This is a genomic window from Chitinophagales bacterium, from assembly GCA_017303835.1.
GTDB lineage: Bacteria > Bacteroidota > Bacteroidia > Chitinophagales > Chitinophagaceae > JAFLBI01.
Genome location: JAFLBI010000001.1, coordinates 57,672 through 115,342 on the forward strand (window position 1 = coordinate 57,672; position 57,671 = coordinate 115,342).

At 42.6% G+C, this 57,671-nt stretch carries 45 protein-coding genes (2 of these 45 cut by a window edge); 25 read left to right on the forward strand and 20 right to left on the reverse strand.

Going from position 1 to position 57,671, the window contains the following annotated elements; genetic code table 11:
• The 4 genes from J0L83_00260 to J0L83_00275 form a co-directional block, all read left to right on the forward strand.
• Positions 1 to 32, forward strand: partial view of a hypothetical protein gene (locus J0L83_00260; protein ID MBN8662976.1) — the final stretch only. 862 nt of this gene lie to the left of the window's left edge; 32 of the gene's 894 nt are visible here — the last part of the coding sequence; its start codon lies off the left edge, out of view; the stop codon is at positions 30 to 32.
• A gap of 182 nt (positions 33 to 214) precedes the next feature.
• A complete protein-coding gene (locus J0L83_00265; GenBank protein MBN8662977.1) occupies positions 215 to 589 on the forward strand; it encodes a hypothetical protein in 375 nt (124 codons plus the stop codon).
• An 89-nt stretch (positions 590 to 678) separates the two neighbouring features.
• Positions 679 to 1,443, forward strand: coding sequence for a DUF1080 domain-containing protein (locus J0L83_00270; GenBank protein ID MBN8662978.1), 765 nt, complete (start codon positions 679 to 681; stop codon positions 1,441 to 1,443).
• Between the two features lie 66 nt (positions 1,444 to 1,509).
• Positions 1,510 to 1,998, forward strand: coding sequence for a hypothetical protein (locus J0L83_00275; GenBank protein ID MBN8662979.1), 489 nt, complete (start codon positions 1,510 to 1,512; stop codon positions 1,996 to 1,998).
• Between the two features lie 76 nt (positions 1,999 to 2,074).
• Here J0L83_00275 and J0L83_00280 read toward each other — a convergent pair whose 3' ends face one another.
• Positions 2,075 to 2,530 carry a GNAT family N-acetyltransferase gene (locus tag J0L83_00280; GenBank protein MBN8662980.1) on the reverse strand — a complete coding sequence of 152 codons (456 nt, stop codon included), beginning with the start codon at positions 2,528 to 2,530 and terminating at the stop codon, positions 2,075 to 2,077.
• A 60-nt stretch (positions 2,531 to 2,590) separates the two neighbouring features.
• On the opposite strand from J0L83_00280, the gene J0L83_00285 reads away from it, so the two are divergent.
• The gene (locus J0L83_00285) at positions 2,591 to 4,066 is read left to right on the forward strand and encodes an NAD(P)/FAD-dependent oxidoreductase (GenBank protein MBN8662981.1); all 1,476 of its coding nucleotides are present in this window, start codon (positions 2,591 to 2,593) and stop codon (positions 4,064 to 4,066) included.
• 6 nt (positions 4,067 to 4,072) lie between these two features.
• On the opposite strand, the gene J0L83_00290 is transcribed toward J0L83_00285, so the two are convergent.
• The 8 genes from J0L83_00290 to J0L83_00325 form a co-directional block, all read right to left on the reverse strand.
• Complete coding sequence (locus tag J0L83_00290) at positions 4,073 to 5,335, reverse strand: replication-associated recombination protein A (protein ID MBN8662982.1); 1,263 nt, start codon at positions 5,333 to 5,335, stop codon at positions 4,073 to 4,075.
• Positions 5,336 to 5,360: 25 nt separating this feature from the next.
• Positions 5,361 to 5,870, reverse strand: a complete 510-nt coding sequence (locus J0L83_00295; GenBank protein MBN8662983.1) for a hypothetical protein — start codon at positions 5,868 to 5,870, stop codon at positions 5,361 to 5,363.
• 1 nt (position 5,871) lies between these two features.
• Positions 5,872 to 7,698 carry an aspartate--tRNA ligase gene (gene aspS / locus J0L83_00300; protein ID MBN8662984.1) on the reverse strand — a complete coding sequence of 609 codons (1,827 nt, stop codon included), beginning with the start codon at positions 7,696 to 7,698 and terminating at the stop codon, positions 5,872 to 5,874.
• A 403-nt stretch (positions 7,699 to 8,101) separates the two neighbouring features.
• Complete coding sequence (locus J0L83_00305) at positions 8,102 to 8,455, reverse strand: hypothetical protein (GenBank protein ID MBN8662985.1); 354 nt, start codon at positions 8,453 to 8,455, stop codon at positions 8,102 to 8,104.
• Between the two features lie 124 nt (positions 8,456 to 8,579).
• Positions 8,580 to 9,638: an FAD-binding oxidoreductase gene (locus J0L83_00310; protein ID MBN8662986.1), complete on the reverse strand. Its 1,059-nt coding sequence runs from the start codon at positions 9,636 to 9,638 to the stop codon at positions 8,580 to 8,582.
• 15 nt (positions 9,639 to 9,653) lie between these two features.
• Positions 9,654 to 15,653 carry a hypothetical protein gene (locus J0L83_00315; protein ID MBN8662987.1) on the reverse strand — a complete coding sequence of 2,000 codons (6,000 nt, stop codon included), beginning with the start codon at positions 15,651 to 15,653 and terminating at the stop codon, positions 9,654 to 9,656.
• A 147-nt stretch (positions 15,654 to 15,800) separates the two neighbouring features.
• Positions 15,801 to 16,673, reverse strand: coding sequence for a succinate--CoA ligase subunit alpha (gene sucD / locus J0L83_00320; GenBank protein ID MBN8662988.1), 873 nt, complete (start codon positions 16,671 to 16,673; stop codon positions 15,801 to 15,803).
• A gap of 78 nt (positions 16,674 to 16,751) precedes the next feature.
• The gene (locus tag J0L83_00325) at positions 16,752 to 17,558 is read right to left on the reverse strand and encodes a DUF4198 domain-containing protein (GenBank protein ID MBN8662989.1); all 807 of its coding nucleotides are present in this window, start codon (positions 17,556 to 17,558) and stop codon (positions 16,752 to 16,754) included.
• Between the two features lie 105 nt (positions 17,559 to 17,663).
• Between J0L83_00325 and efp the strand changes: the two genes are divergently transcribed.
• The 3 genes from efp to accC all read left to right on the forward strand — a co-directional run bounded on the left by efp (position 17,664) and on the right by accC (position 20,527).
• Positions 17,664 to 18,230, forward strand: coding sequence for an elongation factor P (efp, locus tag J0L83_00330; GenBank protein ID MBN8662990.1), 567 nt, complete (start codon positions 17,664 to 17,666; stop codon positions 18,228 to 18,230).
• 406 nt (positions 18,231 to 18,636) lie between these two features.
• Positions 18,637 to 19,125 carry an acetyl-CoA carboxylase biotin carboxyl carrier protein gene (gene accB / locus J0L83_00335; GenBank protein MBN8662991.1) on the forward strand — a complete coding sequence of 163 codons (489 nt, stop codon included), beginning with the start codon at positions 18,637 to 18,639 and terminating at the stop codon, positions 19,123 to 19,125.
• 64 nt (positions 19,126 to 19,189) lie between these two features.
• Entirely contained in the window at positions 19,190 to 20,527 is a 1,338-nt protein-coding gene (gene accC, locus J0L83_00340; protein ID MBN8662992.1) for an acetyl-CoA carboxylase biotin carboxylase subunit, read from the forward strand.
• A 76-nt stretch (positions 20,528 to 20,603) separates the two neighbouring features.
• Here the strand turns inward: accC and J0L83_00345 are convergent, their stop codons facing one another.
• Positions 20,604 to 20,987, reverse strand: coding sequence for a hypothetical protein (locus tag J0L83_00345; GenBank protein ID MBN8662993.1), 384 nt, complete (start codon positions 20,985 to 20,987; stop codon positions 20,604 to 20,606).
• 91 nt (positions 20,988 to 21,078) lie between these two features.
• Between J0L83_00345 and J0L83_00350 the strand changes: the two genes are divergently transcribed.
• The gene (locus J0L83_00350; GenBank protein ID MBN8662994.1) at positions 21,079 to 21,915 is read left to right on the forward strand and encodes a class I SAM-dependent methyltransferase; all 837 of its coding nucleotides are present in this window, start codon (positions 21,079 to 21,081) and stop codon (positions 21,913 to 21,915) included.
• Here J0L83_00350 and J0L83_00355 read toward each other — a convergent pair whose 3' ends face one another.
• From J0L83_00355 to J0L83_00365, 3 genes are all read right to left on the reverse strand, one after another.
• Positions 21,916 to 24,108, reverse strand: a complete 2,193-nt coding sequence (locus J0L83_00355; GenBank protein ID MBN8662995.1) for a glutamine synthetase III — start codon at positions 24,106 to 24,108, stop codon at positions 21,916 to 21,918.
• 149 nt (positions 24,109 to 24,257) lie between these two features.
• Complete coding sequence (locus J0L83_00360; GenBank protein ID MBN8662996.1) at positions 24,258 to 26,729, reverse strand: DUF4114 domain-containing protein; 2,472 nt, start codon at positions 26,727 to 26,729, stop codon at positions 24,258 to 24,260.
• Between the two features lie 138 nt (positions 26,730 to 26,867).
• The gene (locus J0L83_00365; GenBank protein MBN8662997.1) at positions 26,868 to 30,950 is read right to left on the reverse strand and encodes a hypothetical protein; all 4,083 of its coding nucleotides are present in this window, start codon (positions 30,948 to 30,950) and stop codon (positions 26,868 to 26,870) included.
• Positions 30,951 to 31,164: 214 nt separating this feature from the next.
• Between J0L83_00365 and J0L83_00370 the strand changes: the two genes are divergently transcribed.
• From J0L83_00370 to J0L83_00380, 3 genes are read left to right on the forward strand one after another with little or no spacing between them, the layout of a single operon-like run.
• Complete coding sequence (locus J0L83_00370; protein ID MBN8662998.1) at positions 31,165 to 32,148, forward strand: hypothetical protein; 984 nt, start codon at positions 31,165 to 31,167, stop codon at positions 32,146 to 32,148.
• A 59-nt stretch (positions 32,149 to 32,207) separates the two neighbouring features.
• Entirely contained in the window at positions 32,208 to 33,212 is a 1,005-nt protein-coding gene (locus J0L83_00375; GenBank protein ID MBN8662999.1) for a di-heme enzyme, read from the forward strand.
• On the forward strand, positions 33,209 to 34,978 hold the full coding sequence (locus J0L83_00380; GenBank protein MBN8663000.1) for a hypothetical protein: 1,770 nt from the start codon (positions 33,209 to 33,211) through the stop codon (positions 34,976 to 34,978). Before J0L83_00375 ends, J0L83_00380 begins: the two co-directional genes overlap by 4 nt.
• A 48-nt stretch (positions 34,979 to 35,026) precedes the next feature.
• Here the strand turns inward: J0L83_00380 and J0L83_00385 are convergent, their stop codons facing one another.
• Complete coding sequence (locus J0L83_00385) at positions 35,027 to 37,519, reverse strand: DUF4114 domain-containing protein (GenBank protein ID MBN8663001.1); 2,493 nt, start codon at positions 37,517 to 37,519, stop codon at positions 35,027 to 35,029.
• Between the two features lie 320 nt (positions 37,520 to 37,839).
• Between J0L83_00385 and purL the strand changes: the two genes are divergently transcribed.
• From purL to J0L83_00400, 3 genes are all read left to right on the forward strand, one after another.
• Positions 37,840 to 40,056, forward strand: a complete 2,217-nt coding sequence (purL, locus tag J0L83_00390; GenBank protein ID MBN8663002.1) for a phosphoribosylformylglycinamidine synthase subunit PurL — start codon at positions 37,840 to 37,842, stop codon at positions 40,054 to 40,056.
• On the forward strand, positions 40,056 to 41,060 hold the full coding sequence (gene rfaD / locus J0L83_00395; protein MBN8663003.1) for an ADP-glyceromanno-heptose 6-epimerase: 1,005 nt from the start codon (positions 40,056 to 40,058) through the stop codon (positions 41,058 to 41,060). The genes purL and rfaD overlap by 1 nt, the downstream gene beginning before the upstream one ends.
• A 114-nt stretch (positions 41,061 to 41,174) precedes the next feature.
• Positions 41,175 to 42,878: an alpha-glucosidase gene (locus tag J0L83_00400; protein ID MBN8663004.1), complete on the forward strand. Its 1,704-nt coding sequence runs from the start codon at positions 41,175 to 41,177 to the stop codon at positions 42,876 to 42,878.
• 46 nt (positions 42,879 to 42,924) lie between these two features.
• Here J0L83_00400 and J0L83_00405 read toward each other — a convergent pair whose 3' ends face one another.
• Positions 42,925 to 43,809, reverse strand: a complete 885-nt coding sequence (locus J0L83_00405) for a dienelactone hydrolase family protein (GenBank protein MBN8663005.1) — start codon at positions 43,807 to 43,809, stop codon at positions 42,925 to 42,927.
• 212 nt (positions 43,810 to 44,021) lie between these two features.
• On the opposite strand from J0L83_00405, the gene J0L83_00410 reads away from it, so the two are divergent.
• On the forward strand, positions 44,022 to 45,671 hold the full coding sequence (locus J0L83_00410; protein ID MBN8663006.1) for a CTP synthase: 1,650 nt from the start codon (positions 44,022 to 44,024) through the stop codon (positions 45,669 to 45,671).
• 7 nt (positions 45,672 to 45,678) lie between these two features.
• Here J0L83_00410 and J0L83_00415 read toward each other — a convergent pair whose 3' ends face one another.
• Complete coding sequence (locus tag J0L83_00415; GenBank protein MBN8663007.1) at positions 45,679 to 46,869, reverse strand: DUF4407 domain-containing protein; 1,191 nt, start codon at positions 46,867 to 46,869, stop codon at positions 45,679 to 45,681.
• Positions 46,870 to 47,052: 183 nt separating this feature from the next.
• Here J0L83_00415 and yidC point away from each other — a divergent pair, with 183 nt between their 5' ends.
• Both yidC and J0L83_00425 read left to right on the forward strand, forming a co-directional pair.
• A complete protein-coding gene (gene yidC / locus J0L83_00420) occupies positions 47,053 to 48,900 on the forward strand; it encodes a membrane protein insertase YidC (GenBank protein MBN8663008.1) in 1,848 nt (615 codons plus the stop codon).
• An 80-nt stretch (positions 48,901 to 48,980) separates the two neighbouring features.
• A complete protein-coding gene (locus J0L83_00425) occupies positions 48,981 to 49,604 on the forward strand; it encodes a hypothetical protein (GenBank protein MBN8663009.1) in 624 nt (207 codons plus the stop codon).
• Between the two features lie 13 nt (positions 49,605 to 49,617).
• Here J0L83_00425 and J0L83_00430 read toward each other — a convergent pair whose 3' ends face one another.
• Positions 49,618 to 49,980, reverse strand: a complete 363-nt coding sequence (locus tag J0L83_00430) for a hypothetical protein (protein MBN8663010.1) — start codon at positions 49,978 to 49,980, stop codon at positions 49,618 to 49,620.
• A 169-nt stretch (positions 49,981 to 50,149) separates the two neighbouring features.
• Between J0L83_00430 and J0L83_00435 the strand changes: the two genes are divergently transcribed.
• The 3 genes from J0L83_00435 to aroE all read left to right on the forward strand — a co-directional run bounded on the left by J0L83_00435 (position 50,150) and on the right by aroE (position 53,145).
• Positions 50,150 to 51,571, forward strand: coding sequence for a tetratricopeptide repeat protein (locus J0L83_00435; GenBank protein ID MBN8663011.1), 1,422 nt, complete (start codon positions 50,150 to 50,152; stop codon positions 51,569 to 51,571).
• A 79-nt stretch (positions 51,572 to 51,650) separates the two neighbouring features.
• On the forward strand, positions 51,651 to 52,412 hold the full coding sequence (locus tag J0L83_00440; GenBank protein MBN8663012.1) for a phosphosulfolactate synthase: 762 nt from the start codon (positions 51,651 to 51,653) through the stop codon (positions 52,410 to 52,412).
• 1 nt (position 52,413) lies between these two features.
• Positions 52,414 to 53,145, forward strand: a complete 732-nt coding sequence (aroE, locus tag J0L83_00445) for a shikimate dehydrogenase (GenBank protein MBN8663013.1) — start codon at positions 52,414 to 52,416, stop codon at positions 53,143 to 53,145.
• A gap of 68 nt (positions 53,146 to 53,213) precedes the next feature.
• Here aroE and J0L83_00450 read toward each other — a convergent pair whose 3' ends face one another.
• Genes J0L83_00450 through J0L83_00460 form a run of 3 tightly spaced genes read right to left on the reverse strand, consistent with a single transcriptional unit; the run spans position 53,214 to position 54,764 of the window.
• Positions 53,214 to 53,648 (reverse strand): acyl-CoA thioesterase, encoded by a 435-nt coding sequence (locus J0L83_00450; protein MBN8663014.1) that lies wholly within the window; start codon positions 53,646 to 53,648, stop codon positions 53,214 to 53,216.
• Complete coding sequence (rdgB, locus tag J0L83_00455; GenBank protein ID MBN8663015.1) at positions 53,635 to 54,231, reverse strand: RdgB/HAM1 family non-canonical purine NTP pyrophosphatase; 597 nt, start codon at positions 54,229 to 54,231, stop codon at positions 53,635 to 53,637. Before rdgB ends, J0L83_00450 begins: the two co-directional genes overlap by 14 nt.
• Positions 54,232 to 54,233: 2 nt before the next feature.
• Positions 54,234 to 54,764: a hypothetical protein gene (locus tag J0L83_00460; GenBank protein ID MBN8663016.1), complete on the reverse strand. Its 531-nt coding sequence runs from the start codon at positions 54,762 to 54,764 to the stop codon at positions 54,234 to 54,236.
• 63 nt (positions 54,765 to 54,827) lie between these two features.
• Between J0L83_00460 and J0L83_00465 the strand changes: the two genes are divergently transcribed.
• The 4 genes from J0L83_00465 to J0L83_00480 all read left to right on the forward strand — a co-directional run.
• A complete protein-coding gene (locus J0L83_00465; GenBank protein MBN8663017.1) occupies positions 54,828 to 55,892 on the forward strand; it encodes a branched-chain amino acid aminotransferase in 1,065 nt (354 codons plus the stop codon).
• 151 nt (positions 55,893 to 56,043) lie between these two features.
• Entirely contained in the window at positions 56,044 to 56,424 is a 381-nt protein-coding gene (locus J0L83_00470) for a 30S ribosomal protein S12 (protein ID MBN8663018.1), read from the forward strand.
• Positions 56,425 to 56,489: 65 nt separating this feature from the next.
• Positions 56,490 to 56,957 carry a 30S ribosomal protein S7 gene (gene rpsG, locus J0L83_00475; protein ID MBN8663019.1) on the forward strand — a complete coding sequence of 156 codons (468 nt, stop codon included), beginning with the start codon at positions 56,490 to 56,492 and terminating at the stop codon, positions 56,955 to 56,957.
• Between the two features lie 77 nt (positions 56,958 to 57,034).
• Positions 57,035 to 57,671, forward strand: partial view of a sugar phosphate isomerase/epimerase gene (locus tag J0L83_00480; protein MBN8663020.1) — the 5' portion only. 221 nt of this gene lie beyond the right edge of the window; only the first 637 of its 858 coding nucleotides appear in the window; the start codon lies at positions 57,035 to 57,037; the stop codon falls past the right edge of the window.

The window sequence follows — 57,671 nt, forward strand, 5'->3', positions numbered from 1 at the left end:
TGATGAATGAAATCGAGAAAACTTATCATTAATCTTTTTTCGCATGAGCTTTTTTGTCCTCGCAGGGTCTTCCGCTTGCGGAGACCCTGCGGTATCCCAGCGATGAGGACAACGCTGTTTGGCTTTTGGTCTTTGTTGGTCTGGCGACCAACAAAGACAGGTATATTCTTAAAGTTCAGTTTTGCTTACCTTCAGTGTAATCAAACGGCTGTATTTGCGTCATAAAATACTCAATATTAGTGTGGTGCTAACATCCTTGCTAGGCTACCTGCAATGGGGTGGGGGTAATACTATGTTTCTGTTTCAGGCAGAAGGCGAAGTTTTATTAAAGCTTTTTACAAAACCGGCTGAAGTTTTTCATCCATTGACCATCTTACCCATGCTGGGGCAGCTGATGCTGCTGATTACTGTATTTCAAGAAAAGCCCTCGAAAATACTTACTTGGTCTGGTATTATTGCCCTAAGTAGTTTATTGGCACTCATGTTGGTAATTGGTTTTATGGATATGAACCCAAGCATCATAGTGTCCGTTTTGCCCTTTTTTGTACTTGTTTTTTTTGTTGTTAAAGGCCTACGCAGTAAGGCATAGTCTTGTCTAGTTCAGTGCTTTGAATCACATCATTATGCGATTGTGTTTAGAAGCAGGAAAGTGCAATTTTGGGTCATCAAGTTGTGCTCATGGTAAAGATTTTTCGTGTAATGCTGTTTAGTCTGTCTGGCATCATCAATAGTGCTGCTGTTTTTTGTCAGACGAATACACAAACAAATTTTGTCTCTATTTTCAATGGCCGTAACCTAGATGGCTGGTATGGTGATACCACTTATTGGCGGGTAGAAGACAGTGCTTTAACGGGAGAGGTAAAACCGAATAATCTTCTTCAGCACAACTCATTTATTATTTGGCGTGGCGGTATGCCGGCAGACTTTGAGCTGAAAGGGCAATTCAGGATCAGTGCTGAAGGTAATTCAGGGATTAATTACAGGAGTGAGGAAGTGAAAGGCATACCCTATGCTTTAAGAGGTTATCAGGCAGATATTGACGGACAAAACTGGTACACAGGACAGAACTATGAAGAACGAAAACGTACCACATTGGCCTATATCGGTCAGAAGACCACCGTCAATACATGTATGGAGCAAACTTCTTTGGAAGCTATTAGTAAGCGTGTTCGTAACAATGCCTGGACTTGTGTAAATCAGACTGCGTCTTTAGGAAGTGCAGATAGTTTAACTGCTGGTTTATTGCCTAATCAGTGGCATGATTTCCACCTGATTGTACGCGGTAATCGTATGCAACACTATATCAATGGCCGACTAATGAGTGATGTAACTGATGATGATACGGTTAACCGAAGCGAAAAGGGATTAATTGGGGTACAAGTACATGTTGGTCCGGCCATGAAAGTGCAGTATAAGCACCTCCAATTAAAGCAATACAAATAAGCAGAACCGCAGTTAAATCAGAATCCAAATCTTTCATTAAATTACTGTTCAATCAAAACAACACATATGCAATTGTCCATCACTAGGATTACAAAAAAAGCAGGTATTGTCTGTGCATTCCTGCTTGCTATGCTCTCGGGTAATGAAACCAAAGCCCAAAAAGGCTATGAGTTTACCTCCTTCACTGTCATTGAGTCAATCATTCCAAGCGGACTTGGCCGCTCACGAATCATTCATGCTTTAGAGCCTCGAGATTACAAAGAGTTTACCTCTGTCAGGTCTGAAGATGATAACACAAGAAATAAATCTGATCGTGATGATATTCGGGTGAAGAATTTTGCGGAAACCAAAATCCTCAACTTTTTCAATATGGGCGGTATCCGTTTTCAGAACATCGCTGCAAATGATGCAGTTGTAAACAGCAAGGTAAATAGTATGATGGAAGATGGCTGGGACTTGATGACCATTGTTGCTGGCGTAGAAAGTGATGCTGGTGAAAAAGATGGTCAGGGTATTTTCATAACCCGCTTCTATTTTAAAAGACCTAAGAAGTAAAGTTGCTTGCTGACAAGACTAAAACGGAACGCCTGAGCGTTCCGTTTTTTGGTTTAGGTTGTATCTATTGTTTTTTTTATGCTTTAATCATCTCAATGTGATCAATTCCATCCTCATCATACACATCACTACTTTGTACAAAGCCTAGTGATTCGTAAAAACGCTTGAGGTATAATTGCGCACCAATCTTGATGGGTGCTTGTCCCCATAAACGATAACAAGCTTCAATCGATAATTCCATCACAGCCCTGCCGGCACCTGTTCTTCGCGCCGCAGGCGAACTCACCACACGGCCAATCGACATATAATCAGGATAAGAAACGCCCTTGGGAACAAGTCGGGTATAAGCCGCCAAAGCATCATTTTGACGCAACATCAGGTGATAACAATCTTGGTCTTTATTATCAGCATCCTGAAACACACAGTTTTGTTCCACAACAAAAACTTCATTCCGCAAGCGAATGATTTCGTATAACTCAGTGGCACTTAACTCGTTGAAATGCTTGATACTGTGGGTAAATCCTTGCTCCATGGGTCAAAAATACATGGTATTACCCCATTATTTCTGCACCTTTGCACCCTTGTGAATACTATGGCAAAAAAAGTTGCAATCATTGGTGCAGGCCCTGCGGGATTAACGGCCGCCTATTTATTGGGTAAGGCACAGCAGGAAGTAGTGGTGTTTGAAAAAGACCCGCAATATGTAGGTGGTATCTCCCGTACCGAAACCTACAAAGGCTATGCATTCGATATCGGCGGTCACCGCTTTTTCTCTAAGAGCAAAGAAGTAGAAGATTTCTGGACAGAGATCCTTGGCGATGAAATGCTGGAGCGTCCGCGCAGTTCACGTATTTATTATAACAAGAAGTTCTTTTCCTACCCATTGGTAGCAATGGAAGCCCTACAAAAACTGGGGATCATTGAAAGTGCATTGTGCGTACTCAGCTACCTACAAGCCAAAGCTTTCCCTGTAAAGAATCCAACCAATTTTGAAGATTGGGTTACCAATCAGTTTGGTAAAAGACTCTTCAATATTTTCTTCAGAACCTATACAGAGAAAGTATGGGGTATTCCTTGTAAAGAGATTTCTGCCGACTGGGCAGCACAGCGTATCAAAGGACTTTCACTCAGCAGTGCTATCTGGAATGCGCTGTTTAAACCCAAAGCAAGTGGTGGCAAGGATAAAGTGATTAAGACACTCATTGATTCTTTCCGTTACCCTAAACGTGGCCCCGGTTTGATGTGGGAGACTTGTCGCGACAAGTGTATTGCCATGGGGGTACAAGTGGAAATGAATTGCGGCGTTAAAGGTGTGCATCAACAAGATGGCAAATGGTCCATCACCACAACTGATGGTAGAACTTTCGAAGGCTTTGATCATGTATTGTCTTCTGCACCAATTCGTGAGTTGATTCCAAGCATTCAGCCACAACTGGAAGCCAGCGGTTACCAAGCTGCACAGAAGTTGGGTTACAGAGACTTCTTAACCGTGGTGCTGATTTGTAAAGACGAAGATGCATTTGATGATAACTGGATTTATATCCATGATCCTTCCGTGAAAGTGGGCCGTATTCAGAACTTCAAGAGCTGGAGCCCTTATATGGTGCCAGACCCTTCGATGGCTTGTTATGGACTGGAGTATTTCTGTTTTGAAGGCGATGGCCTTTGGACGAGCAAGGATGAAGACCTGATTGCACTGGCCACCAAAGAAATGGTTCAGATTGGTTTAACCAAAGCATCTGCAGTAGTAGATGGTTATGTGGTGCGTCAGCCAAAAGCTTATCCGGTGTACGATCATACTTACAAAGAAAATGTAGAAGCCATTCGTGAAGCGTTAAAGCCTTATCCGGGTATTTACCTGATGGGCCGCAATGGTATGCACAAATACAATAACCAAGATCATAGTATGATGACGGCTATGTTGGCTGCGAAGAACATCATTGCCGGCGAAGAATTGTATGATGTTTGGAACGTAAACGAGGATGCGGAATACCATGAAGGTGGCTTGCGCGGCGAAGAAGATACAGAGAAAGTCGTTGGTCGTTTAGTACCAAAGAGAGTTCAGTAGTTAGACTTAATAACCATATTTGTCTTTCCAACGTTCGCGGAGAAATTTGCGCAGTTCATTTTCTCTGGCATTATTGCCTGGGTTATAGAAGCGAGTGCCTTTCAAACCATCGGGCAAATATTCCTGCTCAATAAAATTGCCTTCGCCCAAGTGGGAGTATTGGTAATCTTTACCATACTGCATGTCTTTCATGAGTTTGGTAGGCGCATTACGTAAGTGTAAGGGCACTGGCTGATCCCCTTTTTGATGTACAGCACTTAGTGCTGCACCAATAGCTTCATAAGCAGCATTGCTTTTTGGAGAGGATGCCAAATAAGTAGCACATTGGGATAATATGATGCGTGATTCCGGATAACCAATTTTGCTTACTGCATCGAAGCAAGCATTGGCTAAGAGTATGGCATTTGGGTTGGCATTGCCCACATCTTCACTAGCAAAAATCAACATCCTGCGAGCGATGAATTTTACATCCTCCCCACCTTCGATCATGCGTGCCAACCAATACACTGCACCATTGGGGTCGCTGCCGCGCATGCTTTTGATGAAAGCTGAAATGATATCGTAATGTTGCTCGCCTTGCTTATCGTAAATAGCAATCTTTTTTTGCGCTACTTGCATCACCAATGCATCTGTGATGGTCACAGGTTGCGTATTGGCTGATTGTACGACGAGTTCAAATAAATTGAGCAGTTTGCGTGCATCACCTCCGGAGATGCGAATCAATGCATCTGTCTCCTGCAGTGTTACTTGTTGTGCTTGTAACCATGCATCTTTGGTAATGGCATCGTTCAGCAGATTAATAAGATCGCCTTCATCCAATGCTTTGAGTACATACACTTGGCATCTGCTGAGCAAGGCTGAGTTCACTTCAAAGGAAGGATTCTCTGTGGTGGCACCAATTAATGTGATGGTGCCTTTTTCTACTGCACCTAATAAAGCATCTTGCTGTCCTTTATTGAAACGATGAATTTCATCAATGAATAAAATGGCTGCATCTACTTGTTTGGCTTGCTCAATCACTTCGCGTACTTCTTTTACACCGCTGCTGATGGCACTCAGTTGAAAATAGGGAACTGCTAAAGTGTGCGCAATGATATTGGCAATGGTGGTCTTGCCTGTGCCGGGAGGTCCCCATAAAATCATGGATGGAATGCGCTCCTGCTCAATGGCTTTACGCAATACAGAGCCCTCACCGGTGAGGTGTGTTTGTCCGGCCAAAGCCGATAAACTGCTAGGCCTTAATCTCTCTGCAAGCGGTGTGCTGTTCACGGAACCAAAGTACAAAATACCTTGCTCAGTTCTCCTTGTTTTCTGGGTTGTTTCTGTACAGGCGGATGATCTGGAAATACAGCATGATCTGAATAATCAGGATCACACTAAAAATCAGCATGCCCCAAGACACAGCATTCATGATATTCAGGAAATCATCAATATTCAGCCCCGGCATATTGGGCTGCATTTTCAAAAACTCATTCACAATCTGAATCTTCTTTGGATAAGAAGTTGTGAGAAACTGCAAAGTGCTCATCAACCACAAACCGGCAAAACTGATGCTGATAATGGATGTAAAACGTAAGAGCGATTGTAATTTAACAGAAGGAGCTTTGCCTGAATCCACATTTTTAAGCAGGAATACAAAGCAAGCAATGATATAGGTAACCAATGCAGCCAAAAGCAGTACCGGAAAAAGTACTGCGGGATTTGCCAGAGCCAGCATCAGTGCAATCAGGCTCATTACGCCTAAGAATGCTGCTACAGGTAGCAGGATATACGTGAGTATGCGGAATACGGATAATTGATTCATGTTATTTCAGGTTCAGTTGAATCTGCAGTTCATCAAATTGTTTCTGATCAATGGTGCTTGGTGCATCTAACATTACATCTCTACCTGAATTGTTTTTCGGGAAGGCGATGAAATCGCGAATGCTTTCACTGCCGCCGAGGATAGAGCAGAGTCGGTCGAAACCGAAAGCAATACCACCATGTGGCGGAGCGCCATATTCAAACGCACCGAGTAAGAAACCAAATTTATGCAGGGCTTCTTCATCGCTCATGCCCAGTGCAGCAAACATTTTCTCCTGCAGTTCGCGCTGGAAAATACGGATAGAACCACCACCAATTTCGTTGCCGTTCAATACCATATCATAAGCGTTGGCCTTGATATTGGCATAAGGATGCTTGAGGTATTCAGCCGCATTGGCAATGCGTGGTTCATTATTGATCATCACTTCAATATCACTTGGCTTGGGCGAGGTGAAAGGATGGTGACGCGCTACCCATCTGTTTTCATCAGCATCGTATTCAAACAATGGGAAGTCTAATACCCACAATAACTTGAATTCATCATCCTTGCGCATACCCAAACGCTTGCCCATTTCTAAGCGCAGTTCGCTGATGGCTTTACGTGTTCTTTCTTCTGCACCGGCAAGAATCAAAATCAAATCGCCGGCTTTGGCGCCTACTGCTTCAGCAATGGCTTTCAATCTGGTTTCGTCATAGAATTTATCTACGCTGCTCTTATAAGTTCCGTCAGTATTTACTTTGATATTCACCAATCCCTGCATACCAATCTGCGGACGCTTCACCCATTCGGTGATTTCATCAATCTGCTTGCGGCTGTATTCGCTGCAACCGGGAACAGCAATGGCAATTACTGTTTCAGCATTATCAAACACGCCAAAATTGGCGCCGTTGATGAGGTTGCTGATATCGGTTCTGTTGGGGAATGTGTGTGCCGGATATTTCAGGTTAGTAAGCTGCATGCCAAAGCGGATATCCGGTTTATCATTACCGTATTGCCACATGGCATCTTCCCAGCTCATGCGCTGCACAGCTTCAGTGTAATCAATACCCTTTACATCTTTGAAGATGCGCTTCACCAATCCTTCAAACATATTGAGGATGTCTTCTTGCTCAACAAAGCTCATTTCGCAGTCGATCTGCGTAAACTCAGGCTGTCTGTCTGCACGCAGGTCTTCATCGCGGAAGCACTTCACAATCTGGTAGTATCTGTCGTAACCACTCACCATCAGCAATTGCTTGAAGGTTTGTGGCGATTGTGGTAAGGCGTAAAACTGGCCCGGGTTCATTCTGCTGGGCACCACAAAGTCGCGCGCACCTTCCGGTGTTGATTTGATCAGGAAGGGTGTTTCAATATCCATGAAATGATTTTCATGTAGGTAGTTGCGAGCACTTCTGTTCACGGCATAACGCAGTTCTAAGTTTTTCTTCACAGCGTTACGGCGTAAATCGAGGTAGCGGTATTTCATGCGCAGGTCATCACCACCATCGGTTTCATCGGTAATGGTGAATGGAGGTACTGCAGATTTATTCAGAATATTGAAGTCCGAAACAATAAGCTCGATATCGCCTGTAGGCAATTGCGGATTCTTGTTGCTGCGTTCACTTACAACACCAGACACCTGCAATACAAACTCGCGACCAAGCGGTTGCTCGTCTAAACGGGCATTCAATTCTTCGCCAAAGAGCAATTGGGTAATACCATAGCGATCGCGCAAGTCCACAAATGTGATGGCGCCAAATTTTCTCACGGTCTGTACCCAGCCGGCAAGGGTAATGGTTTTGCCGGCATCCTGAATGTGTAATTCACCACAGGTATGCGTTCTGTACATAAAGCTTGCTCTTTGATTGGCGGCAAATATAGCCAAAAAAGGGGGGCTGTTTTACAGGAAAAACAGCAATAAAGCACCGCCAATAATGGCGATAACCATGGGTTTCATGATAGTTCAATAAGCAGTAATGGAATCAGGTTTAGTCAAGGATACCATCTCCCACTGGGGGAGTAGCTGCTGCAATATGTTTGGGGAATGAATGCAGTGCCGGGGTATCAATCCCTGGCTTCTGGTGGTTTTACACGCTGACGAAAGCGGGCTAATAAAAAGAAAGTGTGTGCATTCATATTTGGGCTAGTGCCGATTATGTGTCAAATATCTTGAGATTCTGCTGTACTTGAATAAAAATCCGGTGCCAACGGATTGGTTGATTTCACGAATGGTTGCCTGGAATTACGAGTGGTTACATGGTCTCCAGATCATTCTTATGGTTGTGTTTCCAATAAAGGTAATAATAGCTTAGAATGACCAACCCCAGTATAAATGGAACCAAGGCCAGGTGTTTGAATGTGTATTCGCCAAACAATACATTGGTATCAAAGTGCAAAAACTCGCTAACCATCCAGTAAGAGTTGGCAGAGATCCATAAACTTATGGCAATATTGTGGCTGAGTTCAGAAACATACTGACGTGTACGCCAGGCTATGATAATGGAGATGACTAAAGTGGGGATGATCATCACGATGCCGAGTGGGCGCCAGCCCATACACCAAGCCACATCTTTAAACAACCAGAAAACGATGTGCAGATTCTCCATTTTTCTATAACGAAGTGGGATATTGTAAAACAGGGGTGTATTCTGTTCGTTTATTTGTGTTGCTGTTTGTGGCGTATTGTCCATCCTCAAAATTTGAGTGGCAATATTAATTTTTTGTCAAGTCTCAGCGGCTTAAAATTTTCTGGAAACGTTGCACGTCTGCGGCGGGGTGGAGGGGTATCTGGTATTGGAAGTAATCTGCAAAAGCTTTGGCAAAAAACGGGGAAAGGGAACAGCCCTTGGTGCCCATGCCGCCGAATATACCTACAGGTGCATGTTGTGGATGCATGCCCACAAATGGTCTGCGCTCAACAGTTGCTGGCCTGATTGATGCAATGTGGTCTACAATCTGATAAGGCAGTTTAAGTATTTGTTGCAGCTCAGCTTCTTTGCGTTCTCTGAACAGGGTAGAAGGTTGAGCATCTGTAAAACGATTGTCGTAGCTGCTTCCTACCCACCAGAGTCCCTCATCCCAAGGCACCAATGTGGTGATGCCAAATTTATAAATGCGGTGCACGGGTAAATCTGGAATCGCTGCAATCAAGGCCTCACCCTTGTTGAGACTATGTGGCAGGTTTTGCCAATACTGGGATTGATAAGCATGTACGCCATTGCAATAGATGATATGCTTTGCAGTAATGGTGCCTGCATATATAATGTCATTATCGGTTTTCTGTACCGCAGCTTCATCAAAGCTTTCCTCGATAAGTGAATTTGTTTTGCATAGATAGTTGCGCCAACCCTTTAACAAAGCATGCAGGTCGATTAAATAAGCAGGTGCGATTTCTACTACGCCGTGGCGATAATGGAAATAATTTTGATAGCTATCTTCTGTACTGCGCACATATGCATTTGCTTCCTGTAGTTTGTTTTGATAGCCTTGCATCATTTGCTCAGAAGGCGGAAAGGCGAGGATATTGCTTTGTTCAATGACTTGTTGACCAATGGCTGCGCCCATCCTTTGGTAAGCATCCCATGCAAAGGGCAGTACCTCATCTGCCAACCAAGTGGTAACGACTTGTCGGCCTGTGACGGGATTGATCACACCACTGGCAACCTGCGTAGAACTGCTTGGATTGAATTGGTCAATCACCAGCACCTCATATCCTGCTTCTTTTAGATAATAACTCAGGAATGTACCGGCAATACCCTGACCAATCAATAGAAAATCCACTTTACGCATGACCTAAAGATAGTTTTAATCGCCGCTCTCTACAAATACATTGAAACCCTTGGAATGACTCGTAAACTCGGGCGCATACAAACATTGAATACTCGCAAGACCCGCTGAGAATTTACCGGCATGCGTAACATACATGCTGTATTCAATTACATGATTGCCCTTGGGTACTCGATCGAAATAATAATTGCTGCTAACATCCTTCGTGCTTACATAATAACCCAGTCTGTTCCCCCATTGATACCCACTCAGGATATTTTCAGGCTCTGTGCCAGCAGGCCTTAAGTCTTTCAGGTGTACAAAATCCATATCACGTGCTGCGCTAATTTGGATGCGACTGATGAGTTTATCACCAATCATCAGTTCGTCACCATCTTGTACAAGCATTTGTTTTTTGCCTTCCTGCGTGGTGCGTTCTACATAGAATTGTTTTGTTACACGCAGTGGGTTATTGGCAGGAGCAGTGATCTTATCCATCTCTTCAAAATATTGCCAGAAAATACTGCCCCAACTCAGTGTTTTGCCGGTACTGCTTACTTGAATCTTACCCATATCCGGTTGCACAAAGCGAGGATCTATTCTTTTTTGCAGATAACCAGTACCTGCTTCTTTAGGAAGCTGATCGCTGTCTAAAACAAAATTACCCAGCTGAATGCGGACGCTATTATTGCTTTGTAGCCATTGTTCGCCATTCAGTAATAATGCATAGCAGGCATTGGCAGTTGCGATGCTGTTGCCCCAGTCTGTAGTTTGTTTATTCAGCAATAACCAGTTGCTCGCTTGCTGTATGGGTTGCTGAAGTTTACCATCCTTGTTGAGTAGTTGCAATGTTTCTATCATCATGCTCTGATGGTCAATCGGACTTGCATACCAGAAATAGGTATTCCGTTGCTTCCAATAGAGGCTGGCATTAGCCGTATCAATGACGGTTCGTTCCAGTAGTGATGGCAGAATTGTTTTGCGTACAAATATTTCTTCGCCATTACGGAATAATGCTTGCGCTGTTAAAGCAGCTCTGTAATTGTTTTGTTTGTTCCAATGATTTTTGGCATCTGCTAAAAGCTTTTGGTAGAAAGCATTTTTTACAGGGTATTGTTGAATAAAATAACTGCGCATGTGCAAGTAGCTGAGTTCATCTACTGCAGGTATCCAGATCATCCCTTTTGTACGACTTTGTCCTAATTTGTACCGGTTTGCCATCAATGCATCCATCCAGCTAAGTGCAGGTTGAATCATTTTTGCTGCCAAAACAGTCTCTTCCTTCGACAATGCTTTGAGTGAAATGAGTCTGGCTAAGCCTGTGAGGATATAATTAGTGATATAGCTGTTGGCATTGCCACCATTGAACCAGGGAAAAGCTCCATCTGCTAATTGCAATTGCTGTAGTTTTTCCAAACTAATTTTTCCTTCACTATTCATACGAGCGATATCAAACAATACTGCCAGTTCTCTTTTTCTTGCAGTTTCTGCTGCTGCTAAATTCACCCAGGGGGTTTCTTCTAATACAATTTGTTTGAGAGAAGTATTTTTCTCTAATGCTGATTTGGTGGCAGTGGAATCTTTTTTCCAAGCTTCCAATACTGCTGCAATTGCGGGTTGTTGTTTAGCAATCAAAGCGGCCATGCTATTGGCATTGAAGCGATTGAAAACCTGCTCGCTGCAGTCGTTACTGTTTGAAGCAAGATAGGGCAGGGCTTGTACAGCATACCAAATGGGATTGGTAGTATAGCTTATGGTAATTCCTTCTTGAGTGAGGCTCGGACTTTCATTCTTGATCAGTTTATCCAGTGTATAGTTTTTGGTTTCTGTTCCACGAAGCAATAATGGAACTGTCTCAGTAACCAGTGTTCTGTTGCTCAGTACGGGTAAGTAATTGGTTTCTCCGTCACTGATATTACCACTACTAGCGATGACCTTCCATTGCAAGGGTTTGGTATAGCTCACAGGTACTTGAATGGGGAATTTCACCACAACAGATTGACCGGCACCAGCAGTGAAATATTGATTTGGAAAGCTATTCTGGAACCAGCCATCCACTGGTCTGTCTGTATAGGGATCTATGAGTGCGAGTTCAACTTGTCCGGATAATTCCTTTTCAGTGGTGTTGATAATTTTGGTACTGAATTCAATACGATCACCTTCTCTTAAGAACCTGGGTGCATTGGCCTGTACCATGAGTTGTTTAGCCGTAGTGATGAAGTCTGTTGCCATGCCAAAAGATAAATCCTTGGTATGTGCCAGTGTTTGCCATTTCCATTTGGTGAGTGCATCGGGCATGGTAAAGCTAAAGCGAACACTGCCTGTGCTGTCTGTATATAATTGTGGAAAGAAGAAAGCAGTCTCATTAAAATTGCTGCGGACTTGTACGGGTTCGTTTTGGACGAGGGGAGCAGGTATTTCTGTCTTGGTAAATACTTTATCGTAGTTCTCCTCTTTTATAGAAGAATTGCCACGAATGCTTACATCAAATGATTTGCTTCGTGCAGCACCTGTTAGCACCATTTCTTGCAGTTCAGTTTTAACCAAAGCCAAATTAGGCCTTAGACCATGATACCAGTATTTTCGATCATTATTGTAGGCATCATCCATGAGTTGTATACCGGAGCTCGCAAGGGTAGCATTGATATAAATGAAATGGCTTTTTGATAGGAAATACAGTGGGTACGCTTCTCCTTGAACTGCCCCAAAATTTTGCTCATGTTCAAATCCTTCTCCATAATAATACGTTCTCCATATGCCCGGAATGTTCCATTGGTGCGGGGCGATTTCGTCTAGTGAGGCATCGTATAAAGCAGTTAATACTTCCGCTAGCGCATAACTGCTGTCGGGATTTTTTACTGTAATGCTCCAAGTTTCTTCGCTACCCGGCGTAGTCTTGTCGCGAAAACTTTCATGCTTTACCTGTAATTTTTTGTTACTCCAAGGCACAAAAATGGAATAGTTGGTGCTGTAAAAGCGATTTTGGTAAACAAAACAATCATTATAAAAAACATTACCCCGATCACCATCCTCTACTAGGTGCAGGAGCTCTTGTTTTCCCTTTGCTGCAAGCATAAAAGCGTATGTAGGTTTTGTTTGTTGCCATTTTTTACGAACAACAAATCTTTTTTGAATACTACTCCAACTAGTAAATATTACTGTTTGCCCTGGCTCTGCTGTAATGCTATTTTGTATGGCAGCAAAATTTGTAAAGACAGGCTGGTTAGGTTGTATTGGGTTAATGACCAGTAGATTTTTTGTTTGTTCTATATAGTTGCCGAATGAATCAATGGTAGAGGCAATGACTTTATACCAACCTGCAGACAAACTGCCTGCGTCTATACTAATACGTTCATTACCGGTAATAGAAGTATGCGTAATACTGTCTTCGCTATAGGGCAGTTCGTTGGGGTCGTCTTCATTTCGGTAAGGATCATTGGGAAACCATCGGGTAAAATCAGCTTCGTTGTATAATTGTACATCTGGCTGCCGCCAAAGCCTTTTTCTGATTTCTCGATTTGGCGAAATCAATTTCTGGAAAACAAGTTTGGTCAAGCCATTACTGGTTTTGTTTTCTGAATTGATTCTGTTGATGGTAAAATGTAAAGCGCTATCAGTAAGTATCGCGGAGGGTAGGTCCAAGTTTAAGTTAGCTTGTTTGTTCCGAATGAAAAGGCTTTTGTTGGCACTATGTGTTTCGCCATTTTGATCTGTTACAGTAGCGCGGATAGTAAAAAAGCCTAAAGTATTTAGGTTGGTGAGTTCATCTATTTTAAACTGGTAAGTGAATTGCCCATTTACATCTGTTTGTACTGTTGTGTTGATCTCTGGTAATCTTCTAAAATTGGGGTACATCCTGTTTTCTTCAGATAAGCCACCGGAAATAGTCAAAGCCACCTGTGCTTGATTGATGGCATAGCCTGCATAGGCATTTACGGTTCCGCTGAAGGTGATGCTGTCATTAATACGATAGCTTTTGGGGAGTGGGTTAAATACAATCTTGAAGCTAGGCCTTTTATAGGCTTCTACTTTAAAGTAATGTGCTGTGTAATTTTTAACAGAAGTGTGAATGGAGAAATTACCTCCGAGTCCTTGCTCCGGTAGTTGAAACTTGGCAGTTGCAGCACCAAAATCAGTGATAGTGCTTTTTACAGAGTCAATTATTTTTTGATTGACATCTTTTAAATAAAACGTGATGTATTTATAATTGCTATCAATATACGGATTACGATTATCTTTCTGTTGTATGAGTAAAGCTTTTACATAAACAGTTTGTCCGGGCCTATAGATGCTTCGATCGGTAAAATAGAAAATGGCCGGTGCTTTATTTGGATCATCAGCCGGTTTGTAATTAGGGTCTTCAAAGTATCTGGAATAATACATCCTGTTCATGTCTAGTGTATCCTTTCTAAGGATAAACCGATAATGAAGTGTTGCGTTAAATGGGCCGGTGTACGTGTAGCGTCCGTTGGCGTCTGTTTTGCCGGACTTCAACAGTTTTGCTGCTTTCGTTTTTTCATAATTGTATTGAAGTATTTCTATCTGTACGTCTTTCTCCGGCTGTCCGCTGCTTCTGTTCAAAATAAAGAGATCGTTTTTATTTTTCAGGAAGCTTAATGAAGAAACCCAGATCGTATTCGTTGTAATGGCAGCTGTATTCTTTTGAAAACTAGAATCTGTAGAACAAATCAATAGGTATTTACCTAAAGGCAAGGCGTCAATTTTCAATTCAGCATGATGTTCCTGATAATCCTTTAAGTCGGGTAATGTGCTTTTTGCACTTTGAAAAACTGGCAGTTTGTGCAGGCATTGAATCCTATTGTTATTATCAGAAACAGTGTCCAAATAGCTGTCTGCAGCTAGTCGGATAATTCTGGTGTAAACGGTAGGCGTATTTCTATAGCTAAGTAATACACGGAAGGGTTCATTGGGCAATTGAACAGACTCTGTTGTTACTTGAATAGAAGGTTTTACAATGCGCTCTTCCAAACCTTTGAGTGCTTGTTGAAGTATCGAATTTTTGGTGAGTTGTAAACCTGTATGAACTTTCTCTAGCGCCTCAACATAAGCGTATCGGTAGTTTGTATCTTTAGATTGTGCGTAACGCTCTGCACGCGATATATCAGCTTCTGCCAAATAATAATAAGCTTGATAGCTGACTTCACATGGAATTTTGGCGGATAAATCTTTGAGCGAGGATAAGTAAGTTTCTTGGTGCTTTATACTGTTGTTTAATTGATTGGCCCATCTCAAGCGTTGAAGGTTGATGAAGGCAAATTGGTTTTTGTCTAAATCTTTTTCATGTATCCGCATCCATTGCTGGTACAGCGTAATTGCATGCTCCAGATGGGTACTTGATTTGGTTCCTGCATTTATTTGTGCGAAGGAATCAAATGGAAGTAAAAGCAGAGCCCTTTTTGCAGCATAATTTGTTTGATTTCGACTGCTATAGTCCAGCTCTTTTGCATAATAAGCAATAGCATCCTGTATAATCAAGTCATACAGGCTTGTTCCGGGCATTAGATGTTGGCTATTCACAATAAGGGGCGCATATTGGCTTACTTGAACAGCCTTGGTTACTTCGATGTCTATAGCCTGTTTCAGGTGGTATTGAATAGCGCTATCGATTTGTTCAAATACCCACATTTGTGCTTGCGTATTTCTTCTGCCATAGTTGCTGTTTTTTTCAAACTGCTTCAGATAACTATTGGCAATAATGGTATGTACAATGGCCTGACCAGCTTTACTTAGTGAGGGTATTTTGGATTTGAGTTGTTGTACCTGGATATTTTGATCTTGCTGATCTTCGATGCTTTCTACTAATGAATGGATATACAGCAAGGCCTTTAGCTGCTGTGTTTCATTTTTTTCTTTTAAAGCAGCCTGCTCTATTTTCTTCGTCAAGTCTAATGCTGACTTTGGCAGTCGGGCCAGTATAATGAGTGAATCAACTTGTTTCCATTGTTGATCGTAATAGCTTGTTTGTGCTTGGCACCAAAAACTGAGTATGGAAAGAAAGCAAACGACTGCTGATCGCATAAGGGATGGTTATGGTACTAAATTGATTGATACAATGATGCAAACCAAAACAGTTTACACAAATGGTGTGCCCAATATCCTGATAAAGAAATGTGAAGAAAACAAAAACCCCGGCAATGCCGGGGTTTGCTATCAAAAAGACCTTGATTATTTCTTCAAAGCTGCAGCCATGGTCTTGCCAATATCAGCGGGACTAGCTACTACATGAATACCGCACTCAGCCATGATTTTCATCTTCGCTTCAGCAGTATCATCAGCACCACCAATGATGGCACCTGCGTGGCCCATTCTACGGCCTGGAGGGGCTGTTTGGCCTGCGATGAAACCAACTACAGGCTTACGCATATTGTCTTTCAACCAACGAGCAGCTTCAGCTTCCATGCCACCACCAATTTCACCAATCATGATAATACCGTCTGTATCAGGATCATCCATTAACAGTTTTACTGCTTCCACAGTAGGTGTACCAATGATTGGGTCACCACCAATACCGATGGCAGTAGTGATACCCAAACCAGCTTTTACTACCTGATCAGCTGCTTCATAGGTTAAAGTACCAGACTTAGATACGATACCGATACGGCCCGGCTTGAAGATAAAGCCCGGCATGATACCTACTTTGGCTTCACCTGCTGTGATCACACCAGGACAGTTTGGTCCGATCAAACGAGTATTTGTGCCTTGCAGGTAGTTCTTTACGCGAACCATGTCCTGCACAGGAATACCTTCAGTAATACATACCACCAGACCAATACCGGCTTCAGCAGCTTCCATGATGGCATCTGCAGCAAAAGCGGGTGGTACAAAGATGATGCTCACATCAGCACCTGTCTGCTTCACAGCATCAGCTACAGTATTGAATACAGGCTTATCCAGGTGGGTGCTACCGCCTTTTCCGGGTGTAACACCACCCACTACATTCGTTCCGTACTCGATCATCTGGGTGGCATGGAAAGTACCTTCCGTACCGGTAAAACCCTGTACGATGATGCGGGAGTTCTTGTTCACTAATACAGACATGGGATCGTTTTTCTTTTGTGGCGCAAAAATAGGGTGGAATGCCTAAACGGGGGCAATAAAAAAAGCCCGGGTTTATCACTATTTGGCGGGTTGTCTGCCGCCGGTGTAGAAGGTAAGACTCGCCCAGTAACTCTGCCAGTCGGCTTCCTGCCCCTCAGGCAAACGAACCATGTGTACGCAACTGATCATGGTTGGTTGAATACTTTGCTGAAACCGCACTTGCCCTTTGGCATTGCTCAGTTGTTCCGTCATCTTGGTATCCTGACCCTTTACCCAAGATTTTACCAGTGCCCCGTCCAAAGGTTTGCCCTGAAAATAGATGGTGTAGGTATTCTCTTTGGGGTTGGTGTATGGGTGAATTGTGGGTACAATATCTAAGGGTAATCCGGTTTGTTGCAAACAGGCATTAGAAATAGAATTACCTGCCTGAACAATGGTTTTCACGCTGCGTTGGTAGAATTCCTTACCATCCTTATCCAATTCTTTGTTTTTTGCACGATAATCACTGGCCAATTGTAAGCCGTCTTCCTTCAGGTATGCGGCAAACTCCGTTGGTTTCAGTTGGATAAACTTGTTTTTTGTTTGCAGCGTAATCAAGTGTGTACCGGCTTCGTTCAGGGTAACTGAAATAGAGTCGCCCTGTTTGTCAGAATAGGCTTTCAACAAATCAGCAATATTTCCTGAAGGTTGGATGTGTTTGGAGGCAGCAACCAGAGAACCGTTATTTCCCCATGGTTCTCCATGGAAGTTTTCGCCTACTCGGATGCTGAGTACAGCTGTTTCACCCGGCTGATAATGAAAGCGTTGTGGTTGTAGCCAGAACTCATGGGCGATACTTGCAAAGGCTGTAACACTGATGATGAAGAGGAGGAACCCTTTTTTCATATACCGTTTTTTGTAAAGATGCTGAAATAACTAAATCCGGCAAGATTGTCTTTTGTCTTGCCGTTTAGCGCCCAAACCCTAATTTTGCCGCTCAAAATTTACACAATGGCAACAACATCAGATATCAGCCGTGGTATGGTACTCAAACTCGACGGCAGCCTGTATTCAGTAGTGGAATTTGGTGAAAACAAGACTGCCCGCGCAGCAGCTAAGGTTTGGGCCAAGTTGAAAGGGGTGGACAATAACCGTACTATCGAGAAAACCTGGAATAGTGGTGAAACTATTTTCCCTGTGCGTGTAGAGAAGAAAGCGTTTCAGTTCTTGTATAAGGATGAAAGCGGCTATAATTTGATGAATAACGAAACTTTCGAACAGATTGCTGTAGCTGAGGAAATGATTGACGCACCTCAGTTCCTTAAGGATGGTAGTGAAGTTTTTGTGCTGATTAATACGGAAACAGAGCAGCCTATTGGTGCTGAATTGCCTGAAAAAGTGGTGATGAAAATTACTTATTGTGAGCCAGGATTAAAGGGTGATACTGCTACCCGTGCATTGAAGCCGGCTACTGTAGAAACAGGCGCAACCGTTAACGTTCCCCTCTTTGTGAACGATGGTGAAACCATCCGTATCAATACAAAGACAGGTGAATACGTAGAAAGAGTGAAGGAATAAAGCTTTGTACTAAAGATCGATAATACGAGAAGAGGATAGCGAAAGCTATCCTCTTTTGGTTTTTCAAGATCATTGGTTATTCTTGCGCGTATTGGATTTAAAAACGGGGCAAAGGAAAGAGCCGGTTTCATAGGTATTGAGAAAGTCTTTGTGGGGTGACTCCTTCGCTTTGACAATACAAATTGACAACTAAACTGCTATGGACTTTGTGGCAAAAGGCCTTGATTTGTTGTGGTATATGTAGAGGCCGGCTTGTAGTATCTCAACTACAGTTTTTGAGAAGTGTATCAGTAATTTTGCTTTTCAAAAGGTGCATAAGAAAATTGCCCATTTTCGTGTAAAAATGCCTATTTTGCCCCACTTTTCAGTCAAAAATGATTGATTTCACCCCAAAACTTGCCTATTTATGGATCTTAAGCAAATTCACGAACTGATCAAAATCATCAACAAGAGTAATATTGGTGAGATTAGTATAGAAGACAAGGATGGCAAAGTAACCATCAAGCAAAAAGATGAGAAAGTAGTTCAGGTAGCAGCAGCACCTCAAGTATATAATGTGGCACCGGCAGCAGCGCCAGTATCTGCTCCTGCATCGGCCCCTGCAGCTGCAGCTCCGGCAGCACCAGCAGCCGCTTCTGCAGCCAGCACAGATAATTATGTAACTATCAAAAGTCCGATGATTGGTACTTTCTACCGTCGTCCAAGTCCTGATAAGCCCATCTTCGCGGAAGTAGGTGATGAGGTTGCACCTGGTAAAGTAGTATGTATCATTGAGGCAATGAAACTCTTCAATGAAATAGAAAGTGAAGTGAAGGGTAAGATTGTAAAGGTATTGGTTGAAGATGCCAGTCCTGTTGAGTACGATCAACCGCTCTTCCTGGTAGATCCTGCATAATCGTGTTGATCTACGGGTAATGCTGGCCATATGGCTGGCGAGTTATTCATTTCAAACGCAACAAATGTTTAAGAAAATATTGATTGCCAACCGTGGCGAAATCGCGCTTCGTGTTATTAGAACTTGTCGCGAAATGGGCATCAAAACGGTGGCTGTATATTCTACTGCAGATAAAGACAGCTTGCATGTAAAATTTGCTGATGAAGCAGTTTGTATTGGTAAGCCTCAAAGTGCAGATAGTTACCTGAATATCCCACGCATCATTGCTGCAGCGGAAATTACCAATGCAGATGCGATTCATCCAGGTTATGGTTTTCTTGCCGAGAATGCTAATTTCTCTCAGATCTGTGAAGATTCCGGTATTAAGTTCATCGGTCCTAACGCTCGTATGATTAACGCCATGGGCGATAAGATTACTGCTAAAGAAACCATGATCAAAGCAGGTGTACCTGTTGTACCAGGCAGCGGTGGTTTGTTGAAAGATTTTGATGAGGCCAAGTCGGTAGCAAAAACAATCGGCTATCCGGTTATGCTGAAAGCAACTGCCGGAGGTGGTGGTAAAGGTATGCGTGTAGTACACAGCGAAGAAGAATTAGAACGTGCTTATAATAGTGCTAAAGCCGAAGCCGGTGCAGCATTTAAGAACGATGGCATGTACATGGAGAAATTCGTGGAAGAGCCTCGTCACATTGAGATTCAGGTAGCAGGCGATCGTTACGGTCGTGTTTGTCACCTAAGTGAGCGCGATTGTTCTATCCAGCGCCGTCACCAGAAATTGGTGGAAGAATCTCCTTCACCATTCATGACGCCTGAACTGCGCCACCAAATGGGTGAAGCTGCCAAGAAAGCAGCAGCTGCAATCGGATATGAAAGTGTGGGTACTATCGAGTTTCTGGTAGATAAGCACCGCAATTTCTATTTCATGGAGATGAATACCCGTATTCAGGTAGAACATTGCGTTACGGAAGAAGTAACCAATTTCGATCTGATTAAGGAACAGATATTGATTGCGGCAGGCCGCGAAATCAGCGGTAAAGATTATGAGCCTGCAATGCATGCGATTGAATGCCGTATCAATGCAGAAGATCCATACAATGATTTTAGACCTTCACCCGGTAAGATTACGGTATTGCATCAGCCTGGGGGACACGGTATTCGTATCGATTCACATGTGTATGCAGGTTATGTGATTCCACCTTACTACGATTCCATGATTGCTAAGATCATTGCGGTAGCGCGTACACGCGAAGAAGCCATTGATACGATGTATCGTGCACTGAGTGAGTATGTGATTGAAGGTGTGAAGACAACCATTCCTTTCCACTTGCAATTGATGCAGAATGAAGATTTCCGCAAGGGTAATTTTACAACAAAGTTTCTGGAGACTTTCACATTGAAGTAGTATCAATAACCAGACTTACTGCTTATTACAACAATGCCACTCGAAGAGTGGCATTGTTGTAATATGGTTGTTCAGATTATTTTCCGCCACCACCGCCACCGCGGTTTTGCATATTTCTGCGCATTTCAGCGTAGAATTCTTCTACAGCTTTAATCTGATCATCAGTCAAGGGAATAGCCTTGTATTTCTTGGCTACATCTTCCTGAATTTCCTTTTGCTTTTTAGCTCTCTCTTCCTCGCCCAGTTCGCGGAAACCTCTGCGCTGCTGCTGCGCCCAAATATTTACTTCCAGCACTTTATCAGCTTGCGCATCAGAAAGCTTGGTTTTTTCCATTAGGCTTGGCTTCACCATTTGCTTCATTCTTTCCAGCATTTGTGCGGGATCCATCTGGCCACCGCCTTGTGCCTGTAGTGTATTTACTGCAAAAAGTACAGCAACGATTAAAAGAAATTTTTTCATTGTGTTTGGTTTAGTGAATAAATATAGTAGAATTCGTTGTCCTAAGACGGCAATTTCTATCAGCGGTTTAATCAAATTACCAGTAGTTTTAATGTGGATGAAACAGCCGAAATCATACCTGATACGATGGGTGAAATATCTATTACCCACGGCATGGGTGAATCAAGTCCGTAACCAGTATCTGTATTGGCGATATGCGGGTAAGAATCGTCGATTTGTAGTAGCGCATCCTGAGCCAAGTTTGCCCCCACTTGCTTTTTTAGCAGAGACATTCAAGCCCGATTATTCGGCTTATGTAGAACAGGGCAATGCTACTGTTGCAGCATTGATGCCGCTCATCAAGCCATATTTGTCAGCCAATGCTAAGAATGGGTTGGATTGGGGTTGTGGAACTGGAAGGCTGACTACGCATTTCCAAAAGTTATTAGCATCCTTAGATTGGTATGCTTGTGATGTACGTGCCGATATGATTCAATGGAATCAACAGCATTTAGCTCAGATCAGTTTTGCGGTTACGCAACAAGAACCGTCACTGCCTTTCAATCATGTGAAATTTGATCTGATCATTGGTTTTTCTGTGTTCACCCATATTCCAGCAGCATTGCAAGATCAATGGTTGAAAGTATTGGCAGATAGTTTATCGGATGAAGGGGTGCTGCTGTTTACCACACATGGTAAAGCTTATCAGCATCATTTAACAAGACAGCAACTGACTGTATTAGAGAAAAATGGTATCTGGGATAATTCAACAGGTATTGCCGGCAGTAGAAACAGGGCCATTTATCATGATGCAACTGTTTTTCAAAAAACACTTGCATTACATCTTGATGTGTTAAGGCATTATGATGGTGCAAACTATCCGAATCTCATCGGTGGGCAAGATATCTGGATATGCAAAAAAAAGTCCCGCAATTGCGGGACTGAATAATTAGCGTAAGAAAAGCATTTCGCGATACTTAGGCAGTGTCCAGTTAGGATCATCTACCAAGAGCTCCAGCTTATCTACATGATAACGGATATCATCAAAGTATTTGCCTTTTACATCATCGCAATAAGCGATGGCTTTTGCTCTGGTATCTTCCAGCTTGTTGGCTACTTTTCTGGCTTCAACCATGCCATCAACTTTGCTGTATACTTGTTGAATATGCTCGCTGATTTGCTTCAGGATAGTGAGCTGACTAGCATAGGCAGATTCTGGTAAGCCGGCTGCTTTCAAACCATTCACATTAGCCAACAACTCGTTTTGGTATTTCACAGCTGCAGGCAGGATGTGGTTAATAGCTAAGTCGCCCATCACACGAGCTTCAATCTGTACTTTCTTGATATAGTTCTCGAGTTCAATCTCATGACGTGCTTCCAGCTCTGAATGCGTGTACACATTATTGCTTTCGAACAGATGCTTGGCTTTTTCAGTAACCATTGCATCCAAAGCAACTGGAGTAGTCTTCATATTAGGCAGGCCACGGCGCTCAGCTTCTTTATGCCACTCATCGCTATAGCCATCACCTTCGAACAATACTTTTTTGCTCTCAACAATGTATTTCTGAATCACATGCATTACGGCAATCTCTTTCTTGTCGCCCTTCTCAATCAATGCATCTACATCTTTTTTGAACTGACGCAAAGTAGCAGCCATGATGGTGTTCAGGGTTGTCATGGCATTGGCGCAGTTGGCTGAAGAACCTACTGCACGGAATTCAAACTTATTACCGGTAAAGGCAAAAGGTGAAGTTCTGTTACGGTCTGTGTTGTCCAGCATCAATTCTGGAATGCTGCGGTGCAGATCGAGTTTCAGGATGGCTTCATCCTGCTCATCGAATTTATCACCTACACGTGCTTCAATATCAGACAATACTTTAGCGAGATACTGACCCACGAATACAGAGATAATAGCAGGAGGCGCTTCGTTGGCACCCAGACGGTGATCGTTTGGTGCAGAAGCGATAGATGCACGCATGATGTCTGCATAATCATGTACTGCTTTGATGGTGTTCACGAAGAATGTCAGGAACATCAGGTTGGTCTTAGGTGTTTTGCCTGGAGCCAACAGGTTAACACCTGTATCTGTTGCCATCGACCAGTTATTGTGCTTACCGCTACCGTTGATACCAGCGAATGGCTTCTCATGCAGCAATACTTTCAGCTTATGACGCTTAGCAACACGGCTCATTACATCCATCAACAAAGTGTTGTGGTCAACCGCAATATTCACTTCTTCGAAAATAGGCGCACACTCAAACTGTGCAGGCGCTACCTCGTTGTGGCGTGTACGCAAGGGAATACCCAGCTTGTAAGACTCTTGCTCGAAATCGCGCATGAATGCATACACGCGCTCGGGGATAGAACCAAAATAATGGTCTTCCAATTGCTGACCTTTCGCAGGGCTTGCACCAAATACGGTACGACCGCACTGTACCAGATCGGGACGAGCATTACCTAATGCTTCGTCAATCACAAAGTATTCCTGTTCCCAACCGAGGGTAGGTGTTACTTTGGTAACATTCTTATCGAAATAATGACAAACATCAACAGCTGCTTTGTTGATGGCCTCTAAGGCTTTCAATAAAGGTGCTTTGTAGTCAAGTGATTCACCTGTATAAGAAACAAAGATGGTTGGGATACACAATGTTTTACCCTGACCAATCTCCATAATAAACATAGGAGAGGATGGATCCCATGCAGTATAGCCACGTGCTTCAAAAGTTGCACGGAGACCACCACTGGGGAATGAAGATGCATCTGGTTCCTGCTGAATCAACGCAGCACCATCAAATTCTTCGATGGCTGTACCATCACCTTTCAGTGTGAAGAAAGAATCATGTTTCTCAGCAGTAGTACCGGTAAGTGGCTGAAACCAGTGAGTGAAGTGGGTAACACCCTTGCTTTCTGCCCATGCTCTGATACCGTTGGCAATATGACTGGCCACAGCACGGTCAATTTTTTTACCACCCTTAATACTGCTCGATAAGCTTTTGTAAGCTTCATCGCTCAGGAATTCGCGGGCTGTTTTCAGGGTAAATACATTGGCACCAAAGATTCCGGTAATCTTGGTACTGCCGGCTACTTTTACCTCATTGGCATCGCTTGTGAGATTTCCAATGGCTTCGAAACGTAGAGACATATAAAAATTGGTTTATTTAGGGCGCAAATTAAACCAATAAGCTGCAAATCCCGACGTTAGTTCGCCTTAAAAATCCAAAAATGGGTATGGAATGGGGAAAATTATTTACATATAATTTATTTATATATAAATAAAATTCAATTCAAGCCTTACTGCACCACCAGCTTCTTCATTTCATAACGTGTATCCTTGCCTTCCAGCTTTAAGAGTAGTACTTGTCCGCGGCAATTACTCAAGTCAAGACTAATTTGATTAGCACCTTTTGCACTAGTGAAAGCAAAGTTTCGCACAGCTCTGCCTGTGGCTGCTTCCAATACCCTTAGAGTCAGCGGTTGCGCTGTATTACTGTGGAACTTGATCAGGAATTGCGTGCCAGGGTTGGGATAAGCCTGTACAATATTGAGCTTTTCGCCAAGAATCTCTTCAAAAGTGGAAAAAGCTGCATTGTTAATCTGTGCATCAAGGTTAACCTGCTTTCCGCCTGTTTCAAAAGTGAAGACTGTCTGCAGGATATCATCAGCCTGAATCGGATTCTTTGACAGCGGTGAAGTGAACTTCGACAAATTGATGCTGTATTCCTTCAAACTGTCCTTGGCAGGTAGGGTGTAAGAATAATGATCGGTCCAGTTACTGATGGATTTCTTCACCAAAGTAATGGTTACTGGTGCATTGAACTTCCCAGTAAAAGCTATGCTCTTATAGTTACGCAAATCTTGCTCCGCTCCACCACCATTCATAATCTTATAGAGTGTAAGGTAATCGCTGGTATTGGCTTTTAACTGAATATCGCGCAGCAGTGGGAACTCACTATTGGCATATACTCGGTTAGGGTTATTGAGCACTTTGAAATCGGTTATGGTAGTTTTTGCAGCATTATAATCCACGCCCCAAATACCATCTGATAAGTAAACAACATCTCTCGGCGTATTTGCTGTGCTGAGAATGATATTGCCTTCATGCGCATCATCAACTGTTAACTCAAGATTTGTCTTACCATTCGGATTGATGGGTACTTGAATACTTCTGCGTACGAACTGGGCGTATTCGTTTTTGCGTTCTTCAATCTCAATTTTGGCCGTGCTTGCCGCAGACTGATTATTGATCTGCACCTGCAACTTTCCTGCTACACGCTTACCATATATCAGATAAGTAGCAGGCAGCGGTTTAGCAGCAATGCTTGTAACTGGTTTGAAGGATGAAAACTTATTCAGGATATCCAGCATCATATCTGTTACGAGATAAGGTGCTGCAGCCCAAAGTTGATAATTATACAATGTATCGTCCCGCTCATAATCATCATTCAGCCAGTTCGATTGAATGCGGAAGCTATCACGGCCTTTGCTTGCACCTACACTGAAATGTGTTGCGAACTCAATGGCACCATTTTCCCGCTTCAATGTGTAGCGAATAAAATCAATACCCTTTAGTTTGAATAATTCCATATTCACCAGTTCAGCACCTCTTAATCTGTCGCAAATATGTTTGGTGTGGTTGTAGACAGAATCACTTGTTCTTGTAGCAAATGCAACAGCCCTGGCCTGATTGTTTTTGGTGAAATCTACCGAAATGATTTCCTTGGCATTGGTAAATGCAGTAAGGTCTGTTGGTGAACTGATGAATGCCCGGTAACCGGTATCAATCATTTGCTGTGGCATGAAATCTGCCATTGTATATGCCGGAGTGCTGTTGGGTGTTGTGGCATCTGTCTGATACAGCATTTGCTTGAGCAGCTTATTAGCCTTTAGTTCAGGTAATGCTGTATAATTAATATCACCATGTTCGCCACTTCTTGCTTTTCTATAGTTACGTAAGCCGATAATATCTCCCAAACTCTTACTCTCCACGCCGCCGGTATTGCCGGAATAGACAATACTGCCATCTGGATATAGGTCTGGTAAATCAGGATTGGCTACACAGGTTCTTGGTTGCACAGTAGCATAGAAAAGTACATCATTGAAATCTTCATCACTGCCATATCCATCTCTGCGGATATCTTCAAAGCCAATGATGATTCTGCCTGTCTCCACATCATTGAGCATCACACTGTGCTTTTTCTTAGCAGGATCTGGTTCCGGATTGAATCTGGACTCACTATAGAGTTTCCATTTACCATCGCCCACACCACTTGAGCCGGCCCAGCCATCTGCTATCAGTACAAAACCAATAGCTGTATTAGCCGGGAAATTGCCGAGATATACTTTATTACCCGGATTCAGTTCACCGCCATTACCAGGTTTGGAAGCATTGGGAAAAATAATTTTTACTGCAGAAGAAGCAGGTGGCGCATTCAGTGGGCTGCCTACAGGAAATGTATAAAAACCCAGCGCATTCAGGTAGGTAGCGCCTTCATCTACAAAAGTGATCCATACATCTGCATTACATTTTGTATTCAGTGTTTGCGATAAAGTATCGGAAATGAGTCTCGGATTATAAACCGGAACTGGTCTTAATTCAGGAAGTGTATTGGTGATTCTCGTGCGAAAAGGTGCTGTGAGTACATCATCCGGTGTTACCAGATAGTTGGGTTTACCCTGACTGCTATAAGTGCCGAAATATTGATATTGCGCAAAAGCGAGGGATTGGATAAGCAAATAAATCACAACAAATAGAAGCCTTTTCATATAGGGTGTTTTCAGTGATATACGGTACCTAAAATTACCGAACTTCTCATGGTCGGATGCAAACAAATACAGCATTAAGTTGAACTTAATGCAAAAGCCCCGAAATTTTCGGGGCTTTTGTGCTCATTTGGAGAAAAATTATTGCTTTTGAACCACTGTTTTGGCAGGACTGAATGTTCCTTCCGTTCCGGTGATTTGCACAATCAGTAATTGCGGACTTGTCTTCACTTTGCTACTCATATCCACTGATACCACATTATCGCCTTTTACTGCGCTATGTTGCATCGTGTGCAGGATACGGCCAGTGCCAGATTCACGGAAGTTCATCGTAACCTGCTGATCAACTGGGCTCTTGAAGGTTACAGTAAAGCGACCGTTGTTGCTTGGGTTAGGATAGGTGCGTATTCTGGTGTCCTCTGCAGGCGTATTAACGGTAGCAGTTGTGTTTACGAAAGCAGCATTGCTGATGCTCGCATTCAGATTTGTATTCTTGTTGGCAACTTCAAAGCTGAACAATACCTGTACAATGTCTTTAGCATTGATAGGACTGTTGATACCAGCTGACTTGAAGCTATTCAGCGTGATTTGATATTCCTTAGCTGTAGCTGATGCAGGTACAGTGATGCTGTATTGATCAGCCCAATTGGTAATTGATTTTTTCACCAGGGTGATACGAAGTGTACCGGTACCTGCAGCGGTGAAGCGGAGTGTGTTGAAAGCCGAAACATCACGTGGCATAGCACCACCATTCAACATTTTGTAAATCACCAGATAATCAGAAGTCACAGCTTTCACTGATACATTACGCATTAATGGAGATTCCTCTTTGAAGATTCTGTTGGGATCATTCTTCACAGCGTAATTGCTGATGGTAGTAGTGCTGGAATTATAATCAATACCCCAAGCGCCATCGGCAAGGTATACCATATCTTCAAGTGAATTATTCGCAGTATACATGGAGATATTCGCTTCCAGTGCATCAGCAACAGGAACAGTAATCACTGTTTCGCCGTTTGCAGTCATGGTGAAAGGAATGTTTCTTGTAATACTTGATGCTTGCTCGTTGTCGTTACCAGCATAAGTAAAGTAACCGCCTGTAGCTGCAGTTTTGTTTACCACTGTGAGGAACAGATTACCACCAACTCTTCTGCCAGCCTTGATATAGGCATTAGGCATATCAGGAGCAATGCTGCTGTTCAATGGTGCATATTGCTTCAGGTTATTCAACACGCTAGTGGCCATTTCACTCAGCAGGGTGGTAGACTCAGCCCAAAGCTGGAAATTATACATCATGTCATCACCTACAATATTCTTGCTGAACCAGTTTGACTGGATGCGAATATTGTTGCGGCTTGCAGACTGACCTGCAGTAAAGCTTACCGCATATTCTGTTTTGCCGTCTGGATTACGAATGGTATAGGCAATCAATGGAGTGTTGTTGACAGTAATTTGTTCAACAGCCAGTAATTGAGCGCCTTTCAAACGATCACAAATAGGCTTGGTGTGGTTATATACTTCACCGCTTGTTCTTGTTGCAAATGCAACTGCACGTGCAATATTGTCTTTTACATAATCAATAGCCAGCACTTCTTTCGCATTGGTAAACTGTACCAGATCTGCTGGAGTGGTATTGAAGGCAACCAGACGCAAATCAGTTAATCTGCTAGGTACCAATGCTGTTAAAGACAAAGCTTGTACACTATTGCTGTTGGTATTACTATTCTGAGTAAGACCTCCTGCCTGCATCAGATCATTGCTGGTCCATTTGCGCAGGTTACGATAATTAGGTTCAAGCAATGAGCCGGATTTTGCTTGTGCATAAGTACGCTTGGCAATAATATTACCCAGGCTATAGCTTTCTACACCGCCACCGCCGCCAGAGCTTACACCAAATGGTTTGAAACCAAAATCACAGCTGTGGTTATTGGCACCATTGATGCCCGTTGTTACAGGTGCATCTGCGTCATCACCGTTGAGTACACCATCGTTATCAATTTCATCGGCATCTGAACCAGAAGTATTGTTGGCAATGGTCAATTCGTTTGTACCTAAAGCTGCTTGCTTACTACCACCCTGTACTCTTGGAACACGCACAATAAAGTTGCTATTGGGTGTAAGACCAGTAATATTGTACCTGGCATTTGCAGTTGACGTTCTTGTAGGATCGCTAGAGAAATAATATTCACCATTTGCATCAGTTGTTGCTGTTGCAATTACTGAACCGCCTTTAACCAGTTCTACGTCAACACCACTGATTGGATCTTCATCTGCATCTTGTTCGCCATCGCCATCGCTATCCATCCAAACGCGGTTACCAATCTCAATTGGTGCAGGATCACTCAGTAACACGATATCGCCTAATCCATTGGCTTTACCCCATAGATGATCTAAAAAGCCATTATATAATTCGTATTCTGTACCAGCTAGACGGCCACCATTGATATTGCTTAATTTTTTTGTACCACCGGAGAAAAAGCGCAATGGATCCATTGCTGTATTCATTACTTCACGCTTGCCGTGATAGTAAGCCAAGCCACCCATATGTGTTTCCTGGTGATTGTCTGTTGTACCACCTAATGTGGCAACGAAATTATCGCCAGAGAAAAACTCACCACCTCCTGGGCCTTGGCCATTACCTACACCACCATTCAAACTGCCTGAGCTACCATTGTTTTCCAATGTCCATGTGGCACCAGTCTTATGCGCACGCAGGATATCGCCGGCCGCAATGGCATTGTATAATGTACCATCAGGTGAGAAAGTACTAGTGTTATTTGGGCTTACATTTTTGAAACCCATTTGATGTCCCCAACGGTCCATCAAACCAATGATCATCGCGCCATCTTCGCCAAATTCGATATTTGACAAGATTGGTTGAGGTAACATGGGATAATCACCGGCAATTTTGTTAGTACTAAACGATGCTGGATTTGTTTGCCATGGATACCAATTTCTGGTAAGTGGCTGCAAAGGAGCTGCGGCTCCTTTGTCTAAAATACCTCTTGTATAATTGAGAGGGAAAGTGAGTACTGGGGTGCTATTAAAAGTATTGGTAGCAGGATAAAATTCAAATACATAAGCATTCATGCCAGTATTTGACATATTTGGTAAAGGCGCATTTTCATTGGTACTTACTGCACCAACATACACTTTGCCTCTGTGAACTTTTACTGCAAATGGTCTAACAACACTATTTATTGAAACAGGTACAGAAGGTATTCCAAATTCTTGAACACCAGCAGCTGAAGGAGCAGTAGGTGTAGCACCTGTACCTAAATCAATTTTTATAAGTGTATTACTAAAAGTGTTTGTTACATACAAAAAACGCTGGTCATCGTTATCTGATAAGTCCATTGCTCCTAAACCCTGAAGCCCAACAATTGAATAAACAAATTTATCAATACTAGGGTTAGGGTTACTTACAGATGTTAAACCACGGACAGCATCACTAACGACTGTGCCACCTAAATTGATATTATAAGGTGCTGCTTCCAGATCAATAAATTCACTTGTAGCAGGCACCCCAGATAAATTGGTGAGGTAGATAGCACCCTTCTTACCATTCTTCAAACCAGCATGGCGCTTCACAAAAGCTGCAGCAAATAAACTCTTTGAATGGCGCTGATAGGCCAGTCCCCAAATACTACCAGTTTCATTTTTCTTTGCACTAACAGTTGGGTTAGTGGTACCTGAGTTATTGTATGGAAAAGTAAAAATAGTTGCATCTGCATTGGGTGTTTGCGATAAAACGCCTGCTGATGCAGGTAATGCTGAACTACCATTCACCATAGAAGCAACAGCTACATTAGGGTTGGTACCCTTTACATAATCCATCGGGTATTGAATACCAAAATTGGCTGTAGTAGAAGGAGCGGTATGAAACTGCGTTGCTGTTTTGTTGTTGTTACCAAAAGCTGCTGCGTAATCTACAGATTCCCAGCCGGAGAAGATCAGTCTTACTTTAGTACCAGGTGCGATTACGCCACTAGTGAAACTGAAACTACCTGCAGCATCTGTTGCAGCTGTACCCAGAATTGTTCCGGATGCAGTATATGCTGTTACTGTGATGCCTTGTACACCTGATTCATTGAATCCTGCGCCAGTTTCGCGACTACCATTGGCATTCAAATCACGAAAAACAGATCCACTAATCTGTGCATTTGATGTAAATGCAAGCAGAAGCATGGATAAAAATGTCAGGCTGCGTAAAATTTTCCTCATACAATATCGTTGAACAATCAATAAAAATTATCGATAATAAAATCAACGGTATTTCCAGGATTTGGGTAGGAAATTGCAGAGGATAAGGGATAGAGTAGCAGAAAATCTGCACAATAATACACGAAATCGTTAGTTTTTCCTGTATTTCGGTGTTTTTTGTGCATTAAATATCCCTTAATATGCACCTGAAAACGAATGGTTTCTAAAGCAATCCATGTCTACAATCACCCATAGGCAAGCAGTTTCTGAGCGTGGTAAAATGTCCCGGATCAATTCAATTAAGTTTAACTTATTGATATTCATATTGTTGTATCCATTATTAGGGATTGCGCAGCGCCAATACAGTTGTTCCAAAGTGCCTGCATTTGTGAAACAGAAAGGTTTTGATACGCTAAGAACGGCTTTTAGTACAGCTGAGAAGCGTTATATGGGACTGGTGCTCATTGAGTTAGCTGAAAAACCTGCAGCAGGCGAACAACCCGATTTAAACAATCAAAGAGCACGTTACTATCAGCATCCATCCTGGAAATCAGCAGGTTATCTTGCTTCCATCACTATGGATAAGTCAGGAAACGCCTATGCCATTCCGGCCCCGCACATTTCACTGCTGTACAACCATCCCAAGCAGCAAAACAAAATTTATCGGGTAGATAGCAAGACAGGCATCATGTTGCCCTGGATGCAATTACCTGTTCAGCAAAGCAAAACCTTGCAAAATCCGTATGGATTATTAGGCCTTACTTATGATTGTGCAGATGGCTCTCTCTTTGCAGCAACCATTTCCGGTTCTACCAGAACAAAAGAGCAGGGCTTACTATTGCACATTCGTACCAGCGATAAAAAAGTTTTAGACACCCTTCATGGTATTGATGCTATGGGACTCGCCGTCTTTCAAGGCATCAAAGGCGAGCGAAGATTGTATTTCGGTAAAATCAGAACAGGTGAAATTTTTTCTGTTGCAATTGATACTGACGGAAAGTTTATTCGGAATAGTGTGCAATCAGAGTGTGCCATCACGGGTATTGGTCCGCGCGGAGATGATGCGCCCAGAAAAATTCGTTTTGATCGTGATTTGATGATTGTGACTGGCATAGCTTTTAATTACAATCTGCAAGCATCGAGCGAAAAGCCAGAGACAGTCTATGTGTATTTGCGCGATCCATCTGCCAAGACCTGGCAGTTGATCAATATTCAATGATGAAAGCCTTTAATTCACCATATCGAAGATCTGTTTTTGTAGTAACAACCCTAGTTGTGATGGCCCTTGCGGCTAATCTTGCTTTTACGAATCATCAGACACCCAGCAAGGAAAATCCCAAAATTGCACTGGGTAGAAGATTGTTTTATGATCAACGTTTGTCTATCAATGGTGCGCGATCCTGTGCTTCCTGTCATGCGCCAGAGCTGGCATTTACTGACGGCTATCGAAGGTCTTTAAGTATTGATGGATTTAACGTAACACGTAACTCACCATCACTCATCAACACCAAGTTTTTACCGAGCCTTACATGGGCAGATACAAGTATAAAGAACTTTACTACTCAGATGGATGGCCCGATGTTCAGCGAACATCCTCAGGAAATGGGGTGGAAGGGTAATGAAGCAATTATTCTTGATCGATTGAATCAGGATCCTGTTTATCAGCAATTGCTGAAAAGTGTTTTTCCAAAACAAAAGTCGTACACTGTTGCGCTTGTTAAAAATGCGATTGCTGCTTTTGAAGAAACCCTTGTGTCTTTTAATGCACCTTACGACAAGTATTTGCGCGGACAAACCAATGCACTTTCACCATCAGCCAGAAGAGGCGCGAATTTGTTTTTCTCCGGAAGAACTAAGTGTGGTGTTTGTCACGAAGGCAAGCTGTTAGGCGGAGAGAATTTTGCAAATGTTGGCTTATACAATGTGGGTGATACCAATAGCTATCCCTTATCAGACAGGGGTTTGTTCAACAAGACCGCTAATCCTGAAGATGATGGAAGCTTCCGTATTCCTTCTCTGCGTAATGTATTACTGACTGCACCTTATATGCATGATGGTTCAGTTGCAACTATTGAAGAAGTGATTGATATCTATGTTGCCGGTGGAAGGAATATTGCAGATGGTCCCTATGCAGGTGATGGGAGAAAAAACAGTAAAAAAGATATGCGCGTAAAACCATTTTCGCTGACTGTAGAAGAAAGAAAAGACTTAATCGCTTTTTTGGCCAGCCTCACAGATTCATCAGTGCTTAATAATCCAAGATGGAAAAATCCTTTTCAATGAAATTGATCTATTCAATAATGCTGTTTTTCTTAATGGGAGCTGTGGTTAGTCCGCTACTTGCTCAGCAAAAAGCAAAACAGTCTAATGCAGTATACCTGGATGAGTATAGGAAAGGTTTGTGGGCGCCAGCTGCTCAAGACACTGCTGCTTTTGTAGTAGAAAGAAAGCAGGAAATCGAAAAAGTATTGAAGCAGCCTTTACCCGTGCAGTTGTTGATAGACAGTAATGATCAGGTAATGTTGGCACAGCAGATTGCTTTGCGTGATTCGAATTTTATTCGTTATACAGTAGATAAGCGAAACGGTAGAAAACCACTGCTAAGTCAGGTCTTTGGCGTGTATCCTGCGCGCCCTGGTGACTTGAAAAAAGACATGGTATATCTGCCGGGTTCTGTTGCGCGTGTGGAGATGTACAATTTTGCGTACAACCTGAGTTCTGTTGCTATCGTAGATGTGTTTGCGCTAAAAGTGCTGTCGGTAAATCATTATCCGCAAGCGCAACCTGATTTGCCTGCTGCATTGGTGAAGCTGGCTGTGCAAATAGCCGTGAATGCACCTGAAGTAGAAAAAGCTTTAGGTTTCAAGCCTTCCGTTGATCAACCAGTTATGTCAAGCACTAAAACTGCTTTGAACAGAACAAAGTGTGAGCGTTCACAGCACCTTTGTGTTGCGCCCACATTTATTCAAGGTAAGCGGGCGCTATGGGCAGTAGTAGATATTACGGATCAGCGTTTGGTGGGCTTGCGTTGGACCAATGTAGGAGAGGATGCACCTTCTATTGTAGTTACTGAAAAGAAACTGCAAAATGAAAACATTACTGATTGTTATTGTGAGCAGGTGAACAAATTGAATAGAGATGGATGGAAAATGGATTATGTACTCACCAGTTCTGATGGATTGATGATTTCAGGTGTGCAGTACAATGGAAGAGACGTGATGCACAGCGCTAAATTGGTTGATTGGCATGTGAGCTATTCAAATACTGATGGATTTGGTTATAGTGATGCAGTTGGTTGTCCCATCTTCAGTCAATCAGCTGTTGTTGCAACTGAACCACCACAAATTTTTGAACTCGTAGAAGCAGATACCACTGCAGGATTTGTATTAGAACAGAAATACTACAGCGAGTTATGGCCTGGTCCGTGCAATTACAGTTATGCCCAGCGCTTTTTGTTTTACAAAGACGGTCGTTTCCGTGTAACCTGTGCCAGTATTGGACGTGGTTGTGGGAACGATGGTACTTATCGTCCCGTGATGCGTATCGTGATGGCAGGTGAGCAACAGCGTTTTTCAGAGTGGCAGCAGAATGGTTGGATACCCTGGAGGAAAGAACGCTGGCAATTACAACAGCCTACTACGAATTACTCACCTGATGGATCGCAATATAAGATTGAACGAAAAGATCAGACAGGTTATCTGATAGAGCCGGGCAAAGGACAATTTGGTGATGGGGGCAGGGGCGATCAGGCTTTTGTTTATGTTACCAAAAATCATCCTGAGAAAGATGAGGGTGAAACTGATTTGATTACGATTGGCCCTTGCTGCAACACAGATTTTCGTCAAGGACCGGAGAAGTTCATCGATAAGGTTCCAGAAAATATTTATGACACTAAACTAGTAATCTGGTATGTGCCGCAAATGAAGAATGATGATGCACCAGGCAAACAATACTGTTGGGCAGAAACTTATTTAGAGAACGGTGTATATAAAGTGAAAGCCTATCCGTGTTTTGCCGGACCGTTATTCAAACCCATACCGGCAAAATAAAAAGACCCCGCATGTGCGGGGCCTTTCCGTCGTTGATACCAATACCAATTATCTATTCACAACAATCTTTGCTGCTTTGTAGCGAACGCTAGTGCCGTTTACATTGATGATGCCAATCATCTGTTGAGGCGCAATTGTTTTTGTGAGATCTACATCTACCACATTGTTGCCTTCAACAGTAGTTATCGTCTTTTCAAACAAGCTTCTGCCTGTTGCTGCATCTGTAATACGAATGGTTGCAGGCGCTGCTGTGTTGGCTTCAAATCCGATTTTGAAAATGCCGTTAGCAGGGTTAGGATAAATCCTCAGTTCTTTTGCATCCTTGTTCTCGGGTGTTGCAACTGCACCTTTTACAAATGCGGCATCGTAAATGCCACCTGTGAGACTAGTTTGCTTGCCATTCACCTCAAATGAGAATACTACTTGCGCGATATCATTTGGATTGATTTTATCCTTGGTACCGTTTGCCGCAAAATCAATCAGGTTTAAGGTGTAGTCTTTTTTGCTGTTGGTTAAGGCTACAGCATAGCTGTATTGCTTATTCCAATCAGTAATAGACTTTTTCACCAATGTTACACGCAGTGTGCCTGTTCCAGTTGCACTGAACTTGAGTTGATTATATGCTGTAAGGTCTTGCTCTGTAGCACCACCTGCAAGAATCTTATAGAGTGTTACAAAATCCTTGGTTGAAGCATTGAATTCAGCATTGCGTAGTAAAGGATACTCATCTCCATATTTGCGGGTATCATTGTTCACAACTGCAAAACGATTCAATGAAGTAGTTGTGCTATTGTAATCAATACCCCAACCGCCATCTGCCATATACAGTGCGTCTTCCAGTTTGCCATTTACATATACTTTGATATCTGTTTCGTAGAAATCGCCTACTGGCACTGCCACTTGGGTCTGACCTTTTGCATTCAATGTTACAGGAATCAAACGCTTGCTCACTGCAGCTTTTTCATTTGCTTTTTCAGCCATTTCTAAGTATGCAGTAGTTGCACTGGTTGTGTTATTGATGCGCAGATTCAGGGTATTACCTGCACGCTTGCCAGCCAGTACATAGGTCTGAGGTAAGCCTGCAACTTTGATCTGCTGCACCTTCATGCTGCTGTTGAGTTTATCCAGCACATCAATCATCATATCCGTAACGAGGTGAGGTGCTGCTGCCCATAACTGGAAATTGTACATCACTTCATCGTTCTGGTAATTTTGATTCAACCAATTTGATTGGAAAGTATAGCTGTTTCTGCCATTCTTCATACCAACAGAGAAGCTGGTGGCAAATTCAATCGCACCGTTTTCACGCTTCAGTGTGTAGCGAACGAAATCCAAACCATTCAGTGTAAAGTTTTCCATGCCAATCAGTTCAGCACCTCTTAAACGGTCGCACACTGGTTTGGTGTGGTTATACACTTCACCGCTGGTCTTAGTAGCAAATGCTACGGCTTTACATTCGTTGTTTTGAGTGAAGTCGATGGAAATTACTTCCTTGGCGTTGGTAAAGCCAGTTAAGTCTGTTGGGGAAGTGAGGTATAATTTATAGCCTGGGTCCAGCATTCTGGCAGGCATCAGTTCTGAGAGGCTGAGCGCGCCGGCTACATTGTTTGAAGCATCGGTTGAGGTCAGCATTTGCATCTTGCCGGTTGAAGGCAATTCAGTGAAACGCTGATAATCAATTGAACCAAACTCGTTGTTGATAGCTTTGTTGTAGTTACGCTTACCAATAATATCACCAAGACTCTTACTTTCTACGCCACCCGTATTACCAGAGTAAACGATTGATCCGTTGGGATTCAGTACCGGAATATTGCTTCTGTTATCGCAGGTGTTTGGATTAGTGGTAACATAGAACAGACAGTCATTGAAATCCTGATCACCACCCAAATCGCGACGAATATCTTCAAAGCCTAATACAATTCTATTAGTAACAGAATCAGTAACCATCACCATGTGCTTACGCTTGGTAGGATCCGCAACAGCAGTGTTCCATGAAGAGATAGACCAGATAGCACCGTTACCTACAGTAGGTGCAGAGCCATTCCAGCCGTTTGAAAACAATACAAATGCAATCTTGGTTCCTGATGGGAAATTGCCGAGAAAAACTTTGTCGCCTGCATTTAATTCGCCACCATCACCAGTTCTGGATGCATTGGGGAAAATCAAAGTCACTTGATTGTTTGCAGGAGCGGTAGCAGGAGTGTTTCCAGTAAATGTATAAAAGCCAAGTACGTTTCTGTATGATGCACCTTCGTATACGAAGCTCACCCATACATCAATATTACAATTGGCTTGAATTGTTTCAGGAACTGTATCAGAAATCAGTCTTGGACTGTAAGTGGGTACAGGTCTTGTTTCAGGTAAAGTGTTGTTGATTCTTGTTCTGAAATCGTTGGTAACAACATCACTAGGTGTAACCAAATAGTTGGGTTTACCATTGCTGTTGTATGTGCCCAGCGTCTGAAATTGTGCATCAGCTGTTGCGAAAATCAGCGTTGCTGATAATAGCGTCGACAAGAGCTTTGAGTAGCTTTTTGCCATAGGATGATTGGTTTGCGTTTTTACTAGGTATTGGTTTGTCAACGATTAGTTTGCACTTTTCAATGACCATACAAAAGTATCGAATCGCGTAGGCTGACAATTTTTTCGACCTTAAATAGGCCTTAAGACCTGCTTAAAAAGTCTTAATAGCTGAGAGATTCCTTACCAAAGAAGGTTTTTCATAGAATCTGCGCTTTCTTGAGCGTTTCTTGCTGGCAGCGCATGTTTTTTTCTGAATTTCCAGGGTTTTAGACTTGTGTGCGAAATGTTTACACCGGTTTTTTGCCCCCTTGCACCTTTATAAGTAGGTTTGCGGCGCTATGGAAATTACCGTTAAAACCGCCCAGCAACTCCGTCTTACTGAAGAGGAATTCGAATTGATTAAGTCAAAATTGGGCCGAACCCCCAATTTTACTGAGCTCTGCGCCTTCAGTGGTATGTGGAGTGAGCATTGCAGCTACAAAAACTCTATTAAGTGGTTAAAGACCCTTCCCCGTGAGGGCGGTCGTATGCTGGTGGCAGCAGGCGAGGAAAATGCCGGTCTCATGGATATGGGTAATGGTTTTGGTGTAGTATTCAAAATTGAGAGCCACAATCACCCCAGTGCTATTGAACCATTTCAGGGTGCGGCAACCGGTGTAGGTGGTATCCAACGCGATATTTTCACGATGGGTGCAAGACCTATTGCATCTCTTAACAGCCTGCGATTTGGTAAGCTGGAGGACAAGAAGACCCAGCGTTTACTTGCCGGTGTAGTAAAAGGAATCGGACATTATGGTAACTGTTTTGGTGTACCAACAGTAGGTGGTGAAGTATATTTTGAATCCTGTTATCATACCAATCCATTGGTGAATGCCATGAGTGTGGGTATCATGCAGGCCAATAAAATGGTGAGTGCTACTGCTAAAGGGTTGGGTAATCCAGTTATTTACGTGGGTAGTGCTACAGGTAAGGATGGAATCGGTGGTGCAAGTTTCGCAAGTGCAGATATTACCGAGGAAAGTGCAGAAGAGTTACCAGCAGTGCAGGTTGGTGATCCATTCCAGGAAAAGAAATTATTGGAAGCTTGTTTAGAAGTGATTGAAACCGGTGCTGTAGTAGGTATGCAGGATATGGGTGCTGCGGGTATCATCTGCTCAACTGCAGAAATGAGCGCCAAGGGCAATGTGGGCATGCATATCGATCTGGAAAAAGTACCTACGCGCCAGCAAAATATGAAAGCATGGGAACTTTTGCTGAGTGAAAGTCAGGAGCGCATGTTGATGGTAGTAGAAAAAGGTCGCGAAGCAGAAGTGATTGCTGTTTTTGAAAAATGGGATCTCAGTGCCAGCACGGTGGGGCATGTTACCGATGATGGCCTGTTGAAGTTTTATATGCATGGCGTGTTGGAAGCAGAAATTCCAGCGTATGAATTAGTATTAGGTGGTGGTGCTCCTCAATATACCAGAGAATATAAAGAACCTAAGTACTTTGAAAAGATCAAAGCATTTGATATCAATACTGTACCTGATGTTACAGTAGATGAACTGAAAGCAACTGCTGAACAAATGGTTCAAATACCCAATATTGCTTCTAAGCGTTGGGTATATACACAATACGATAGCATGGTGGGCGCAGCCAATGCATCTACCAATGCACCAAGTGATGCATCGGTTGTGTTAGCCAAAGGAACTGGTAAGGCTTTGGCCGTTACAGTTGATTGTAATAGTCGTTACGTGTTTGCTGATCCATATCAGGGTGGTATGATTGCTGTGGCAGAAGCTGCCAGAAATATTGTCTGCAGTGGTGGTGAGCCAATAGGTGTAACCAACTGTCTCAACTTTGGTAATCCGTATGATCCTGAAGTGTATTATCAATTTGTGAAAGCAGTAACTGGTATGGGCGATGCTTGTCGCAAATTCAATACACCTGTAACAGGTGGTAACGTAAGCTTCTACAACCAGAACCCTGAAGGTCCGGTTTATCCAACACCTACGATTGGTATGGTTGGTGTGATTGATGATTTGGACAATAGAATGACCATGGATTATAAAACACCGGGTGATTTTATTGTGCTCATTGGTGAACAGCGTAACGATATCGCGTCTTCAGAATACCTGCATAAGATTCGTGGTGTAGAATATTCTCCGGCACCTGCTTTCAATTTGTTTGAAGAGTACCAGGTACAACAATTTGTTGCTGGTGCTATTCGCAAAAAGCAAATCCTTTCTGCACATGATATTAGCGAAGGTGGTCTGATTGTCACCCTTATAGAGAAAGGCTTTAACCGTAATCTTGGATTTGCAGTAGATGCTGATGTGGCTGGTAGAAATGATGCTTATTGGTTGGGCGAAGCGCAAAGCCGTGTTGTTGTAACTTGTTCTGCTGAGCAGTTAGCCGAGTTACAAGGCGATGCCATGGAAAAAGGTATCGGTTGTACTGTTATCGGTAAAGTTACTGATGGTACTATTTCCGTAAATGGGGCTGATTGGGGAAATATCGCTACTTGGAAAAATAAGTACGATACGGCAATTGAAAACATCATCAACAAAAGCTGATGCAGGCACAAGATCAATACATCATTGTAACCGGTGCTGCGGGTTTTATTGGCAGCTGTATGGTGCAATTTCTGAATGAGCAGGGTTATGAAAACCTGATCATTGTGGATGATTTTGGTGTGGAAGAGAAACGCAAGAATTGGGAGTCCAAAAAGTTTGCTGCAGCTGTAGAACGATACAATCTCTTTGATTGGTTGGTAGAAAAATCGCCACGCATTACTGCCTTCATTCACTTAGGCGCTAGAACAGATACCACCGAATTTGATTATGCTATCCATCAGGAATTGAATGTTGACTATAGTATTCAAGCATGGAATTACTGTGCTAGTAATGATGTGCCTCTGATCTATGCTTCTTCTGCTGCTACTTATGGTGCAGGCGAGCAAGGCTATAATGATGATCATAGTGTTGTGGCTTCTTTGAAACCATTGAATCCTTACGGAGTTAGTAAGAATGAATTTGATAAGTGGGCTTTAGGACAAGAGTCAATGCCGCCATTCTGGACTGGCTTGAAGTTTTTCAATGTTTATGGACCTAATGAACACCACAAAGGCCGCATGGCAAGTGTGATCTGGCATTCTTTTAATCAGATCAATCAGCATGGTGAAGTAAAACTCTTCAAGAGCCATCGCCCGGATTTCAAAGATGGTTGGCAGCTGCGCGATTTCATCTATGTAAAAGACCTGATTGCAGTGATTGGTTGGATGTTGGATGCCATGCTAAAGGGTAGCTGGGAAACTGCAAATAACGGCTTATACAACTTAGGCACAGGCAAAGCCAGAAGCTTCTATGATTTGGCAGCAGCCACCTTTAGAGGCATGGATAAGGAACCTAATATTAGATTTATCGATATGCCGGAAGATATCCGCGATAAGTATCAGTACTTCACAGAAGCCAATATGGACAAACTCCGTAAAGCAGGCTATACTGCACCATTCACAAGTTTAGAAGATGGGGTTGACGATTATGTACGCAACTACCTTCGTAAAGGAGTATATTATTAAATCATGAGGAGCGCCAGCGCTCCTTTTTTGTTTGTAACTTTAAAGAAATCCCTTTCTATGCGAAGAATCCTTTTCGCAGTTTTTTTACTGCTCAATGTACTTTCCTGTAATCATATGCAAAAAGAAACAGTGAGTGTGCCAAACGCACAATGGTGGAAGGAAGCCGTGGTCTACCAGATATATCCAAGAAGTTTTCAAGATAGTGATGGAGATGGGGTAGGCGATTTGAAAGGGATTATCTCCAGATTAGACTATGTGAAGAGCCTGGGTATTGATGTGGTTTGGTTGAATCCAATTTTCAACTCCCCCAATTTTGATAATGGGTATGATATCAGCGATTACCAAAGTGTATTGGCAGAGTTTGGTACGATGGAAGATTTTGATGCTTTGCTGAAAGGCATGCATGATCGTGGTATTAAATTGGTGATGGATCTGGTGGTGAACCACAGCAGTGATCAGCACAATTGGTTTAAGCAAAGCCGCAGTTCAAGAGATAATCCTTATCGTGATTACTACCATTGGTGGCCTGCTGAAAAAGGCAAGCCACAACATCGTTGGAGTTTCTTTGACATCAATAGTGATGCATGGGCTTTTGATTCTGTTACAAATAGTTATTACTTACACTATTTCGCAAAGCAGCAGCCCGATTTGAATTGGGAGAATCCCAAGCTGAGAAAAGAGGTGTATGATATGATGCATTTCTGGTTTAAGAAAGGCGTAGATGGTTTTAGAATGGATGTAATTCCTTTCATCAGCAAGGATACTAGCTTCCCAGCATTGCCAGCTGAGTACAACGGTGATTATGTGAAGTATTACGCTAAGGGTCCGCGTTTGCATGAGTATTTGCACGAAATGAATACCGAAGTATTGAGCAAATACAATGTGATGACGGTGGGTGAAGGTGCGGGTGTGCAAATTGAAGATGCACTCAGCTTTGTAGATGATAGCCGCAAAGAGTTGAATATGTTTTATCATTTTGATGGGGTGAGTCTTGGGTATTTGCCCGGCGAATTCAAGCAACCTGATCCAAAAGGGTATGATTTACTCGAGTTTAAAAAAATCTATAGCAAATGGGATAGTGTATTTGCTAAGAAAGGTTGGGGAACCATTTATCTCGGCAATCACGATCAACCTAGGATGCTCACACGCTGGGGCAATGATGCGCCTGAGTTTCGAGAAGCCTCTTCCAAATTATTGCATACGTTTCTGCTGAGTATGCGTGCAACGCCGTATCTCTATTATGGTGATGAGCTGGGTATGAATAACATAAAGTTTGATAAGATTGAAGACTATAAAGACATTGAAACCCTGAATAAGTATGCAGAGACAAAAGCCAAGGGGGGCGATTTACAAAGGTTTCTTAACGGACAAAAAATCTCTGCCAGGGATAATGGCAGAACACCGATGCAGTGGGATGCTGGCCTCAATGCTGGATTTACAAAAGGGAATCCCTGGTTGAAAGTAAACCCTAATCACACTACAGTAAATGTAGAAGCTCAGGAAAAAGATCCGCAGTCGATTTTGAGTTATTATAAAAAGATGATTACACTTCGAAAGGAAAATAAAACCCTGGTATATGGACAGTATCAGCTGGTAGATAAAGACAATCCGAAGGTCTATGCGTACACAAGAACATTGGATAAACGCCAGTTATTGGTAGTGATGAATTTTAGTAAGGATAAAGCGGTTTGTCAGCTACCTAAGGGTATGTCTATTGGGGGCAAAGTTTTGATCAATAATTATACAAATCTGAATATTGCTGCAGGTTCTGTTTCCTTACAGCCTTACCAGGCAATAATTATGGAAGTAAGTGAATAGATCTTTATAAAAAGCTTAAACGAAAAAGCCCCGTGAGGGGCTTTTCTTACTTGATCTTGTTTTTTAGAAAGCTAATTGCTTTTTGATGTGTGTCTTCAGTGGCAGTTTTGTCAAAAGCCGGGTTAGAAGGATTGGCAAATCCATGACCTGCTTCATATCTGTGAAGGCTGATGTTTTTACCCAAATCTTTCATGTTTTTTTCGAATGCATCTACAACTTCATTGGGAATACCTCTATCCTTTGTGCCAAAGAAACCAATCACGTCACAGTTGATGGTTTTCAGTTTTTCCAGATTGTTTTCCGGGCGACCGTAATACATGATACAGCCCGCAGCCTGTTTACCTGCAAGAATGGTAGATTGTAAGCTCCATCCACCACCAAAACACCAACCCACAGTATAAATTTTAGCATCAACACCTGCATACGTGAGTGCAGCTTTTACGATTGCTTCCAGTCTGTCTGCTTTAGCACCACGCATATAGACCATGGCGCTGTCTGGAGTAGCTGCTACCTTGCCATCGTACATGTCCAATGCAATAACATTAACATCGCCTAATTCCTGATAGAACTGTTCTGCTTCTCTTTTGATATTATCATTCAAGCCCCACCATTCTTGAATTACAAATAACCAGTTCTTGGTCTTCTTTTTGGCTTTCAACAGGTAGCCTTGCGCACTTGAGCCATCAGCAGCAGGGAATTGCACCATTTTGCCAAGCGGGTTTTCTAATGTGAAAGCCTTTGGGTAAGGGTGCAGTGCGGCAAAGCCGGGTTTGGCAGCATCCAGCTGAATTTCATCCCGTGTTTCAGCATTAAAGCAGGCGATATAACATTCAGCAGTAAGCGGTTGAATCTGATATTGCTGCCTGAATGTGTAGCTAAGCAGCCCAGCCGTTACAAATGCAACGGCGGAGAGTAACAAGATTTTTTTCATTGGTCAGTGTTTGTTTACGAAAAATGTACACGGGAAATTAACAAAATCAATTCCGTTAGGTTGTTATGGCGGATTAATTTTTACGAAACGTAGTTTTTGCTGTAGGTTTGTACGACCTCTGAGATTTTTTATCACCACAACATTTTCAAGGTCATTTTAGTAGAATTTAAAGGCTGCAGACAAGTGGCCTTAACTATATTTTATTGTAAATCATGGCAAAGTACATCTTCGTTACCGGTGGGGTAACCAGTAGTTTAGGAAAGGGCATCATCGCAGCATCGCTGGCAAAATTGTTGCAAGCAAGGGGCTTTAACGCAACCATTCAAAAGTTTGACCCCTATATCAACGTAGATCCAGGCACTTTAAATCCTTATGAGCATGGTGAGTGTTATGTAACAGAAGATGGCGCTGAAACAGATTTGGATTTGGGCCACTATGAGCGTTTCCTGAATATTCATACTTCACAAGCGAATAACGTAACCACAGGACGTATTTACCAGACGGTCATCAATAAAGAACGTGCAGGTGATTTTCTGGGTAAAACAGTGCAAGTAGTGCCACATATCACAGATGAAATCAAGCGTCGCATGCTCATGCTGGGCGAACAGGGATATGATGTGGTGATTACGGAGATTGGTGGTACAGTAGGCGATATCGAAAGCTTACCTTTTATTGAGGCAGTGCGTCAGTTGCAATGGGAATTGCCAGAAGAAGACCTTATGGTGGTTCACCTGACTTTGATTCCTTACCTGAAAGCAGCTAAAGAGTTAAAAACCAAACCTACCCAGCACAGTGTAAAAATGTTGAGTGAAACAGGTGTGCATCCTGATGTGATAGTTTGCAGAACAGAAGAGCCTTTGACAAATGAAATCAAACGCAAAATTGCTTTGTTCTGTAATGTGAAAACAGAAGCGGTAATTGAAGCAATGGATGCTTCTACTATTTATGAAGTGCCTTTGTTGATGCTGCAGGAGAAACTTGATACCATCTGTATGCGTAAGCTTCGTTTGGAAACCAAGAAAGAACCTGAATTGTCTAGCTGGATTGCTTTCTTAGACAAGTTAAAATACCCAAAGAGTAAAGTGTCTATTGGCTTAATTGGTAAGTATGTTGAATTACAAGATGCTTATAAGTCTATCTTGGAAAGTTTTATACATGCTGGAGCACTCAATGAAGTAAAAGTGCAGGTGGTGAATGTGCACAGTGAACACATTACACAAGAAAACGTAGCTGAAAAGCTGTCTGGTTTGGATGGCTTATTGGTGGCACCCGGTTTTGGCCACAGAGGTATTGAAGGTAAAATCATTGCTGTTCAATTTGCCAGAGAGAAAGGACTGCCATTCTTTGGAATCTGCCTTGGTATGCAAATGGCAGTGATTGAATATGCACGTAATGTATTAGGTCTGGCCAATGCACACTCTACAGAAATGGAAGCTGGCACGAATGATCCCGTGATCAATATGATGGAGGAGCAGAAAAAGATAAAGATGATGGGCGGTACCATGCGCTTAGGAGCTTATCCATGCGATATCAAAGAAGGCTCATTGGCGCATAAAATCTATGGCGAGCTGCATATCAGCGAAAGACATAGACACCGTTATGAATTCAATTCAGATTATTTAGATCAGTTTGAATCGAATGGTATGATGGCCAGCGGACGTAATCCTCAGACAGGATTGGTTGAGATTATGGAAATTCCTACACACCCATTCTTTATTGGTGTGCAGTATCACCCAGAACTCAAGAGTACAGTAGAAAGACCCGCACCATTGTTTGTACATTTTATAGCGGCAGCTAAGCAGTACAATGAAAAGCGCAGTGCTACCATATCAAGATTGGTAGAATCTGTGCCAGTTAAATAAAAAAATTTTATTCTTCCGGCTTCGATAGCAATTGGTGTTTTGTTTCAAGCCAAAAGCTATCGAAGCTTTTTGTTTCTGGTATTTGCTGAACTTTTTCGCTAATCACTTGCTTTCGAAGATTTGCCTCGCTAAAAAGTGTATCAATCAGCGCCTTGTCTTCCTGAAAAGCCCATTCGTTGTAATGCTCTTTTAATTCTTGCTCACGCAAATGATTGTTACGAGTAATTTCTTTTTCTAACTGTTCGCGTAAATAAACCTTCTCTTCATAAGTGCCTGATGGTAATAAATGCTTTGCCAGTACGGGCATCAGTTCAATCAAAATCAAAATAGCCAATAATAGATAGTACCGATAACGCATGGCCGGATGTGTGGCAATCAGGTTATTCAGCGCTTCAATTTGTGTGAGAAATCCATCATTAAACAGTAATGCAAATTGGCGAAGCTCGACTTGTTTACTACTGTCTATTTGTTGCAATTGTTGACTGTATAGCATTAACTGTGGCTGAATCTGTTGCTGCATTTGCTGATAAGCAGCATCAAGTTTGTCATACTCAGCTTTCTTTGCTTTGGCTACTGCTTCATAACCTCTTTTTTGAGTGCCGCCTGTACCATCTGTTTCTGCAATAAATGATTCCCTTGCTTTGCTGACTTCCGCATAACTGGTTTGCAGGGTTTGTTCCAGGGTTTGCTTTTTGGTGGTGATGGATTGTATGCTGCTTGCGTAGGCGGTATCAATACCTTGTTGTTTTTCACGCTTCCTTGTTTCATTATCCAAGGATATCTGTAAGTGTATCTCTTTGTTGAATAAATACAAAAGGGCAGGTTGCGCCATAAAAGTTCCAATGGCGATGGCAAGTAATCCACGCAATAGAATAGGACTAAACTGTCTTTTCTGCTGTTTGTTAATTCCCTTGATCAAGGCCCGGTCAATGGTAAGAATTAATCCACCCATAACAATGCCCAGTGGAACGGCCAGTAACCAGTTGCTTACTACCGTGCTAAAGAAATAGGTCCAGGCAAGCGTAGCAAATACCCAGGTGCCCATCACGCTCATGCCAATAATGGCGTAGCGGTTTCTGTCAACCAAACAGGTTTTTAATAAATCTTGCTCTGCTGTTGCCAACCACCATAAAAACTGTTCCCATCGGGTAGGGGTATAGGTTTCCTGCCCAGAAAACACATGCTGTTTTTCCTGCATATCAATACATTAAAGCGTGAATGGTGGAAGTTGGGCGGTTGAAGAAGGAATGATTGTAAAGAAAAGACAATTTCAGCAACAAACAGTGTTAAAGTGAGGAGAAGAAGCCGGCTAAAGCTGCCTGAAATCGCAGCCTGAATCTTGCCCCCGTTCCCTACCTTTGCGCCTCACGCAAGAAAACGTATGAAGACAGATAAGAATACGATTGTCGGGTTTGTATTATTGGGTATTTTATTTTTTGTGTACTTCTGGTACACCAATAAAACCCAGTCGGCCTATCTCGCCGAGCAAAAACGCATTGAAGACTCAGTAGCCAGCGTAAATGCTGCCAAGGCAAAGTTGCTGGATACAGTTGCTGTAAAATATGACTCCCTCAAAAGAGATTCCAGTGTACGTGTAGCTGCTGCCGGCGATTTTAGTTCAGCTGCTATTGGAACTGAGTCTACACTGGTGATGGAGAACGAGTTGATCAGCGTTGTATTAAGTAATAAAGGTGGTCAGGTAAAACAAGTTTCCCTTAAGAAATATGCTTCACACAAAGACAGTCAGCAAGTAAATTTATTTGCAGCTGCCGGAGAGAAACTTGGTTATACCATCAACACCAGCAATACCACTACCGCTAGTTCTGCTGATCTGTTTTTCGCTGCAGGTAATGTGGTGAAAAATGCAGATGGTTCACAGCAAGTGAGCTTCTCACTTAGTGGTAGCAACGGACAGTCGCTGGAACACCGTTTTGTATTAAAGCCAAACAGCTATAATCTGGATTGGGATGTTGTGGTGAAGGGTAGCGATAAATTACTAACGCAGGGCAACCTCAACATGCGCTGGAATGCACAGCCTTTGCAACACGAAAAATATATTGAGTACGAGCGTCAGATGACCAATATCTGTTTTTCTGAAGACAACGACTTCGACTATATCTCCATGAAAACGGAGCACAAGTTTGAGAAATCAGGTCAGTGGATTGGTGTGGTACAACAGTTCTTTAATACTACATTGATTGCTAAGAACGGATTTAGCAATGGCGATATTAAATGGGAGCGTAGAACAGATTCCACGAATGTGCTGGGCAATGTGGAAGCGAATTTCCAGATTAAAGTAAGTAGTGCTGCTGCTACGATTCCATTCCAGTTCTTCTTTGGTCCTAACGACTACAGTATTCTGAAAAAGCAGGCAGCGGGTATGGATAAGATGGTGAACCTTGGCCGCGATATGTATGCATTCGTTCGTCCGATCAATAAATATATCATCATGCCTGTGTTTGATTTCTTTGCAGGCTTTGTGAGCAGCTATGGTTGGGTAATTGCTTTGCTGACTTTGTTTATTCGTCTTGTTACTTCTCCGTTAACCTATAGCAGTTACTTGAGTGGTGCCAAGATGAAGGCTTTACGTCCAGAATTGGATGAGTTGAAGAAGAAGTTTGGTGATGACCAGCAAGGTTTTGCTATGGAGCAGATGAAGTTGTTCCGTGAAGCAGGTGTAAACCCATTGGGTGGGTGTATTCCAGCCTTATTACAGATTCCTATCTTCTTCGCTTTGTATAGTTTCTTTAATTCAGCAATAGCATTGCGTGGACAAAGTTTCTGGTGGGCAGATGATTTATCGCAGTATGATGTGATTGCGCGTTTGCCATTCAGTATCCCAATGGGCTTTGGTGATCATATCAGCTTGTTTACCCTAACTGCAGTATTAACCAGCTTCCTGATTTCTATTTACAATATGTCAATGACGCCAACTCAGGATAATCCTGCGTTGAAATACATGCCATATATTTTCCCTTTCATTCTTTTATTCATCTTTAACCGTTTGCCATCAGCCTTGACCTGGTATTATACAGTATCAAACGTGATGACGCTGGCATTGCAGTTCGTGATCCAGAATTATATTATCAATCATGATAAGATTGTAGCACAGTTGCAGGCCAATAAACAAAAGCCGAAAGTGAAAAGCAAATGGCAGGAACGATATGATCAGATGATGGAGAGTCAGAAGAAACTCCAGGACATGAAAGAAAAGAATAAAAAGAAATAAAAAACAGGCCCCGACAGCAACGTCGGGGCTTTTTATTTAACATTGGCATGAAATTTTATAGGTATTTAGAAACAGTGCGTATGAAGCAAACGATACTCATGCTTTTTTTGGTTGGTACATTTCTGGGTGCTAAAGCCCAAAGAGTGATTGCGGAGTGTACCGTGAATTACACTATTGTAACTGATAATGAGACAGATAAAGAAGTGGCTGCTTCTTTTAAAGCCAGTACCAAAACTGTTTATATCAAAGGCAATGAATCCAGAACTGATTTGGTGACGCCCTCTTTTAGCCAGTCTTTTTTATACGATAAATCATCCGGAGAAGCAGTAGTGCTCCGTGAATTTGGTGAGAATAAGTTTATGACCAAATTAGACAATGCTAAATGGAGGCAACAATTTGCTCGTTATTTGGGCGCCAAATTGGTAGTACAACCTGAAACTAAATCTATAGCAGGTTACACCTGTAAAAAAGCATTGCTTACCCTTACAGATGGAAAAACTTTTCAGCTGTATTATACACCAGATATGGTTCCATCTGTTCGTGAGTTTGAATACCAGTTTAAAGATATTCCAGGGTTTGTCTTGGAGTATGAAGTAGAGCAAGGGGGTAAGAAGATTACGTACACAGCATCCAAAGTAAATTTAAGCCCGGTACCGGCATCAAAGTTTGATATCCCTGAATCGGGATATAGAATCTTGAATTAGAAAGAATATGAAATTAACGCTGTGGTGTAGGCGTCTTGAATTTTGGTAAAGGCATGTTTACCTTAAACTTGTAAGGAAAAACAAAACTTGTATTACCGTTGTCGTAGCGCAGGTATGAATTGAATACCGTACCACCCTGAATGCCTTCGGCTTTTTGTCCCATAACCTGGGTGCCCTTGAAATAAAGGCTTGTCTTTAAGCCGGAATAAGTGATTGACTTATTCGAGTAATATTTCAGGTTTCTGAGGGAGTATTTATTGTTCTTACTACGCTCATCGCTGAGGCCAGTAAATGAAAATGCCGCAAAACCAGCCTGAGCTACCAGCGCGAAGATGGTGGCAATCAGTAAGTGTTTAATATGGTTTTGTTTGGTCATTTGAGACAAAAATAGGGTTTCTTAACTATTTCACAATTTTCATGCCATTAAATACGACTTAACAGCAAATTTGGTTTTCTGTTCATCTGACGTTAAGTTTTTAAAAAAGTTACATGGAGTCAGGAAAAAAAGTTTTTTTGTCCTATATTAGGCAAACCCATTGAATTCGATGAGCGAACATCCGTACCGCGAAGACCGTGAAGCGCTGCAAGAGCTTCTGCGTCAATACGATAACCTCAAGCACGGCCGTAGCCACGCCTTTCTGGAAGAGGAGGATTTCGAGCGTATTATCGACTACTTTGATGACAAAGACGACCTGCCTGAAGCCCTTCAGGCAAGTGAAGCAGGCCTCGAACTCTATCCCTATTCCTGTGCTTTGATGGTGAAGAAAGCTGATCTATTGCTGGCAAGTAGGCGTTACCAGGAGGCATTAAACCTGCTGGAGACCGCAGATTTGTACGATAGCAACGATATCAATATCTATATTTTAAAGACTGATGCCTATCTGGCATTAGACCAACAGGCCAGGGCCGTAGAGTTGCTGGAAGCTGCGCTTGATAGGTTTGAAGGCGAGGAAAAGCTGGATCTTCTCTTCGAACTGGCTGATGTTTATGATGATTACGAGGAATTTGATAAGGTATTTGATTGCCTTCGGCTGATTCTGGAACAGGAGCCCGCTAATGAGGAAGCTTTGTATAAAATCTGTTTCTGGACTGATTTCACCGGCCGAAATGAAGAAAGCATCCGCCTCCATCAAAGGATTATTGAAGAGCATCCTTATAATGAGCTGGCTTGGTTTAATCTGGCTGCTGCTTATCAAGGTCTGAAATTGTATGAGAAAGCGATTGATGCTTACCAGTATGCAGTAGCCATCGATGAAAAATTTGATTACGCTTATCGCAATATGGGCGATGCTTATTTGCGCCTGCGCAAGTACAAAGAAGCTATTGAAGTATTGGAGCGCGTGCTGGAGCTAAGCAGGCCGGAAGATGTGATCTATGAAGCCATCGGCCATTGTTATCATCGCATGAACAATTATGCACAGGCTCGCTTTCATTATAAAAAAGCATCACACTTGAATCCGGATGACAGTAAACTGCATTATAAGATTGCAGTAACCTATATGCTGGAAGATCAGTGGCAATCTGCCGTAAAACAGTTGGATAGTGCCATGCGCATTCATCGTTCTGTGCCTGAGTACAATCTGGCGATGGGCGAGTGCCTGATGAATCTTAATAAGTACAAAGATGCAATCCAGTATTTTGGTAGTGTAGTTAGAAATAAGCCAAGAAATATTGCCGGCTGGGATGCACTGGTGCGTTGTTTGCTCAGAGCTGAAATGTTTGAAGAAGCTGCAGATCAGTGTAAAGCGGCTTTGGATATCACAGATAAAAAGCCGGTTTTCATATTCTATCTCAGTTCTGCTTTATTTCAATCTGGTAAGAGCAAGGAAGGGTTGTTGCAATTGGAACAAGCAATGGAGAAAGCGCCCAAGCTGCTGAAAAAGTTTGTTGAGCTCCATCCTTCCATCCTGCAAAACCCACAGGTGGTAGATATCATCGCCCGATATAAAAAGGGCAGAAAAATCTAATGTGTATAAGCATGACTTTAATCATCCCGCTGCTTGGCGGGATTAATTTATTTTTGCGCGAATCAAATTGAGCAGCAATATGAATTTTAACCTGACACAGATTCCTGAGCGCACGACGAAACCTCGTACCAACGGTTTAACTATGGTGATGGACAAAGGACTGAGTATTGCTGAAGTACATAATTTTTTAAGTGCTTCCGGTCCACATGTTGATATTGTTAAATTGGGTTTTGGTACCTCTTTTGTTACGCCTAATCTTCGTGAGAAAATTGAAGTATACAAGACTTATGGCATGCCCCTCTATTTTGGTGGCACTTTGTTCGAGGCATTCCTGATCCGTAACCAGTTTGACGATTATATCAGTGTATGTAAGGATTATGGTATCGATTATATGGAAGTGAGTGATGGTTCAATTACTATTCCGCATGCAGAGAAATGCGGCTATATCGAAAAACTGACCAAGCATGGTACTGTATTGAGCGAAGTAGGTAGTAAGGATGCCGCACACATCATACCTCCATATAAATGGATTGAACTCATGCGCGCAGAACTGGAAGCCGGTTCTTCATACGTTATTGCTGAAGCACGTGAAGCAGGTAATGTGGGTATCTATCGTGGCAGTGGTGAAGTGAGGGAAGGTCTGGTGCAGGAAATTCTAACACAAATACCCGGTGAGCGCATTATTTGGGAAGCACCGCAGAAAGCCCAGCAATTGTATTTCCTTGAACTTTTAGGTTGTAACGTAAACTTGGGGAATATTGCACCTACTGAAGTGATTCCTTTGGAAGCAATGCGTATTGGGTTACGTGGTGATACCTTCATGTTATACCTGAACAAATAAGATGCGTTTATTTGGTCTCATCGGTTATCCTCTCGGGCATTCTTTCTCCAAAAAATATTTTGAAGAAAAATTCGCACGCGAAGGGATAACCGATGTTGCTTTTGAGAACTTTTCCATTCCTTCTATTGATCAGTTTCCTAAACTATGGCAGCAATATCCACACCTGTCGGGCGTGGCTGTAACCATTCCATATAAGCAACAAGTACTAAATTATTTAGATACACTTAGTCCCGAAGTAGCAGCGATGCAAGCTTGTAATTGTATCAAGTTAGATGCTGGAAAATTGGTTGGCTATAACACAGATATCATTGGTTTCGAACAATCACTTTTGCCCTACTTAAAACCCGAGCATACGCATGCACTGATTCTTGGTACGGGTGGTGCTGCGGCCGGCGTGGCTTTTGTATTGGGCAGATTGGGTATTCGTTATCAGTTTGTGTCACGCAATCCAAAAGGCAAGGGTTTGGCTTACGATGCTTTGGATGTTACGCTGATGGAAAAGCATCGGTTGATTATTAATACTACTCCCTTGGGTACTTTTCCTGATGTGGATAGCTGCGCGCCAATTCCTTATGACCTATTAACGAATCACCACCATTGCTTTGATCTGGTCTATAATCCTGCAGAAACACGATTCATGCAAAAAGCGAGATTGAAGGGTGCCAGCGTACAAAATGGATACCAGATGTTATGTATTCAGGCTGAAGCCAATTGGCGGATTTGGAATGCGTGATGCAATGAATGAATGATAGAATGATAGAATGATAGAATGATAGAATGATAGAATGATAGAGTGGTAGGTTAGCCAGCTTGTAATTTTTGTATAGCAGCTTCAGGCGTACTTGTTTTTTTCTGTAAAGTATAGTTGTAACACATCATTCCTGTTTTAGCTCTGCCGGCGAGCATCCGTGTCTCAGCTGTGATCTTTTCTAATTTGTAATAGAGATCGAAGCCAAGTTTGTCGAAACCTGCTGCGGCAACACTGATGGCTACCGTGTCACCATAATTGAGTTCTGCTTTGAATTCTATCGCGGCATCTGCCATAATCAAGCCCACGCCTTCAAATTGCAATTCAGAATACCCATGATGCAATAAGAATTGTTGCCTGGCTTCATGCACCAATGCCAGAAAGCTGTCATTGCCTACATGACCACCATAATTCACATCTGTAATGCGAATGCGTATTTCGGTGGTGAAATGAAATTGTTCCGGCAAATTGATTTTAATGCGTTCCATGTTGGGTATATGCTTGTAGAAGAGCAATGAGTTGATCAGTTGCTTTTCTTCTGTGACTGAATTGATTTTTTTCTTCCAGATTCATCTCGGCAAAATGGCGGGTATCTCCATCAGGAATAAAAATGGGGTCATAACCAAAACCGGATGAGCCACTTTGTGTTGCGCTGATCTGACCTTTGCAAATACCTTCAAATTGATACTCTTTACCATCAAGAATCAGTGAGATAACTGTTCTGAATTGCGCACTTCTATCTGATTTATCAGATAGGTCTAAGAGCAGCTTATCAATATTTGCTTGAAAGTCTTTCTTCTCGCCTGCATAGCGTGCACTTTTTACGCCGGGCGCGCCATTGAGTGCAGCGCATTCCAAACCGGTGTCTTCACTAAAGCAGTTTTGCTGCGTTAATTGGAAAATGGTTCTGGATTTTTCTGTGGCATTTGCTTCCAGTGTATCATGTGGCTCAGGGATATCAATAGCAATGCCTGCTTCTTTCAAAGTGATAATGGAAAAAAGATCCCCAATTACAGAACGGATCTCTGCTACTTTATGTGCATTGTTGGTGGCAAAAACAAGAGTCTGCATCGTCAGAGATTGAACATTTTTTTCAGGCTAAGCCAGAGCTTGCTTTTTTCCAGTTTGGCTTCTTGTGTATCAGGAATCATGCTCAGCATATTGCCTACAAACAAAAACTGGCAGCCATCATATTGTTGTAACTGGTAATTAGGTACAGTAAATGGCAGCTGGATGCTGCTTGGTGCAATATCGAAGAGCAGCAAATATTTTGGAGAAAGTTTAGCTTTTAGTTCTGTATAGCCAAATGCATGATGGGCCAGATTGACAATAGCCACATCCCCCAAGTTCTTCTTACAAGCCTGAATAATATTGGTTAGAAAATTCAATGCTGCATCATCCACATGCACTGCATTTGAGTCATTCACCAGGATTACAATATGCTGCAGGTTGTTACCAAGAAATAAAGGCTTTTCTGGAGCAGCTTCGGTCTTAGGAGGTGCTGGTACCGGTGCTTTGTTTTTAATGGAATCCATCACCACCAAATCATCCTTGTATAAGGAGGCAATCACATGTTCCGGTAAACGCAGGTTGGTGAATCCCATGTTGAAAATATTAACAGCTGTTAGTTTTCTTTTTTTCGTTTATTTGCGCTCAAATATATGACTATGACCGCTGCACTGGATATAACGGTTACCAAAGTAGAAAGAAGCAAGCTGAATGAGATGACGCTGGAGAATATTCCCTTTGGTAAATACTATACAGACCATATGTTGGAAGCCGATTTCGAGAACGGCGAGTGGAAGAATGTAGAGATCAAGCCATATCAGCCATTGTTGCTGGAGCCATCTACGGCTGCTATTCATTATGGTCAGGCAATTTTTGAAGGTATCAAGGCTTATAAGAATGCGGATGGCGAGGCTTTTATTTTCCGCCCGCAGGATAATTACCGCCGATTCAATATTTCAGCCCAGCGCATGCAGATGCCTGAAGTACCGGAAGAGATCTTCATGGAAGGTATGCGTATGCTGATAGAGTTGGATAAGAACTGGATTCCCAATATGAAGGACCATTCGCTCTATATCAGACCGTTTATGTTCTCTTCTGACCCAGTGATTGGGGTAAAGCCTTCTGATTCCTACAAATTCATGATCATCCTCAGCCCAACAGGACCATACTATGCTGCGCCCATGCGTATCTATGTAGAGGAAAAATATACACGCGCTGCGCCGGGTGGTGTTGGTTATGCCAAAGCAGCTGGTAACTACGGCGCTTCTATGCTAGCAACAGCCGAAGCCAAGAAACTTGGTTATGATCAGGTTTTGTGGACAGATGCATTCGAGCACCGTTATCTGCAGGAAGCGGGTACCATGAACGTGTTCTTTATCATTGGTAATAAGGCCATTACGCCATCTCTGGAAGATGGAACCATCCTGGCTGGTGTTACCCGCGATAGCGCCATGACCATCCTGAAAGAGATGGGTTTTGATGTAAGCGAGGCAAAAATCACGATCGAAGACCTGATGGATGCCCACAAAGCAGGTATCCTCTATGAGGTATTTGGTACGGGTACTGCCGCCACTATTTCCCTGATCAAAGAGCTGCGTTACAAGGACTACGTGATGCAATTCGATGTGGATCAATGGAGAACAGCTCCTGAATTGAAGGCTCGCCTGAACGATATCCGTTACGGCGCTGTGCCCGATACGCATGGCTGGATGTATAAGATTTAACCGGTAAAAGCCGCTATAGCACTGGCCCGCTTTCCCCAAAGCGGGCTTTTTATCCCCGAAAAACAGGTAAAATGGAAAAATTCATTCTTGTTTTTTGTTTTTTCACAGTGCTACAGTTACCTTTGCCGTCCCAAAAAATAAAAGGTTTAGAATGCCTACAATACAGCAATTAGTAAGAAAAGGCCGCGAAATCATCAGGGCTAAGAGCAAGTCAAGAGCTTTGGATGCATGTCCTCAGCGTCGTGGTGTATGTACAAGGGTATATACCACAACACCTAAGAAACCAAACTCTGCGCTGCGTAAAGTAGCAAAGGTTCGTTTGACAAACAAGGTGGAAGTGATTGCCTACATCCCAGGTGAAGGTCACAACCTGCAGGAGCACTCTATCGTGTTAATCCGCGGTGGTCGTGTGAAGGACTTGCCAGGTGTACGTTACCATATCGTACGCGGTAGCTTGGATACTGCTGGTGTGAAGGATCGTAAGAAGAGCCGCTCTAAATACGGTACTAAGAAAGAAAAAGCGAAGAAATAATTGTTCATAGGCTGAGTAAAGTTTTAATACTTGAAGAAATTCAGCCCCCTTTTAAAAATTAAACAATGCGTAAAGCACAAGCCAAAAAATTACCCTTAGCGCCCGATGGTCGTTTCAACGATGTACTGGTAACCCGTTTCATTAACAACCTGATGTGGCAGGGTAAGAAGAGCACAGCGCTGAACATCTTCTACGATGCAGTAGATAAAGTGAGCAAAATCACTGGTGAAGAAGGTTATGAAGTATGGAAGAAAGCACTGGCTAACGTAACACCTTCTGTTGAAGTGCGTAGCCGCCGTATCGGTGGTGCTACTTTCCAGATTCCTTCTGAAGTGCGTCCTGACAGAAAGATTTCTTTGAGCATGAAATGGTTGATTCGTTACAGCCGCGAGCGTAACGGTCGTACAATGGCCGATAAGCTGGCAAACGAAATCGTTGCAGCTAGCAAGGGTGAAGGTGCTGCTTTCAAAAAGAAAGAAGATACACACCGTATGGCAGAAGCCAACAAGGCATTCAGCCACTTCAAAGTATAAATGACATTTGTCAAAATAGATACAACCTCAACGGAAACGTTGAGGTTTTTTTATATCTTAAACGCTCAAATTGCCATATGCATACCAGAAGACATTTTCTCCGTCAGGCTGCATTGCTAACGACTGCCGCAGCTGTGAATCCATCAGCGTTATTTAAAAGCAAAAGAGCAACGGGTGTACAGCTGTATACCCTGCGTACTGAGTTGAAAGATATTCCGGGCACTATTGCCAAGGTTGCACAGATCGGTTATCAGCAAGTGGAAACCTTTGGTTATGATGCAGGCAAATACTTGGGTATGGAACCCAAGGCTTTTGCAGCCTTGTTTGAACAGAATAAGTTAACAACGCCTAGCGGCCACTATTATCTGCCAGAATTTCTGTTTAAAGGCAATGATGATGTTTGGAAGCGTGCAGTAGAAGACGCACAGCATTTGAAGCACAAATACATGGTTGTGCCCTGGTTAGAGCCTCAATACAGAAAAGATGCTGATGGCTATAAGAAACTTGCGGCGCGACTCAGTAAAGCTGCTGAACTCACCAAGGATGGTGGTATGACACTTGCTTACCATAACCATGATTTCGAATTTGAAAATCTGGGCGGTGTTACAGCCTGGGATATTTTGGCTAAGGAAACCGATCCTTCACTGGTAAAGTTTGAAATGGATTTGTACTGGACTGTCTTTGCAGGCAAAGACCCCATTGAAGTGATGAAAG

Coding starts and splice junctions, on each gene's coding strand:
- J0L83_00270 (MBN8662978.1), top strand. CDS start 679: ATGGTAAAGATTTTTCGTGTAATGCTGTTTAGTCTGTCTGGCATCATC.
- J0L83_00275 (MBN8662979.1), top strand. CDS start 1,510: ATGCAATTGTCCATCACTAGGATTACAAAAAAAGCAGGTATTGTCTGT.
- J0L83_00280 (MBN8662980.1), bottom strand. CDS start 2,530: ATGGAGCAAGGATTTACCCACAGTATCAAGCATTTCAACGAGTTAAGT.
- J0L83_00285 (MBN8662981.1), top strand. CDS start 2,591: ATGGCAAAAAAAGTTGCAATCATTGGTGCAGGCCCTGCGGGATTAACG.
- J0L83_00295 (MBN8662983.1), bottom strand. CDS start 5,870: ATGAATCAATTATCCGTATTCCGCATACTCACGTATATCCTGCTACCT.
- aspS (MBN8662984.1), bottom strand. CDS start 7,698: ATGTACAGAACGCATACCTGTGGTGAATTACACATTCAGGATGCCGGC.
- J0L83_00305 (MBN8662985.1), bottom strand. CDS start 8,455: ATGGAGAATCTGCACATCGTTTTCTGGTTGTTTAAAGATGTGGCTTGG.
- J0L83_00310 (MBN8662986.1), bottom strand. CDS start 9,638: ATGCGTAAAGTGGATTTTCTATTGATTGGTCAGGGTATTGCCGGTACA.
- J0L83_00315 (MBN8662987.1), bottom strand. CDS start 15,653: ATGCGATCAGCAGTCGTTTGCTTTCTTTCCATACTCAGTTTTTGGTGC.
- sucD (MBN8662988.1), bottom strand. CDS start 16,673: ATGTCTGTATTAGTGAACAAGAACTCCCGCATCATCGTACAGGGTTTT.
- J0L83_00325 (MBN8662989.1), bottom strand. CDS start 17,558: ATGAAAAAAGGGTTCCTCCTCTTCATCATCAGTGTTACAGCCTTTGCA.
- efp (MBN8662990.1), top strand. CDS start 17,664: ATGGCAACAACATCAGATATCAGCCGTGGTATGGTACTCAAACTCGAC.
- accB (MBN8662991.1), top strand. CDS start 18,637: ATGGATCTTAAGCAAATTCACGAACTGATCAAAATCATCAACAAGAGT.
- accC (MBN8662992.1), top strand. CDS start 19,190: ATGTTTAAGAAAATATTGATTGCCAACCGTGGCGAAATCGCGCTTCGT.
- J0L83_00345 (MBN8662993.1), bottom strand. CDS start 20,987: ATGAAAAAATTTCTTTTAATCGTTGCTGTACTTTTTGCAGTAAATACA.
- J0L83_00350 (MBN8662994.1), top strand. CDS start 21,079: ATGTGGATGAAACAGCCGAAATCATACCTGATACGATGGGTGAAATAT.
- J0L83_00355 (MBN8662995.1), bottom strand. CDS start 24,108: ATGTCTCTACGTTTCGAAGCCATTGGAAATCTCACAAGCGATGCCAAT.
- J0L83_00360 (MBN8662996.1), bottom strand. CDS start 26,729: ATGAAAAGGCTTCTATTTGTTGTGATTTATTTGCTTATCCAATCCCTC.
- J0L83_00365 (MBN8662997.1), bottom strand. CDS start 30,950: ATGAGGAAAATTTTACGCAGCCTGACATTTTTATCCATGCTTCTGCTT.
- J0L83_00370 (MBN8662998.1), top strand. CDS start 31,165: ATGTCTACAATCACCCATAGGCAAGCAGTTTCTGAGCGTGGTAAAATG.
- J0L83_00375 (MBN8662999.1), top strand. CDS start 32,208: ATGGCCCTTGCGGCTAATCTTGCTTTTACGAATCATCAGACACCCAGC.
- J0L83_00380 (MBN8663000.1), top strand. CDS start 33,209: ATGAAATTGATCTATTCAATAATGCTGTTTTTCTTAATGGGAGCTGTG.
- J0L83_00385 (MBN8663001.1), bottom strand. CDS start 37,519: ATGGCAAAAAGCTACTCAAAGCTCTTGTCGACGCTATTATCAGCAACG.
- purL (MBN8663002.1), top strand. CDS start 37,840: ATGGAAATTACCGTTAAAACCGCCCAGCAACTCCGTCTTACTGAAGAG.
- rfaD (MBN8663003.1), top strand. CDS start 40,056: ATGCAGGCACAAGATCAATACATCATTGTAACCGGTGCTGCGGGTTTT.
- J0L83_00400 (MBN8663004.1), top strand. CDS start 41,175: ATGCAAAAAGAAACAGTGAGTGTGCCAAACGCACAATGGTGGAAGGAA.
- J0L83_00405 (MBN8663005.1), bottom strand. CDS start 43,809: ATGAAAAAAATCTTGTTACTCTCCGCCGTTGCATTTGTAACGGCTGGG.
- J0L83_00410 (MBN8663006.1), top strand. CDS start 44,022: ATGGCAAAGTACATCTTCGTTACCGGTGGGGTAACCAGTAGTTTAGGA.
- J0L83_00415 (MBN8663007.1), bottom strand. CDS start 46,869: ATGCAGGAAAAACAGCATGTGTTTTCTGGGCAGGAAACCTATACCCCT.
- yidC (MBN8663008.1), top strand. CDS start 47,053: ATGAAGACAGATAAGAATACGATTGTCGGGTTTGTATTATTGGGTATT.
- J0L83_00425 (MBN8663009.1), top strand. CDS start 48,981: ATGAAGCAAACGATACTCATGCTTTTTTTGGTTGGTACATTTCTGGGT.
- J0L83_00430 (MBN8663010.1), bottom strand. CDS start 49,980: ATGACCAAACAAAACCATATTAAACACTTACTGATTGCCACCATCTTC.
- J0L83_00435 (MBN8663011.1), top strand. CDS start 50,150: ATGAGCGAACATCCGTACCGCGAAGACCGTGAAGCGCTGCAAGAGCTT.
- J0L83_00440 (MBN8663012.1), top strand. CDS start 51,651: ATGAATTTTAACCTGACACAGATTCCTGAGCGCACGACGAAACCTCGT.
- aroE (MBN8663013.1), top strand. CDS start 52,414: ATGCGTTTATTTGGTCTCATCGGTTATCCTCTCGGGCATTCTTTCTCC.
- J0L83_00450 (MBN8663014.1), bottom strand. CDS start 53,648: ATGGAACGCATTAAAATCAATTTGCCGGAACAATTTCATTTCACCACC.
- rdgB (MBN8663015.1), bottom strand. CDS start 54,231: ATGCAGACTCTTGTTTTTGCCACCAACAATGCACATAAAGTAGCAGAG.
- J0L83_00460 (MBN8663016.1), bottom strand. CDS start 54,764: ATGGGATTCACCAACCTGCGTTTACCGGAACATGTGATTGCCTCCTTA.
- J0L83_00465 (MBN8663017.1), top strand. CDS start 54,828: ATGACCGCTGCACTGGATATAACGGTTACCAAAGTAGAAAGAAGCAAG.
- J0L83_00470 (MBN8663018.1), top strand. CDS start 56,044: ATGCCTACAATACAGCAATTAGTAAGAAAAGGCCGCGAAATCATCAGG.
- rpsG (MBN8663019.1), top strand. CDS start 56,490: ATGCGTAAAGCACAAGCCAAAAAATTACCCTTAGCGCCCGATGGTCGT.